Annotated in this window: 47 protein-coding genes, 1 tRNA gene and 1 riboswitch (1 of these 49 cut by a window edge); of the genes, 30 read left to right on the top strand and 18 right to left on the bottom strand. The window is 63.6% G+C overall.

Going from position 1 to position 57,671, the window contains the following annotated elements:
• Positions 1 to 86 precede the first annotated feature (86 nt).
• The 8 genes from B6S44_RS14910 to B6S44_RS14875 all read left to right on the top strand — a co-directional run bounded on the left by B6S44_RS14910 (position 87) and on the right by B6S44_RS14875 (position 11,607).
• Complete coding sequence (locus B6S44_RS14910; protein ID WP_129157651.1) at positions 87 to 842, top strand: GntR family transcriptional regulator; 756 nt, start codon at positions 87 to 89, stop codon at positions 840 to 842.
• A gap of 50 nt (positions 843 to 892) precedes the next feature.
• Positions 893 to 1,091, top strand: a riboswitch (cobalamin riboswitch).
• A 121-nt stretch (positions 1,092 to 1,212) separates the two neighbouring features.
• Complete coding sequence (locus B6S44_RS14905) at positions 1,213 to 3,156, top strand: TonB-dependent receptor plug domain-containing protein (protein WP_248309600.1); 1,944 nt, start codon at positions 1,213 to 1,215, stop codon at positions 3,154 to 3,156.
• A gap of 106 nt (positions 3,157 to 3,262) precedes the next feature.
• The gene (locus tag B6S44_RS14900) at positions 3,263 to 4,129 is read left to right on the top strand and encodes an ABC transporter substrate-binding protein (RefSeq protein WP_164985829.1); all 867 of its coding nucleotides are present in this window, start codon (positions 3,263 to 3,265) and stop codon (positions 4,127 to 4,129) included.
• A complete protein-coding gene (locus B6S44_RS14895; protein ID WP_129157649.1) occupies positions 4,126 to 5,151 on the top strand; it encodes a FecCD family ABC transporter permease in 1,026 nt (341 codons plus the stop codon). The genes B6S44_RS14900 and B6S44_RS14895 overlap by 4 nt, the downstream gene beginning before the upstream one ends.
• Complete coding sequence (locus tag B6S44_RS14890) at positions 5,151 to 5,942, top strand: ABC transporter ATP-binding protein (protein WP_129157648.1); 792 nt, start codon at positions 5,151 to 5,153, stop codon at positions 5,940 to 5,942. The genes B6S44_RS14895 and B6S44_RS14890 overlap by 1 nt, the downstream gene beginning before the upstream one ends.
• Positions 5,939 to 6,946 carry a DUF6925 family protein gene (locus tag B6S44_RS14885; protein WP_129157647.1) on the top strand — a complete coding sequence of 336 codons (1,008 nt, stop codon included), beginning with the start codon at positions 5,939 to 5,941 and terminating at the stop codon, positions 6,944 to 6,946. Before B6S44_RS14890 ends, B6S44_RS14885 begins: the two co-directional genes overlap by 4 nt.
• 361 nt (positions 6,947 to 7,307) lie before the next feature.
• Entirely contained in the window at positions 7,308 to 8,468 is a 1,161-nt protein-coding gene (locus tag B6S44_RS14880) for an efflux RND transporter periplasmic adaptor subunit (RefSeq protein ID WP_248309599.1), read from the top strand.
• Positions 8,469 to 8,472: 4 nt separating this feature from the next.
• Entirely contained in the window at positions 8,473 to 11,607 is a 3,135-nt protein-coding gene (locus tag B6S44_RS14875) for an efflux RND transporter permease subunit (RefSeq protein WP_129157646.1), read from the top strand.
• A gap of 340 nt (positions 11,608 to 11,947) precedes the next feature.
• Here the strand turns inward: B6S44_RS14875 and B6S44_RS14870 are convergent, their stop codons facing one another.
• Positions 11,948 to 12,349, bottom strand: a complete 402-nt coding sequence (locus tag B6S44_RS14870; protein WP_129157645.1) for a hypothetical protein — start codon at positions 12,347 to 12,349, stop codon at positions 11,948 to 11,950.
• A gap of 58 nt (positions 12,350 to 12,407) precedes the next feature.
• Here B6S44_RS14870 and B6S44_RS14865 point away from each other — a divergent pair, with 58 nt between their 5' ends.
• The 6 genes from B6S44_RS14865 (at position 12,408) to B6S44_RS14840 (ending at position 21,403) form a co-directional block, all read left to right on the top strand.
• Positions 12,408 to 13,994 (top strand): recombinase family protein, encoded by a 1,587-nt coding sequence (locus tag B6S44_RS14865; protein WP_465246116.1) that lies wholly within the window; start codon positions 12,408 to 12,410, stop codon positions 13,992 to 13,994.
• Entirely contained in the window at positions 13,991 to 14,884 is an 894-nt protein-coding gene (locus B6S44_RS14860) for a plasmid partitioning protein RepB C-terminal domain-containing protein (protein WP_129157643.1), read from the top strand. The genes B6S44_RS14865 and B6S44_RS14860 overlap by 4 nt, the downstream gene beginning before the upstream one ends.
• Entirely contained in the window at positions 14,881 to 15,783 is a 903-nt protein-coding gene (locus tag B6S44_RS14855; RefSeq protein WP_129157642.1) for a plasmid partitioning protein RepB C-terminal domain-containing protein, read from the top strand. The genes B6S44_RS14860 and B6S44_RS14855 overlap by 4 nt, the downstream gene beginning before the upstream one ends.
• A gap of 250 nt (positions 15,784 to 16,033) precedes the next feature.
• Positions 16,034 to 18,430, top strand: coding sequence for an AAA family ATPase (locus B6S44_RS14850; protein ID WP_164985828.1), 2,397 nt, complete (start codon positions 16,034 to 16,036; stop codon positions 18,428 to 18,430).
• A 282-nt stretch (positions 18,431 to 18,712) separates the two neighbouring features.
• Positions 18,713 to 19,651, top strand: coding sequence for a site-specific integrase (locus B6S44_RS14845; RefSeq protein WP_349236373.1), 939 nt, complete (start codon positions 18,713 to 18,715; stop codon positions 19,649 to 19,651).
• A 1,221-nt stretch (positions 19,652 to 20,872) separates the two neighbouring features.
• Complete coding sequence (locus tag B6S44_RS14840) at positions 20,873 to 21,403, top strand: hypothetical protein (RefSeq protein ID WP_129157640.1); 531 nt, start codon at positions 20,873 to 20,875, stop codon at positions 21,401 to 21,403.
• Here the strand turns inward: B6S44_RS14840 and B6S44_RS14835 are convergent.
• Positions 21,398 to 21,874, bottom strand: a complete 477-nt coding sequence (locus B6S44_RS14835) for a hypothetical protein (RefSeq protein ID WP_129157639.1) — start codon at positions 21,872 to 21,874, stop codon at positions 21,398 to 21,400. The genes B6S44_RS14840 and B6S44_RS14835 overlap by 6 nt on opposite strands.
• A 159-nt stretch (positions 21,875 to 22,033) precedes the next feature.
• On the opposite strand from B6S44_RS14835, the gene B6S44_RS14830 reads away from it, so the two are divergent.
• Positions 22,034 to 22,351, top strand: coding sequence for a hypothetical protein (locus tag B6S44_RS14830; protein WP_129157638.1), 318 nt, complete (start codon positions 22,034 to 22,036; stop codon positions 22,349 to 22,351).
• A 15-nt stretch (positions 22,352 to 22,366) separates the two neighbouring features.
• On the opposite strand, the gene B6S44_RS14825 is transcribed toward B6S44_RS14830, so the two are convergent.
• Positions 22,367 to 22,924, bottom strand: a complete 558-nt coding sequence (locus B6S44_RS14825) for a recombinase family protein (RefSeq protein ID WP_129157637.1) — start codon at positions 22,922 to 22,924, stop codon at positions 22,367 to 22,369.
• Positions 22,925 to 23,347: 423 nt separating this feature from the next.
• Between B6S44_RS14825 and B6S44_RS14820 the strand changes: the two genes are divergently transcribed.
• Positions 23,348 to 23,572, top strand: coding sequence for a hypothetical protein (locus B6S44_RS14820; RefSeq protein ID WP_129157636.1), 225 nt, complete (start codon positions 23,348 to 23,350; stop codon positions 23,570 to 23,572).
• Positions 23,573 to 24,370: 798 nt separating this feature from the next.
• Here the strand turns inward: B6S44_RS14820 and B6S44_RS14810 are convergent.
• Both B6S44_RS14810 and B6S44_RS14805 read right to left on the bottom strand, forming a co-directional pair.
• Positions 24,371 to 24,922 carry an HNH endonuclease gene (locus B6S44_RS14810; protein WP_129157635.1) on the bottom strand — a complete coding sequence of 184 codons (552 nt, stop codon included), beginning with the start codon at positions 24,920 to 24,922 and terminating at the stop codon, positions 24,371 to 24,373.
• Complete coding sequence (locus tag B6S44_RS14805) at positions 24,919 to 25,371, bottom strand: ScoMcrA-related endonuclease (protein WP_129157634.1); 453 nt, start codon at positions 25,369 to 25,371, stop codon at positions 24,919 to 24,921. The genes B6S44_RS14810 and B6S44_RS14805 overlap by 4 nt, the downstream gene beginning before the upstream one ends.
• A 150-nt stretch (positions 25,372 to 25,521) precedes the next feature.
• Here B6S44_RS14805 and hsdR point away from each other — a divergent pair, with 150 nt between their 5' ends.
• The 7 genes from hsdR to B6S44_RS14770 all read left to right on the top strand — a co-directional run bounded on the left by hsdR (position 25,522) and on the right by B6S44_RS14770 (position 33,571).
• The gene (hsdR, locus tag B6S44_RS14800) at positions 25,522 to 27,966 is read left to right on the top strand and encodes an EcoAI/FtnUII family type I restriction enzme subunit R (RefSeq protein ID WP_129157633.1); all 2,445 of its coding nucleotides are present in this window, start codon (positions 25,522 to 25,524) and stop codon (positions 27,964 to 27,966) included.
• Between the two features lie 3 nt (positions 27,967 to 27,969).
• Positions 27,970 to 29,424: a type I restriction-modification system subunit M gene (locus tag B6S44_RS14795; protein WP_129157632.1), complete on the top strand. Its 1,455-nt coding sequence runs from the start codon at positions 27,970 to 27,972 to the stop codon at positions 29,422 to 29,424.
• Positions 29,421 to 30,890, top strand: coding sequence for a restriction endonuclease subunit S (locus B6S44_RS14790; RefSeq protein ID WP_129157631.1), 1,470 nt, complete (start codon positions 29,421 to 29,423; stop codon positions 30,888 to 30,890). The genes B6S44_RS14795 and B6S44_RS14790 overlap by 4 nt, the downstream gene beginning before the upstream one ends.
• Positions 30,887 to 31,813: a hypothetical protein gene (locus B6S44_RS14785; RefSeq protein WP_129157630.1), complete on the top strand. Its 927-nt coding sequence runs from the start codon at positions 30,887 to 30,889 to the stop codon at positions 31,811 to 31,813. Before B6S44_RS14790 ends, B6S44_RS14785 begins: the two co-directional genes overlap by 4 nt.
• A gap of 173 nt (positions 31,814 to 31,986) precedes the next feature.
• Positions 31,987 to 32,063 (top strand) — tRNA-Arg (locus B6S44_RS14780).
• A 585-nt stretch (positions 32,064 to 32,648) separates the two neighbouring features.
• Complete coding sequence (locus B6S44_RS14775; RefSeq protein ID WP_248309598.1) at positions 32,649 to 33,170, top strand: hypothetical protein; 522 nt, start codon at positions 32,649 to 32,651, stop codon at positions 33,168 to 33,170.
• 137 nt (positions 33,171 to 33,307) lie between these two features.
• Positions 33,308 to 33,571, top strand: coding sequence for a DUF1488 family protein (locus B6S44_RS14770; RefSeq protein ID WP_129157628.1), 264 nt, complete (start codon positions 33,308 to 33,310; stop codon positions 33,569 to 33,571).
• Here the strand turns inward: B6S44_RS14770 and B6S44_RS14765 are convergent.
• From B6S44_RS14765 to B6S44_RS14755, 3 genes are all read right to left on the bottom strand, one after another.
• A complete protein-coding gene (locus B6S44_RS14765; RefSeq protein ID WP_129157627.1) occupies positions 33,568 to 33,759 on the bottom strand; it encodes a hypothetical protein in 192 nt (63 codons plus the stop codon). The two genes, B6S44_RS14770 and B6S44_RS14765, sit on opposite strands and share 4 nt — an antisense overlap.
• Positions 33,760 to 34,285: 526 nt before the next feature.
• On the bottom strand, positions 34,286 to 35,293 hold the full coding sequence (locus B6S44_RS14760; protein WP_129157626.1) for a glycosyltransferase family 4 protein: 1,008 nt from the start codon (positions 35,291 to 35,293) through the stop codon (positions 34,286 to 34,288).
• A 20-nt stretch (positions 35,294 to 35,313) separates the two neighbouring features.
• Positions 35,314 to 36,918, bottom strand: coding sequence for an alpha-amylase family glycosyl hydrolase (locus B6S44_RS14755; RefSeq protein ID WP_206735158.1), 1,605 nt, complete (start codon positions 36,916 to 36,918; stop codon positions 35,314 to 35,316).
• 194 nt (positions 36,919 to 37,112) lie between these two features.
• On the opposite strand from B6S44_RS14755, the gene B6S44_RS14750 reads away from it, so the two are divergent.
• Positions 37,113 to 37,331, top strand: coding sequence for a hypothetical protein (locus tag B6S44_RS14750; protein ID WP_164985827.1), 219 nt, complete (start codon positions 37,113 to 37,115; stop codon positions 37,329 to 37,331).
• Between the two features lie 31 nt (positions 37,332 to 37,362).
• Here the strand turns inward: B6S44_RS14750 and B6S44_RS14745 are convergent, their stop codons facing one another.
• From B6S44_RS14745 to B6S44_RS14720, 6 genes are all read right to left on the bottom strand, one after another.
• A complete protein-coding gene (locus B6S44_RS14745) occupies positions 37,363 to 37,623 on the bottom strand; it encodes a hypothetical protein (RefSeq protein WP_248309597.1) in 261 nt (86 codons plus the stop codon).
• A gap of 109 nt (positions 37,624 to 37,732) precedes the next feature.
• Positions 37,733 to 37,957 carry a hypothetical protein gene (locus B6S44_RS14740; protein WP_129157623.1) on the bottom strand — a complete coding sequence of 75 codons (225 nt, stop codon included), beginning with the start codon at positions 37,955 to 37,957 and terminating at the stop codon, positions 37,733 to 37,735.
• Between the two features lie 55 nt (positions 37,958 to 38,012).
• Complete coding sequence (locus tag B6S44_RS14735; RefSeq protein WP_129157622.1) at positions 38,013 to 38,234, bottom strand: hypothetical protein; 222 nt, start codon at positions 38,232 to 38,234, stop codon at positions 38,013 to 38,015.
• Positions 38,235 to 38,266: 32 nt separating this feature from the next.
• On the bottom strand, positions 38,267 to 39,508 hold the full coding sequence (locus B6S44_RS14730) for a glycoside hydrolase family 130 protein (protein ID WP_465246112.1): 1,242 nt from the start codon (positions 39,506 to 39,508) through the stop codon (positions 38,267 to 38,269).
• 139 nt (positions 39,509 to 39,647) lie between these two features.
• Entirely contained in the window at positions 39,648 to 41,930 is a 2,283-nt protein-coding gene (locus B6S44_RS14725; protein WP_129157620.1) for a glycosyltransferase family 4 protein, read from the bottom strand.
• Complete coding sequence (locus tag B6S44_RS14720) at positions 41,927 to 42,886, bottom strand: class I mannose-6-phosphate isomerase (RefSeq protein WP_129157619.1); 960 nt, start codon at positions 42,884 to 42,886, stop codon at positions 41,927 to 41,929. The genes B6S44_RS14725 and B6S44_RS14720 overlap by 4 nt, the downstream gene beginning before the upstream one ends.
• A 1,341-nt stretch (positions 42,887 to 44,227) precedes the next feature.
• Between B6S44_RS14720 and B6S44_RS14715 the strand changes: the two genes are divergently transcribed.
• The gene (locus B6S44_RS14715) at positions 44,228 to 45,967 is read left to right on the top strand and encodes a type I secretion system permease/ATPase (protein ID WP_248309596.1); all 1,740 of its coding nucleotides are present in this window, start codon (positions 44,228 to 44,230) and stop codon (positions 45,965 to 45,967) included.
• On the top strand, positions 45,964 to 47,283 hold the full coding sequence (locus B6S44_RS14710; protein WP_129157618.1) for an HlyD family type I secretion periplasmic adaptor subunit: 1,320 nt from the start codon (positions 45,964 to 45,966) through the stop codon (positions 47,281 to 47,283). Before B6S44_RS14715 ends, B6S44_RS14710 begins: the two co-directional genes overlap by 4 nt.
• Positions 47,284 to 47,454: 171 nt before the next feature.
• On the opposite strand, the gene B6S44_RS14705 is transcribed toward B6S44_RS14710, so the two are convergent.
• From B6S44_RS14705 to B6S44_RS14690, 4 genes are all read right to left on the bottom strand, one after another.
• A complete protein-coding gene (locus B6S44_RS14705) occupies positions 47,455 to 51,228 on the bottom strand; it encodes a cadherin-like domain-containing protein (RefSeq protein ID WP_129157617.1) in 3,774 nt (1,257 codons plus the stop codon).
• A gap of 259 nt (positions 51,229 to 51,487) precedes the next feature.
• Entirely contained in the window at positions 51,488 to 51,694 is a 207-nt protein-coding gene (locus tag B6S44_RS14700) for a hypothetical protein (protein ID WP_129157616.1), read from the bottom strand.
• A 137-nt stretch (positions 51,695 to 51,831) separates the two neighbouring features.
• Positions 51,832 to 52,659, bottom strand: a complete 828-nt coding sequence (locus tag B6S44_RS14695; RefSeq protein ID WP_129157615.1) for a phosphoenolpyruvate hydrolase family protein — start codon at positions 52,657 to 52,659, stop codon at positions 51,832 to 51,834.
• 9 nt (positions 52,660 to 52,668) lie between these two features.
• Positions 52,669 to 53,865, bottom strand: a complete 1,197-nt coding sequence (locus B6S44_RS14690; RefSeq protein ID WP_129157614.1) for a Tm-1-like ATP-binding domain-containing protein — start codon at positions 53,863 to 53,865, stop codon at positions 52,669 to 52,671.
• A 126-nt stretch (positions 53,866 to 53,991) separates the two neighbouring features.
• Between B6S44_RS14690 and B6S44_RS14685 the strand changes: the two genes are divergently transcribed.
• The 4 genes from B6S44_RS14685 to B6S44_RS14670 all read left to right on the top strand — a co-directional run.
• Positions 53,992 to 54,660: a GntR family transcriptional regulator gene (locus tag B6S44_RS14685; RefSeq protein ID WP_129157613.1), complete on the top strand. Its 669-nt coding sequence runs from the start codon at positions 53,992 to 53,994 to the stop codon at positions 54,658 to 54,660.
• A 138-nt stretch (positions 54,661 to 54,798) separates the two neighbouring features.
• Positions 54,799 to 56,052 carry an ABC transporter substrate-binding protein gene (locus tag B6S44_RS14680; protein WP_129157612.1) on the top strand — a complete coding sequence of 418 codons (1,254 nt, stop codon included), beginning with the start codon at positions 54,799 to 54,801 and terminating at the stop codon, positions 56,050 to 56,052.
• A 65-nt stretch (positions 56,053 to 56,117) separates the two neighbouring features.
• The gene (locus B6S44_RS14675) at positions 56,118 to 57,008 is read left to right on the top strand and encodes a carbohydrate ABC transporter permease (RefSeq protein ID WP_248309611.1); all 891 of its coding nucleotides are present in this window, start codon (positions 56,118 to 56,120) and stop codon (positions 57,006 to 57,008) included.
• On the top strand, positions 57,005 to 57,671 hold the 5' portion of the coding sequence (locus B6S44_RS14670; protein WP_129157610.1) for a carbohydrate ABC transporter permease. The gene runs 161 nt beyond the window's last position; only the first 667 of its 828 coding nucleotides appear in the window; the start codon lies at positions 57,005 to 57,007; its stop codon lies beyond the right edge, outside the window. Before B6S44_RS14675 ends, B6S44_RS14670 begins: the two co-directional genes overlap by 4 nt.

Genomic DNA, 57,671 nt, shown 5'->3' with positions numbered 1-57,671 from the left:
CTCGGCTCGCCGGCGCCATCGCCGCATTGCGAACCCCAGGCCGCAGGCGCTAAGACCACCCGATCTGCAACCACGGGCTATCGGCGATGACGCACGACGAGGCTGGAAGCGGCGCATCTGACAAGGCCGGCACGATCTGCCGGGCGCTGCGCCGTGCGATCATCGAGCAGGCACTCGAACCCGGCGCCTCGCTGCCGGAAGATGCGCTCGGCGAGCGCTTCGGCGTCAGCCGCACCATCGCGCGCCATGCGCTCGGCCAGCTCGCCGCCGAAGGGCTGGTCGAACTGCGGCGCAACCGCAGTGCCGTCGTCGCCACGCCGAGCTGGCAGGAGGCGCGTGACGCCTTCGACATCCGCATCGAGCTGGAGCGCCTCGTCGTCCGCCAGCTCGCCGGCCGGCTGAGCAAGGCACAGCTTGCGGCCCTGCGCGCCCATGTCGATGCCGAGGATGCGGCGCGGGGCGGCGCCACCCCCGTCTCGATCCGGCTCGCGACCGAGTTCCACATCCTGCTCGCTGAGATGACGGAAAGCCCGATCCTCATCCGCTATGTCAGCGAGCTCGCCTATCGCTGCTGCCTGATCCTGTCCCTGTACAGCCGGCCTCACTCCTCGGAATGCGCGATCAACGAGCATCGCCTGCTGATCGAGGCGCTCGAAAGCGGCGACGGCGAGACCGTGATGAAGCTGATGCACCACCACCTCGATTCGGTGGCGGAACGGGCGCTCGTGGCGCAGGTCAAACCACGCGAGCGCGACATCATGGCGATCCTTGCACCCTATGCGGACGCGCCGAAACCAGCCGCCAAAGCCCGTAGGAAACGATCGCTCAAGGCGGCCGAATAGACGCCTTGTTGCCAAGGACGGCAGGTGAATTGACCCCGCCGCATTTCCGCCCTACTCGTGAACGCGACGGTTCCCTCACGGGATCAAAAGGGAACGCAGTGCGGATGGTTCGCCATCTCATGCTGCGGCTGCCCCCGCAACTGTAAGCGGCGAGCCTTTCGCCACATGCCACTGGGACCTCGGCCCTGGGAAGGCGGTGAAAGGCGGTGACCCGCGAGCCAGGAGACCTGCCGTCAGCCGTGGTCACACGCGAACACATCGGCCGGGGTGCGCTGATGGGTGGTAGAACTATGCGCACCCGGTTTCGGGAGCGGGTGGGGACATCTCGTTCGCGGTGACGTGCCACTGACGTTACCGCCGAGGTTTTCCCGTGATCCGCTTGCCCAACCCCGCCAAGAGCGGGCGTTTGCTCCTTGCCACCTCCCTGCTCGCTGCCTCGACCATGCTGACATCGCTCTCTGCGCTGGCGCAGTCTGGCGAAAAGCCGATCGCGCTCGACGAGCTCGTCGTCAGTCCGACCGGCGTGCCGACCCCGGCCAGGGAGATCGCCAGCTCCGTCACTGTCGTTACTGCCGAAGAGATCGCGCGCCAGCAGCGCCGCACGCTGCCCCAGGCGCTCGCCGCCGTCCCGGGCCTCAACATCGTCCAGACCGGCGGTCCGGGCGGGCTGACCTCGGTCTTCATGCGCGGCACCAATTCGAACCACGTCAAGGTGCTGATCGACGGCATCGAAGTGAACGATCCCTCGACGCCGAACCGCTCCTTCGATTTCGGCCAGATGCTGACGAACGACATCGAGCGGATCGAGGTGCTGCGCGGCCCGCAGAGCGGCCTCTATGGCGCCAATGCGCTGGGCGGCGTCATCTCGATCACCCGCAAGCGCGGCGAAGGCCCGCCGAAGCTGACGGGCTCGATCGAAGCCGGCTCCCAAGGCACCTTCAATCAGAGCGTCGGCCTCAGCGGCGGCAATGACCGCTTCGACTACGCCTTCGGCGTCAGCCATTTCCGCGCGGAAGCGACGCCGATTACGCCTCCCGGGCTCGTCCCTCTGGGCCGGCGCCGCAATCCGAACTCCTATGACAACTGGAGCTATTCCGCCCGTCTCGGCGCCAAGCTGACCGACACGCTGAGCGTCAACTGGGTCGGTCGCTTTATCGACGGGCAATTGCTGTTCACCGGCGACTCCGGCTTCCCGAGCCGGCCGAACAACTTCCGCAGCAGCCAGAACTACCGGCAGGCCTTCACCCGTGGCGAGATCGTCTGGGACCCGCTGGACGGCCGTTTCGTCAACCGCTTCGGCGTCTCCTACAGCAATCAGGATCGCTCGAACCGCCGGGCGAACGCAGCGGGCATCCTCGACCTGCCAAGCGAAAACCTCGGCGAGCGCACCAAATATGACTGGCGCGGCGACCTTCAGATCGTGAAGGGCCAGACACTGGTCGCGGGCCTGCAATACGAGACCGAACGCTTCGACACGCCCAACAAGACCGTCTCGAACGGCAACAAGGGCGCCTTCGTCGAGTTACAGTCGAACTGGACCGACCGCTTCTTCACCGTCGCCAACATCCGCTACGATCACGACGACAAGTTCGGCGGCCACACCACCTATCGCATCGCACCGGTCTTCATCGTGCCAGGCACAGAAACCAAGCTGAAGGCGAGCTACGGCACCGGCTTCAAGGCGCCGACGCTGAGCGAGCGCTTCAGCGATTCACGCCCGGCCTTCAACTTCTACGGCAATCCCGACTTGAAGCCGGAAGAGAGCCGCGGCTGGGATGCCGGCTTCGAGCAGCCGCTGCTGAACGGGCGCGTGAACTTCGGCGCGACCTGGTTCCACAACGACATCGACAACCTGATCCTGACCAACGCCGCGCGCACCTCCTATACCAACATCGGTCGCGCTACGACCAAGGGCGTCGAGGCCTTCGCGGCGCTGGAACTGACGCCGCAGTTCAAGGTCCGCGCGGACTACACCTTCACGCTCGCCAAGGACGAGACGGCGCGCCAGGAACTGCTGCGCCGGCCGCGCCACAAGGCCAGCGTCACCGCGAGCTGGACGCCGATCGAGAAGCTGACGCTGTCGGCGACGCTGATCTATCTCGGCGAGCGCATGGACGGGAATCGCGACTTCTCGATCTCGCGGATGCGTGCGCCGGGCGCTGAAATCGTCAACCTCGCCGCCGACTACAAAGTCGACGAGCGCTTCACCGTGTTCGGTCGCGTCGATAACCTGTTCGACAAGCGCTACGAGAACCCGGTCGGCTTCCTGGTCCCGGGCCTCAGCGCCTTCGGCGGGATCAGGATGAGCCTGTGAGGACGTCGGGAGGCTCCACCGTCATGCTCGCCCTTGTGGCGAGCATCCACGTCTTGAACACGGCATGTGGTCAAGGAAGGCGTCGATGGTCGGGACAAGCCCGACCATGACGAGAAGCGTGGTCTCCGCCCTCGCGCTCGGCCTCTGGCTGGCGGCCGCCAGCGGCCTCGCCAGCGCCGACGACGTACCGGCCCACCCGCAGCGCATCGTCTCGCTCAACATGTGCACTGACGAGTTGTTGCTGCGGCTGGCGTCACCGAAGCACGTCGCCTCGGTGACCTGGCTATCGCAGGACCCGCGCAACGCCAACATGGCCGAGCTCGCCCGCACCATTCCGGCCAATCACGGGCTGGTCGAGCAGGTGCTGGTGCTAAAGCCCGATCTCGTCATCGCCGGCGCCTATACGACGCGCTCGACCGTCGCGCTGCTGAAGCGCGTCGGCACGACGGTCCGGGAATTCGGCGTGCCGCGCAATCTTGCCGAGATGCGCGCGCAGATCCGTGACATGGCCAAGCTCCTTGGCGAGCCCGAGCGCGGCGAGACGCTGATCACCGGGATTGACGCGCGGCTTGCAGCACTGGCCGACCGCCCTCGCCCGGCCCATCCGCGCGCGATCGTGCTGCGCCCGAACGGCTTCACCACCGGGCGCGGCTCGCTCGTCGACGAGATCCTGACGGCGGCGGGCCTGACCAATCTCGCCGCCGAGCTCGGCATCGATAATTACGGCCAGATCGCGCTCGAAACGGTCGCGCTCGGCAAGGCCGACATCCTGATCCTCAACACCACGCCGGACGGCGCGCCCTCGCTGGCTCACGAGGTCCTGCACCATCCGGTCCTCGCCCGGCTCGGCGACCGGCTGAAGCTGGTGGCCCTGCCGTCGAAGCTCTGGACCTGCGCCGGCCCGGCCGTGATCGATGCGATCGAATTGCTGCTCGACGCGGCCGCGCCGACACCCGCCGGAAAACGACCATGAGCGCCGCAGCCATGCCCTCCTCCGCATCCGACCGGATGTCCTATTGGCGGCTCGTAGCCCTGCTGGCCGCCGCCACGTTCGTCATGGCCGTGCTGTCGCTGGAGGTCGGCTATGCCGAACTCGACCTGCCCGCCGCGCTCAGTGACTGGTTCGCCGGACGCCAGAGCCTGCCCGCACTGGTGCTGGTCGAACTGCGCCTGCCACGCGCCATTCTCGGCGCTCTCGTCGGCTTCAGCCTCGGCCTGGCCGGCGCGGCGATGCAGGGTCTGCTGCGCAATCCACTGGCCGAGCCCGGCATCGTCGGCATCTCCAGCACCGCCGCCTTCGGCGCCGTCACAGTGTTCTATTCCGGCTTCGCCGGGGCCTTCGCGCTTGCTCTGCCGCTCGGCGGCATCACCGGCGCGCTGCTCGCCGTGCTGCTGCTCTTTGCCCTCAACGGCCGCGGCGCCGGCACGATGACGCTGATCCTTGCCGGCGTTGCGATCAACAGCTTTGCCGGGGCGATGACCTCGCTCGTGCTCAACCTGGCGCCCAACCCCTATGCCGCGCTGGAGATCGTGTTCTGGCTGATGGGCTCGCTTGCCGATCGCAGCCTGATCCATGTCTGGCTGGTGCTGCCGTTGATGCTCGTCGGCTGGGTCGTGCTGCTCTCAAGCGCACCGGCGCTCGACAGCCTGACGCTCGGCGAGGACACGGCGCGCAGCCTCGGCTTCGACCTGACCTGGCTGCGGGTGCGCCTGATCGGCGGTGCCGCGCTCGCCGTCGGCAGTGCCGTCGCCGTCACCGGGGCGATCGGCTTTGTCGGTTTGGTGGTGCCGCATCTCCTGCGCCCGCTGGTTGGCCAAAAGCCCGGCCGCCTCCTGCTGGTCAGCGGCTTCGGCGGCGCGATCCTCCTGCTCGCCGCCGACACGGCGCTCAGGCTCATGCCGATCCGGCCCGAGCTCAAGCTCGGCGTCGTCACCGCCCTGATCGGCGCGCCCTTCCTGTTCAGCCTGATCCAGCGCCTGCGGCGGGAGGCGTGATGCGTATCGAAGCTGAAGGCATCGCGATCACCTTCGACGGCAAGCCGATCCTGGCCGGGATCGACCTTGCGCTGCGCCCCGGCGAGCTCGTCGGCCTGATCGGCGCCAACGGCGCCGGCAAGACCACCTTGCTGCGCATCCTCGCCGACCTGCTGCGGCCGGCAGCCGGCACTGTGCTCTATGACGGCAAGTCCGCAAGAGCGCTGGGACGCCGCACACTGGCACAGCGCCTTGCCTTCCTCGCCCAGGGCGGCAACGTGCAATGGCAGATGCGGGCGGAAGCCGTCGTCGCACTCGGCCGCCTGCCGCATCGGCGCCCCTTCGCCGACCTCACCGCAGCCGACAAGGCTGCGATCACTAACGCCTTCGCCGCGACCGATACGAGCGCCTTCCGCGCGCGCAGCCTCGATAGCCTCTCCGGCGGCGAGCGCATGCGGGTCCTGCTGGCGCGGGCACTGGCCGTCGAGGCGGAGATGCTGCTCGCCGACGAGCCGCTGGTCGGGCTCGACCCACGCCATCAGCTCGAGGCGATGGCGCTGTTCCGGCGCATCGCCACCAGCGGCACCGGTGTCGTCGTCGTGCTGCACGACCTCTCGCTCGCCGGCCGCTTCTGCGACCGACTCGTCCTTCTCGATGACGGACGCATCCTCGCTGATGGCCCGCCCGCCGCCGTGCTCAATGACGGCAATCTCGCCCGCGCCTTCGGCATCGAAGTCACGCGCGGCAGCCGCGATGGCAAGGACTTCGTGCTGCCCTGGCAGGCGCTGAACCATGGAGAAACCGGCCGATGACGGCAGACGACGTGACCAGCCTGATCCGCGCGGAACTCGCCACAGTGACAACGCAGTGGAATCTCGGCACCTTCGGCGCCATCGCCGAGTTCATGCGCGATCCCGAAGAGCCGGTCGTGCTCGACAACGGTCCGGGCCACCTCTTGGCCGTCACGAATCGCGGCGGCATCGGCTTCGACGACCTCTCCGAGGTCAGGCTCTTCGCCTCCGAGACCGCGGTCGGTCAGGGCTGGAGCCATCGCGTCGCGCTCTGCCTGCCGGAAGCGGCCTGCGCGATGAACCGGCGCACGGCCCTGACCGAGCTCGGTCCCGACGAAGCGGCGCTGCGAGCAAAGGACCGCGCCAGCATCCTGTTCGACATGGGCCTCGGCACGCTGCAAGTCGATATCTGCATCCGCACCGAAGATCCCGCGCTGATCGCGACCTTGCGCTCGGTCGGCGGCCGGAGCTTGTTCGAAGCCGACAATCCGGCGATGGCAGCGATCGTCGCGGCCGGACCGCATCGCGTCTTCATCACGCGCGCCGGCCGCTGCGAGGTCTACCAGCCGATCCCGCCGGCCGACGGCAAGAGCCCCGAAGGCCCGCATACCCATGTGCTGCCGCAATTGCTGCGCAGCGGGCGCACCCATGCGGCGACCGAGCCTGTTCCGGAAGGCTGGGTTCCCGTCGCCCATCTCGTCCCGGCCCACCCGCTAAAGGATGCGATGGCCCGATCGAGGCCATGGGATGGCGCGGCGCATGAGCGCTTTCAGACGCTCCTCGCCGCCAATGGCGATCCCGAACTCGCGGCGCTGAAGCGCAAGCTTCTGGATGCGATCCGCTCAGGCTCAGACCCGGCCGACTTCCGGGAGCCGGCGAACAAGTTCGCCCGCCATACGGTTCGCGTCGCATTGCGGCAGTTGCGGGCGGCTTCTCCCCCACCTGGCCTGTCGCACTGGCTCAAAGCCTTCGACCGGCAGGAGCCGGCGGGCGAGGATGGTGCCGATGCCTATGGCCATGCCTAGAGCCGGATGATTTCAGATGGAATCGCAAGGCGCTTCCATCTGAAATCTGAATCCGTCTCTCATCAAAGAGTTAGAGCAGGATCACAGCGAAAAACCGGTTCCCACTTTTTCGCATCCTGCTCTAGCGGGAACACCGAGCATGACCCAACCGCCCAACTGAGTTACGCCCGTGCCGGCAGGTTCGGTGGATTGTCGCGGGCGCATTCACGCAACCACAAGAAAGACAACCGACGCACATCGCAATTCTGTAACAGGACCGTAGCGTTCCCGGCGGAAAATGCTCAGTATCGACGCGGGATAGGGTTGTGTGCGCTGCAGTTGACGACCGCGGCAGTGCGTTGGCGGCGAAGAGGAGTGGCCTATGTCTGAGCTTTCACGGATGGCGCGCGTGAAGCGGATCTCTTCGGCCTTGCATCTCCCCGTCATGGCGCTTGCGGCCGCTTTCGCCTTCGGACCAGCAACAAGTTCCCTCGCCCAGCAGCCTGCACCCGCAGCCGTCCCGGTCGGCACCGTCACCGCCGAAAAGCGCGCCATCACGCAATCGGCTGATTTCGTCGGGCGCATCGAAGCCGTCAATCGCGTCGACATCCGCGCCCGCATCACCGGCTATCTCGATGACGTTCTGTTCAAGGATGGCGCGACCGTCACAGAAGGCACGCCGCTTTTCCGCATCGAGCGCGCGCCGTTCGAAGCCGCCGTCGAGCAGGCGCAGGGTGCGCTGGAGCGGGCTCAGGGCACCCTGCAGAACGCCAGCCTGCAGCGCCAGCGCGCCGAGGACCTGCTGCGCACCAATGCCGGCTCGGTCGCGGTCCGCGACCAGCGCGTCGCCGAGGAAAAGGGCGCGCAGGGTGACGAGACCACCGCCGCCGCCAATCTGAAGACGGCGCAGATCAATCTCGGCTACACCGAGATCAAGGCACCGATCGCCGGCCGCATCGGCCGCACCAAGCTGACCAAGGGCAATGTCGTCGGGCCCGACAGCGGCGTACTGGCGCAGATCGTCAGCGACGATCCGATGTATGTCATCTTCCCGGTCAGCCAGCGCGAGTTCCTGGCGCTGAAGACGAACCGGCTGCCCACCGATGGCTCGGCCCCGCTCGTCAGCCTCAAATTCTCCGATGGCTCGACCTATGACCAGAAGGGCCGCGTCGACTTCGTCGACGTCTCGGTCGAGCGCGCCACCGATACCGTGCTGGTGCGCGCCACGCTGCCCAATCCGACGGGCCAGCTCCTCGACGGCACGCTCGTGCGTGTCGCAGTCCAGGCCGACAAGAGCGAGGAGAAGGTGCTGGTTCCGCAATCGGCGCTGATCGCCGACCAGCAGGGCTCCTATGTCTTCGCCGTCGAGGACGGCAAGGCGGTGGCCAAGCGGGTCAAGATCGGAGCGGAGGCCGGCTCCTATGTCGTCGTCGAGTCTGGGCTCGCAGGCAATGAGCAGATCGTCATCCAGGGCCTGCAGAATCTGAGGCCGGGCGTGCCTGTGCTGGCTTCGCCCGTGACACCGCCGGCCGGCCGGAGCTGAGCCGATGCTGAGCTCCGTCTTCGTCGACCGGCCGCGGCTGGCCATCGTCATCGCGCTCGTCACCACGATCGCGGGTCTGTTGTCGCTATTTGCGATCCCGGTGGCGCAATATCCCGATATCGTGCCGCCGCAGGTTTCGGTGACGACCTCCTATCCCGGCGCCTCGGCCGCCGTGGTCGAGCAGACGGTGGCACAGCCGATCGAGGCCCAGATCGTCGGCACCGACAAGATGCTCTACATGAAGAGCGTCAGCGGCAATGACGGCAGCTATTCGCTGCTGGTCTCGTTCGAGCTCGGCACCAACCCGGACATCAACAGCGTCAACGTCAACAACCGCGTCCAGATTGCCCTGTCGAAGCTGCCGCAGGAAGCGCAGCGCAGCGGCATCGTCGTGAAGAAGAAGTCGTCGGCGCTGCTCGGCGTCATCGCCGTCTATGCGCCGAAGGGCAATTACGACACCCTGTTCGTCTCGAACTACGTCACGATCAACCTGCTCGACGCGATCCGCTCGACCCCGGGCGTCGGCGACGCCGCGCTGTTCGGCGCGCAGGACTACGCCATCCGCGCCTGGATCCGTACCGACAGCCTGACCGGGCTGAACCTGACCACCGGCGACATCATCGCCGCGATCCAGGCCCAGAACGCGCAGGCGGCCGTCGGGCGCATCGGCGCCCGCCCTATCTCCGACGATCAGCAATTGCAGCTCAATATCCAGACCAAGGGCCGCCTGAGCACGCCGGAGGAGTTCGGCAAGATCGTGCTGCGCACCAATGCCGACGGCTCGGTGCTGCGGCTCTCGGATGTGGCGCGCCTCGAGCTCGGCGCCGCCAATCTTGATCGCGACACAAGGCTGAACGGCGGTCCCGCCGTGCTGATCGGCGTCTACCAATCGCCCGGCGCCAACGCGATCACCGCCCTCGACGCCGTCAAGAAGACGATCGGCGACCTCCAGAAGTCCTTCCCGGAAGGCCTCGAATGGAAGGTCACCTATGACCCGACCGCCTTCGTCACCGCCACCATCCACGAGGTCCAGAAGACGCTGATCGAGGCCTTCGTCCTCGTCGTGCTCGTCGTCTATCTGTTCCTCGGCAATCTGAGGGCGACGCTGATCCCGACCATCGCCGTACCGGTGAGCCTCGTCGGCGCCTTCATCGTGCTCAACGCCATCGGCTATTCCGCCAACACCGTCTCGCTGCTCGCCGTGGTCCTCGCCATCGGCATCGTCGTCGACGACGCCATCGTCGTCATCGAGAATGTCGAGCGCGTGATGGAGGAGCATCCCGAGCTGACGCCCGCCGAGGCGACCAAGCGCGCCATGGGCGAGATCGTCGCGCCGATCATCGCGATCACGCTGGTGCTGCTCTCGGTCTTCGTGCCGGTCGCCTTCATCCCCGGCATTTCCGGCGAGCTCTTCCGGCAGTTCGCGGTCACCGTCGCGGTCGCGATGGTGCTGTCCGCCATCAACGCGCTGACGCTGTCGCCGGCGCTCTGCGCCATCCTGCTGAAGCCGCATCACGGGCCGCGGCGCGGGCCGATCGGCTATGTCATGCGCGGCATCGACTGGACGCGCGACCGCTATGGCTCGGCCGTGGCGCGTCTCGTGCGCGTCGCGCTCATAAGCATCGCTTTGACCGCGGCCTTCGGCGCCGGCATCTATGCGATGGGGCGGATCACGCCGACCGGCTTCCTGCCGGAGGACGACCAGGGCGCCTTCTTCGTCGTCGCCCAATTGCCCGACGGCGCTTCGATCGGGCGGACATCGACGCTCGCCGCCGAGGTCGAGGGCATCCTGAAGAGCGAGAAGGCGATCGCGGACTATTCCACGATCATCGGCCTCAACTTCCTCGACAACTATTCCCAGCCCAATGCCGGCTTCTTCGTGGTGACGCTGAAGCCGTTCGACGAGCGCAAGGGTGCAGAGGACTCGGCTTCAGCGGTCATCGCCCGGTTGGCGCAGAAGTTCCGCGCAGTGCGCGACGGCACCGTCGTGCCGGTCGCGCCCCCGCCGATCATCGGTCTCGGCAGTGGCGGCGGCTTCAGCTACGTCCTGATGGACATGGGGTCGTCCGATCCCAAGGCGCTCGGCCGAACGCTGCGCGGCCTCACAATCGCCGCCAACCAGGACCCGCAATTGCGGCGGGTGTTCTCGACCTTCTCGGATTCGGCACCCTCGATCTATCTCGACATCGACCGCGACAAGATCCAGATCCTCGGCGTCGCGCTGAGCGACGTCTTCCAGGCCCTGCAGGCCTCGCTCGGCGGCTACTACGTCAACGACATGAATCTGTTCGGCCGGACCTGGCAGGTTCAGGTCCAGGCCGAGGGCACCGATCGTGCCTCGGTCAACGACATCTACCGCATCAATGTCCGCAGTCGCTCGGGCGACATGGTTCCACTGCGCTCTTTCGTCGAGGCCAAGGTCGTCGTCGGCCCGCAAGCGCTGATCCGCTACAACAACCGCCTCGCAGTAACGCTGCAGGGCTCGCCGGCGCCGGGCGTCTCCTCGGGCCAGGCACTGAAGGCGATGGAAACGGTCGCGGCCAAGACACTGTCGACGGGCTATCGTGGCGAATGGACCGACGTGTCCTTCCAGGAGAAGCGGGCCGAGGGACAGACGGGGATGATCCTCGCCTTCGCCCTGCTCTTCGCCTACCTCTTCCTGGTCGCGCTCTATGAGAGCTGGACTATCCCCGTGCCCGTGCTGCTCTCGGTGGCGGTCGCTGTGCTCGGTGCCTTCGTCGCGATCGTCATCGCCGGGTTGACGCTCGACCTCTATGCCCAGATCGGCATCGTCGTGCTGATCGGCCTCGCGGCGAAGAACGGCATCCTGATCGTCGAGTTCGCCAAGGAACTGCGCGAGAAGGGACACCCACTCCTGCATGCGGCGACGGAAGGCGCGCGGCTGCGCTTCCGCCCGGTGATGATGACGTCCTTCGCCTTCATCCTCGGCCTGCTGCCGCTCGTGATCGCGGAAGGGCCGTCGAAACTCGCCAGGCGCGATGTCGGCACGCCCGTCTTCGGCGGCATGCTGTTCGCGTCCTTCCTCGGCATCTTCGTGATCCCGGCGCTCTATGTCGTCTTCCAGGGCCTGCGCGAGCGCCTGCGGCCATCGACCCGGCCCAAGGAGGAGCAGGTCTAAACTTGCCGGAGCATCCACCTTCGCGCCCGCCTGCGGCACTTGGCGGGTTCCGCGCAAAGGAGTGCGCTCCCCGTAATTCCCGCATTGCCGAAGCGGCGCCAATCAGCTATCCAGCCTCCACGGAAAGCGCCCGTAGCTCAGCTGGATAGAGCGTTGCCCTCCGAAGCTGGGAATCACGCCCGGAGCGTCACTAAAAATCTTATATATTTCAAGGTTCTAAGCATCGCATTACTGCGATGAAACCGCTCATGAGCTGGATCGGCACGACCGCGCCGCAACCGCTCAAACTGAGGTGGTGCAGGGGATCGCTCGCCCTTGAGATTTTGGGACCAAGCGCACCTTATTCCAAGCCTCCTTGCTGCAGCTCTTCGTTACCCAACTGGACAGCTCGAACAGCTTCCAGCGCTACCAGCGCAGCAGCTACCTTGGCGCGAGCTTCCTCGATGTCGGCCATGACCAGGCAGTCGTTCCGATGGATTGCCGCCAGGAAAGCGGCAAGGACGGCAGGGCAATTGGCCGCCAGTCCGAGAAAATGATCGCCGCTAGGAGCGCGCTCGCCGGAGAGCCAGTTTTTTACAGTTCGATCGTTCGCGCCGGTCCAGAGCGCCACCGTCTTTATCTTGGAAGACTGCCCTCGAAGCGCGGCTTTCAACGCCGTTGCGACCAGTTTGGCAAAAGCGGGAGGGCCGATCGCTTTCCCTCGGCCGTTGGGCAAGGAGTTGCCCGAATTCGGAAAGGACATTCCGCCGCCTCCGCGCTTGACTGACCGGCGACGTCCGCCGGCCTACGAGACGTCGAGTGTGGAGTGGCCTTGTGTGAGTAGCGCTGAAGGATCGAGTCGGATTGCGCGGATCGGCCCGGAGAGGTCACGGCGGGCGGCTGCCTACGTCAGAATGTCGACCGACCACCAGCGCTACTCGACCGAGAACCAGCTTGACGCGATCAAGCGCTTCGCCGAGGCCCGCGACATCGAGATCGTCCGGGTCTACGAGGACGCTGGTAAGAGCGGCCTGAACCTGGAGGGTCGCGACACCTTTCAGCGCCTGCTCGCCGACGTGGAGCGTGGCGCCGCAGACTTCGGCACCATCCTGGTTTACGACGTCAGCCGCTGGGGCCGCTTCCAGAATGCCGACCACGGAGCGCACCTGGAGTTCCTCTGCTCGCGCGCGGACATTGTCGTCCATTACTGCGCCGAGCAGTTCGAGAACGACGGGAGCATCGGTTCCAATCTACTGAAGACCGTCAAGCGGGTTATGGCGGGGGAATATAGCCGGGAGCTGTCGGTCAAGGTCTTCGCCGGCCAGTGCCGCCTAGTCGAGAAAGGGTATCGTCAGGGCGGGATGGCCGGCTACGGCCTGCGGCGGCTCCTGATCGACGAGAACGGCGAACCCAAGTCCGAGCTCTCGATCGGCGAGCGCAAGAGTCTCCAGACCGATCGCGTGATCCTAATCCCCGGTCCGCCCGAGGAGGTGGAGGTCGTCCGGCGCATCTATCGCCTCTTCGTCGATCTCGGCGTGCAGGAGGCCCAGATCGCGGCCGGCCTAAACCATGAGGGAATCGTCACCGACCTGGGGCGCCCCTGGACGCGCGGCACCGTTCATCAGGTCCTGACCAACCCGAAATACATTGGCGACAACGTGTTCAACCGAGTCAGCTTCAAGCTGAAGATGCGCCGGGTCGTGAACACGCAGGAGCACTGGGTCCGCGCCCGCGGCGTGTTCACCGCCGTCGTCGATATCGCCACTTTCGAGCGCGCGGCCAGGATAGTGGAGGACCGTAGCCGGAGGATGAACGACGCCGAGCTCATCGACCTGCTGCGGTCGCTGCTGGAGGCTCAGGGGGCGCTGTCCAGCCTCGTCATCGACGAGCGAGAGGACATGCCGTCGAGCAGCGTCTATCGGAGCCGCTTCGGCAGTTTGCTGCGCGCCTATCACCTCGTCGGCTACAGTCCGAGGCGGGACTACCGCTACATCGAGATCAACCGGCGCCTGCGGGCGATGCACCCGGATGTCGTTTCCATGGTGATCGGCGGCTTGCGCGTCGCCGGCGGCGAGGTTCTCGTCGATCCCGATTCGGGGCTGATCGACGTCAACGGCGAGTTCACCGCCTCGGTCGTCGTGGCACGCTGCGGCGAGACGCAAGGAGGCTCGCCACGCTGGCGCATCCGGCTCGACGCCGGCCTGGCTCCCGACATCACGATCGCCGTGCGCATGGATCGCGGCAACATCTCCCCGCTCGACTACTACCTGCTCCCGCGCCTGGACATGACCGAGCCGAAGCTTCGGCTCGCCGAGAACAACGGTCTGTCACTGGATGGTTATCGCTTCGAGACTCTGGACTTCCTGTTCTCCCTGGCGGCCCGAGCTCAATTCGAGGAGGCGGCATGACCGAAGCCAAGCACACCCGCGTGGAGATGATCCCGATCGACCGGATCATCATCCTGAACCCCCGCGTCCGGAACCGACGCAAGTTCCTCGAGGTGGTCGAGAGCATTAAGACGGTCGGGCTAAAGCGCCCGATCCGCGTCAACACTATGAGTGGCCCAGACGGTCAACGCTCCTACGGCCTCGCCTGCGGCCAAGGCCGTATTGAAGCATTTCGGGAGCTAGGTCGAACAGACATCCCAGCCATTGTAACTGAGGCGACGCAGGAGGAATGCCTTCTGATGAGCCTGGTCGAGAACTGCGCCCGCCGGCAGCATCGTTCCATCGACTTGCTTCAAGACGTCACGACTTTGCGCAAACGCGGCTATAACGACCGCCAGATTGCCGAGAAAATTGGCACCTCGCCAGAGTGGGTCAGCCTGATGGCCACGCTTATCGAGAAGGGCGAGCAACGCCTTATCGAGGCCGTCGATGCGGGGACAATTCCAATCTCGGTCGCGATTGAAATTGCGCGCGCCGATGACGAAACCGTCCAACAGATGCTGGCCGAAGCTTATACCGAGGGGAGAATCTCTGGCCCGCGGCTGATCAAGATGAGGCGCCTTATCGAGCAGCGGACGCGAAGCGGCAAACACGTGTCGACGAACCCGTTTGGAAAGAAACTTAGCAGGGCCAGATCTTCGGAGGCATTCGTCCGTATTTTTCAGCAAGAAGCCGATAAGCAGCGCCTCCTGGTGAAGAAGGCCGAAGTCACGGAAACCCGCCTGCTTTTCGTGGTCGAAGCGCTCAAGAATCTGCGGGCCGATGAGAATTTCGTAACTCTGCTACGGGCCGAGCGCCTCGACTCGATGCCGAAAGACCTGGAGAGCCGCATCTTAGGAGTCCCGGCATGAACGAGACACTCAACCAGACACGGATCGCCTTCGAGCCAGAGTGCATCACCGTGCCGATCACATCGCTCTTGCCCGTTCGGCCGCCTCGGGCGTCGGTCAAAGCAAGTCATAAGTATCAGCAGATCCGAACCTCAGTGGTTGAGATCGGCCTGGTCGAGCCGCCAGTGATAGCAAGGATCGACGGCAATCCGGCCAGCTTCCTTCTTCTCGACGGCCACGTCCGCATTGAGATCCTGAAGGACCTTGGCAAGACCGAGATAGAATGCCTCGTATCGACCGACGACGAGAGCTTCACCTTTAACAAGCGGATCAGTCGACTCTCGGCCGTCCAAGAACATGCCATGATCCTGAAGGCGATCGCCCGCGGGGTATCAAAGGAGAAAATCGCGTGCGCGCTAGGGATGCACGTCAACAGCGTGAAACGAAAGGCGACCTTACTTGATGGCGTCTGCCATGAGGTTGTGTCGATGTTGAAGGACACGGTGTGCCCGATGGCCGTGTTTGAGATCCTTAAGCGAATGAAGCCGCTGCGCCAGATCGAGGCGACCGAACTGATGATTGCTGCAAATAACTACACGGCGGTCTATGCGACCGCACTTCTCGCGGGAACGCCAACGAATGAGCTCGCTGGCGAGAAGAAATCGAAAAAGGTGCGCGGCGTCACACCGGAGGCGATGGCAAAAATGGAGAAGGAGCTCGCCAGGCTGCGGGAATCGATGGTTGAGATCCAGGAGACCTATGGCAAGGAGCATCTCCAGCTGACCGTCGTGAAGGGCTATCTCGGCAAGCTTCTCGGTAACCCACGCGTTGTGCGCTATCTCCTGCAGCACCGCCCAGAATACCTGGAGCATTTTCAGGCGATCGCCGATGCTAACTCCTTCGCCGACCAGGCGGCTTGATTGATCTGCGCCGCACGCGAGTATTGGGGCTAACGCTTTGGTGCTCGCGACCGGCCGGAGTTCGAATGCAATCGGCACTTGCTAAGCGAAAGATGATTGCCCGTGTTAAGCCAGGCGGGATTAACTGGCCTTTCCGCGTCGCTGCCACGTCATTATACTCGGCATTTCCGCGCTCTTTCGATCGTGATGACGTCCTCAGCGACCGTCCCATTGTCCACGGGGTAACCGACTGGGCTGGTTTCCAGAGCAAATGAGCCGCCATGAGGATCCGGACTGGCCTCTGCGCTTTGCGCTTGCCGGTGATCCGCGAAAATTGGATGGTTCAGCGAGAAAAAACACCCGGGGGAAGCACGTGATCGAGCAATTTCGGCATCTGCGAAATATTGGACAATTCGAGAATGTTACAGCAGGTGCACAGTTACCCTTAGCGAAGCTGAACTTGATTTACGCAGAGAACGGTCGCGGAAAAACGACGCTAGCTTCGTTGCTGCGCTCTCTTCAGACTAATGACGCCGTAATGGTTGTCGAAAGACAACGACTAGGGACTCAAGATCCAGCGCAGATCGTCATTTTGGCAGCCGGGGTCGCCCATGTGTTTCAGCAAGGCAGATGGTCTGCTCCACTATCGCAGCTTGCCATCTTCGACGATGTCTTTGTTGCGCAGAATGTATGTTCTGGGATCGAGATCGGCGCCCAACATCGTCAGAATTTGCACGAGCTGATTTTGGGGGCACAGGGAGTTGCCCTTAATTCGGCGCTACAGAGCCATGTGGATCGCATCGAGGCTCATAATCAGGAGCTTCGTGCAAAGGGCGATGCGATCCCGCCGGCTATAAGAGGTGTGCTGAGCGTCGATGCCTTCTCCGCCCTTGAGCTACTCCCTGGATTGCCGGAACTGATCTCCGACGCCGAGCGACGCTTGGCCGCTGCTCGCGCGGGACACGAGATTCAGAACGGCCTAGAATTCGAGGCTGTGAGCCTCCCGAGCTTCGATGTCGCCGCTATTAGCGCTCTTTTGCGACAGGGCTTGCCCGAGCTCGAGCAGGCAGCAGCCGCACACGTCCAGAGTCATCTAGCGAAGCTGGGACGCGGCGGAGAGAGCTGGATTGCCGACGGCATCTCAAGAATCGGGCCGGCTTCGCAAGGTCACGATCAGGAGATATGCCCATTCTGCGAACAAGGCCTCGTCGCATCGCCGGTGATTGATCATTATCGCGCCTTTTTTAGTGAGGCGTATGCTCTGCTGCGGCAGGCACTGGCCGCACAGCGCGAAGGCATCAATGCCGCCCACGCCGGCGAAATTCCAGCAGCGTTCGAGCGGAATGTGCGCATTCTGGAGGAGCGGCGGCAGTTCTGGCGTCAATTTATACGTCTGCCAGGGCTTCAGCTTGATACCGCCGCCATTGCGCGTGCATGGCGCGCTGCGAGGGACGCGGTCTTACAATTGCTAGCCAGGAAGCAAGGCGCCCCTCTCGACCCGCTTGTGTTGCCCCCCGATGTCACTTTAGCGCTCGAGACCTACGAGCGAGAGCGCCAGGCATTCAATGCTTCTGTCGAAGCCACTATGGGCGCTAACCCTCAGATCGCTCTTGCGAAGGAGCAGGCTGCCGCCGCAAACGTTGACGCTCTCGCCGCTGATCTCGCCAGGTTGAAGGCAATTGATGCACGGCACTCGCAGGAGATCTCGTTACTGTGCGAGGTCTATCTGACGGAGAAGTCGGCGAAGGCAGTGACAGAAGGGCAACGCGATCAAGCGAGGCAAGCGCTGGATCAGTATCGCCAAAATGTATTTCCAGCCTACGAAGCGTCCATCAACGCACATTTGATTAGGTTTAATGCGGGATTCCGCCTTGGTGCCGTGTCGCCTGTCAATAATCGAGCCGGATCTTCTGCAAATTACAATGTTGTTATAAATAACATCCCCGTTGGATTGGGCGCAAATGCTGGCGCGCCTAGCTTTAGGAACACCTTGAGCGCGGGAGATAGAAATACATTAGCTCTTGCGTTTTTCTTTTCGGCGCTCGAAAGCGACCCTGGCATTGCTAACAAAATTGTTATTATCGATGATCCTATGACTAGCCTTGATGAACATCGATCACTGGCTACCATTCAAGAATTAAATCGCCTTGTCGACCGCGTTGGCCAAGTAATTATTTTATCGCATTCTAAAGCATTTCTGTGCCAACTGTCGGATGCGTCAGATCGGCATTCTCCTGTCGCGATTCGAATTGCCCGCGATGGACAAGGCTCAACTCTCGCCCCATGGGATATCAGGCAAGACTCCATAACGGTTCACGATAAGCGCCATGAAGTCATTTCGGCTTATTTGAGAGCCAACAACCCTGCGCAGGAGCGCGAGGTCGCGACAGCTATACGCCCCATTCTCGAAGCTTTCTTACGGGTTGCATATCCAGCGCACTTTCCGCCAGGAACAATGCTTGGAGGCTTTATCGGCCGGTGTCGCACGGACTTGGGCGGTCCTAATGAGATACTCACTCAGGCCGACATCAACGAGCTCGACGACCTTCGAGTGTTTGGGAACCGGTTTCACCATGACTCCAACCCTGCCTGGCAGGTGGAGATCATAAATGATCAAGAGCTGGTTCGGTTTTCGCAGCGAACGCTGGCGTTCACTCGGCGCCCGTAGCGCTGATCTAAGAGCACTGCCTACCGAAGGCGGATCCAGGCGGAGAGCGGGATCTTCGGAACCCTTTGATGAACCAGGTATCCTGATACCCGGTCGAGCTCCCCGACCGGCGATCGGCACACCAGGGCCACATCCAGCTCGGAATTCCTTGCCCCGCTCCGGAAACCTCCTTGGCGGGACTGCCTGGGCGTCCTGTAGTCATTGGACGAACAGGACTGATCCGCAATGGCGACTATCCGGAAACTCCGGGGCAGATGGCAGGCACAAGTGCGACGGCGCGGCATGGCGCCTCGTGCCAAGAGCTTCGACCAGAAGGCCGACGCCGAGAAGTGGGCGCGGTCACTGGAGTCCGAGCTCGATCGCTGCGGAATGCTGCCGGATACGCGCGTAGCTGAATCTACGACTCTACGGTCGATCCTTGAGCGCTACGTGGTCGAAATATCGCCCAGGAAGCGCAGCGCCCACACCGAGATCTCGCGGATCAAGGCGCTGCTGCGTCGTCCGCTCTGTCACCGGACGTTGGCGCTGCTGTCGACCTCGGATCTCGCCACGTATCGCGACGAACGGCTTCGGACTGTGTCGCCATCGACAGTGATCCGCGAGCTCAACACGATCAGCCATGCGATCGACACCGCGATGCGTGATTGGGACATCTATCTGCACCGGAACCCTTGCAAGCTCGTGCGCCGTCCGAGCCCGCCTCGAGGGCGCAATCGCCGGCTGCGCGACGACGAGGAGCAGCGGCTGCTCTCTGCTGCCGATAGCGGTAGAAATCTCTATATGCGCGACCTCATCGTGCTCGCGATCGAAACCGGCATGCGGCGCGGCGAGCTGCTATCGCTCGACTGGCAGCACGTCGACCTGGAGACGCAGATCGCGCACCTACCGATGACCAAGAACGGCGAGTCCCGTGACGTCCCTCTGTCGTCGCGAGCGCGCGCCGTGCTCCAGGGACTCTGGGAGGGCCAAGGAAGCCCTTCAGCAGGTCGAGCGCTGCCAACCAGCGAGAGCGCGGTCGTTCAAGCCTGGGGCCATCTGTGTGGCCGCGCGGGCATCACCGCTTTGCACTTCCACGACCTGCGCCACGAAGCCGTCTCACGCTTGTTCGAGAAAGGGCTAAACGTTGTAGAGGTATCTACGATCTCCGGACACAAAGAGCTGCGCATGCTCAGCCGCTACGCTCACCTCCGAGCGACCGATCTCGTCAGCCGACTGGGGTAATGGGGTTGAGAACGCTCGGCGCATGACCGAGCCGGACTTTAGGTCGAGCTTGCGCGTGACGACGATTCGCCCGAATTTGCCGTCTGAGCGGTTGTCCATCAGCACCAGCGCCGCTTGATCGGCATCTGGGAATTCGCCCGGAGCAGCGCCTCCCCATTTAGCAAGAATGGGGTGAGCCAGGTTGCCGAACGTTTACACCCAGGTTGCATCCGTCAACCTCGACCCTGAAAAACACCGAAAATAGGCATTCCCCGACGTCCAGAAGGTTGTCATGGCGCAACCTGAAACGCTATCAAAACACCGAAAAATGCCCCCAACGTTACCCGAGGGTTTACATAAAGTTGACAGATCCGACCCGAAATCGGCTTTTTCCCAAAAGTGTCAACTTGCGACGGATCGAGCCAATGAAAGTGAGCGGCTTCAGGAGCTCACAGGGATCGAGCGCAGCGACAGACGCCCACCGATAGCACCCAAAGCAGTGGACTTAGCTCACCGAGCTCCTGGTCGACGCGCAGCAAGAAGCTTGATCAGGTCGAGTCCGGAAACATATCCGAGCAGCTCAGCGGGACGGCAGACCCGATCGCCAACGCCGAGCGCCAGCGCCACGACTACACGCTGGGAACTCGGGTTGAGCCACCACCGCGATCGATGTCCGACTGCCGGTCAGATTGCGCTGTCAGCCAGAGCGGTTGGAGATGATAGGTCTGGAAGCGCCGAGATCATTCTGTCGGGCGAGCGCCGGTGCCGCCCATCCTCCTCTCACAGTGCGAGCACGACATCGCCGACGCACCGGAGCGATGTCGAAGTCCTAGAGAAATTCAAGTGAGCTGATGGGAGTGCCTTCCCTGCTCGGGCGCACTTCCCCGTCCTATCCTCCCAGGTCCGCAGCTGTGCTTCAAACCGGAGGAACTTCACCGACGCCGGGAGCCCTGCCCCCTCACCGGCGACGAGAAGACTTGCGGCCGCGCCGAAGGCGCGCGCAAGGCCGGAGGCCGCGCATGCGAGGGCGCATAGCGCCCGAGTTGCCGGGGCATCCATATAAGCGTGACCAGAACAGCGTTCAGTCTATTATTATACTCTTTGAAGAAGAGAATCTAATTAGAAGCTACAACGCAATCTCTGTCACGCTTAAATGTCTCGCTGCCCTTCCCAGGAAGTTTCTGCAGTCCAACTCTCCGGCCGCTATAAGTAACGCATACAACTCGGTCTCCGGAGAAAGTCATGGCCAAGCGCCTGTCCTTGAAGCATCTCTCGCCTGAAGAGAAGGCCGCTCATAAACGCCGGCAGGCGACGTCCCGGAAGCAGCGTGAGCGTGCCAGGAAGAAGAAGCCGCCCATTCGGATATCGCCGGAACTGGAAGAGTTCCTCGACGAGTTGCTGAAGCTGAGCCTCCGGCACACCGTCTGGGGGCTTGCTCAGTGGGAGCGGGAGAACAAACAGAAATTTCCCCATCTTGATCGGCCCGCGCCGGATGCCAAGCTGGATCAGATCCAAAAGTTCGAGAGCCGTCGCAAAATGTTGGGCCTCGCGCGCTTCTACGTTGGGACGGCCATCAAGAGGGACAAAACCAATCAGCGGCAGGCCCGCTTTCTCGTGAGAGAAGCCGAGCAGGCTGATGCTCGCGGCATCAGCGTCGACCAATTCCGCCGCGAGAAGCGTCGGGCGCGCGAGGCATCCGCCGAGCGGCAGAAGCGGTGGGACCAGCTGCAGGCGCTCCAGAAGGTTCGGTCGGCGGGAGCTGGCGCCTCATAGGCCAGCGTGAACGACAAGCCACTTATCGAGCGCGATCACCAGGTCCGGGGTGATCCGATTCTCTCTCGCTAGCGCTCGAAAGAGCGAGGTATCGTGCCGCTCGAAGCCCAACTCCTGCATCAGGTCGGCAGACGTGAGGCATTTCGCTTTCACGATCTCCCGGATGCGCGCTTTTGCCCAAGGCTGCAGCAGGCCGTCGATAGCTATCGGAGGAGACGATGTGGCGACCGTCGGAGTTCCGGCCGCGATCTTCAACCAGCGTAGAAATTCTACCTTCTCAGCAGAGGACGCAGCCTGCCAAGCGCTCTTGAGCTCCTGCAGCCGAGACCGACGCTTCTTAAGTCCCGCAGCCTCAAACGCCTGCAGAGCGGACAAGAACTTGCCGGCGAGGTAGTCCGCGTGGATCTTCGGGTGATCGCGCTTCAGCCTGTCGAGATAGTAAGTGTTGTCGCGCTTCTGAGGCTTCGGCATCGCGGCTGTCTTTCCAGGTGCTGGCCGCAGCTACAGCTACCGGCCGACAGCGTCTAGCTGTCGCTCGTCGATCGCGCTCACGATCGACCGCAGTCCGTCCGGCTCCTCGCTATAACTGAATCATCAGCACGTGGCTGACCGAAAGCGAGCTCCTTCACAATGGCCATCATCTTCCCCGAGTTTGAGTATCCCTCGCACCTGCAGCAGCTCGACATGGAGATCGCCTCCATGATCAAGGAGGCGCACGCATCTGAACAAGCCGTCGAGTTGCTTGAGCTCGCGACGAAGATCCGGCGCCATATAACCGAAGACCTTCGTCATCTCGAGGTGGAGCTGTCTCCTCCCACGCCGATCTATCCCCGGCCCAAGAGCATGACGCCGCGCGAATGGCTGGACAGGTTCAGGGCCGAGGGTGGCGTGCTGCCGAAGCCTCGGATCACGATTACCGCTGCGATGCAGGACTCTAGCCAGATGTAGCGCAACGCATGACCTTCAACACTGCTTGACGACGCGCCGGAGCGTTCGAGGATGGACACCATATCGGTTGGCTATTGCTGCCAGGTCCGCTCCGGGCTTCTCAATTTCGAAGCGAGCTGCCCGGCGCTGCTCGATGTTCAGCGCTGGCTGGCGGCCGATGTGCTTTCCGCGCGCCTGGGCCGCAGCCATGCCCGCTCGGGTTCGTTCGCTGATGAGAGAGCGCTCGAACTCCGCCATGGCAGCCAGCAGATGAAATAGGAGGCGTCCTCCCGGCGACGATGTATCGATGGCTTCGTTTAGCGAGCGGAACTCGACCTGCCGCTCTCCGAGCTGACTGACGAGACGCACGAGCTCAACCAGCGACCGTCCTAGGCGGTCGAGCCGCCAGACGACCAGCATGTCGGACGGCTTGAGGGCAGCGAGAAGGTCTGAGAGCCCAGGTCGATCAAACGATGCCCCGGAGATGCCCTGGTCGGTGAATATCTCTCTGCACCCAGCATCCCGCAGCGCGGTGAGCTGGAGATCGAGATTCTGCTCGTAAGTCGAGACCCGCGCGTATCCAATCCGTCGCATCAAAGCCTGTCACAGAAATTCCGGTTCAAAATCAATGCGATGATACCCGTCCCCGCCTTGACAGAAAGGAACCCTTTTGTCCGGGCGGGGATTTCTGTTGACCGGCTGAGCTGAGCCTCGAGATCCCAGAGGGTTAGCGACGCACCGGCTGTGAGTGTCGCGCTATGACGGAGGGGTTCCCTTTCGTGCGGCTATTTCGATGGCAGTGCGCACGGAGACATCATGCTTCTTCTTGGAAGTCTTCCGGCTCGTCGCAGTGGCAGTGATGCGCTCCAGCGACAGCTTCCGACACGAAGCTTGCTCGCTGCCGCTGCGGCCCTGATGATTACGAGCGTCCAGGCACAGGATGCTGCCATCGAAGATCTGATCAGGTCGATCGCCCATTCTCAGGGCGTTCTGTCAGCGACACAGGCAATTTGCGACGTGACGCCACCTGCCAGTGACCGGCACCGGCTCACCAACATTCTGATGAAGCGGGACGGGAAGTTCATGGCCCGGGTGCTCATCCAGGTCCGTGATCAGACGGAGGTCCAATACAAGCTCTTCGGCAGCGGACCCTGCACGCAGCAGGTCGTCGTGTTGATGCGCGGCAGCGCGAACATGCTGAAGGACGATCTCGACGAGCTCGAACGGCGCCTGTCGCGCTAGTTCTTCCAGAGCGGCTTCGTCGCGAGCAGCCTGGATCGAGAGAGCCTGAGCCAGGAACTCGCTGGCTGGCTCGACACCACCGAGCAAGTCAGCCTCGTTGTTAACGACGGGTCGCACCAGTGAGCGTCTGAGCGCTTCCTATGAAGCATCCGCAGGAGAGCAAACGCTCAACGGCGGCGTAGATCGTCACGGCGGCATTATCGTAGCGCGGGACGTAGATTCAGCTACGGATCTCGGTCATCATGCCCCAGCTGTGGATTGGCCAAGTGTCATCGGCACCGTCCTCAATTGTGAAGTGGAACTCCTTGAAGCGCCCGGCCTCGAGAAACCGCATCATGTCAGAGAATTGAGGCCGCGTTACCTCAAGCGAGAGATGGAGCGAGGGCATTGGCCCGGACTTGAACATCAACCCCGCATCGGGGAACTGCGTTTTCATAGGTGTAGGCACCCAAAAAGTCACAACCCCTGGCCATCGGGACTTCTTGTCCGGCATCAGCAGAGTCGCAGGGGCGATCAAGTAGGAGAGCTCGATCGATCGCCTTGGGGGGCCGGGCTGAACGACTTGTCCAAAATGCACGCTCGTGGCGGGGCCAAGCTCACCGATCCAGTCGCCCGTGATGACATGGGGAAAGTGAACTCCTCCCGGCTTCCTCCGTGTCGATGGCATCTCTTTCGCCCCGCGCGTCCGGTGATCAGCCGTCTTCGCCACGCCAGGCGCTCACCCGCTGGCTCGGCACGGCTGAGCTAGTCAGCCTCGTCGCAAACGACGGATCAAGCTAGCAAGCGCCTCTGCGCTTCCTATGCTGCATCCGCATTCAGCCGCCCGCGCTGCTGGCCGACGATCATCCGAAGATCTTCGACGCTGAGCAGCGCGCTACGACGGTGCAGCATGCGATGACAATTGGCGCAGACGAGAGCGAGGTCCTCCAACTTCGTCCTGTCGCCTGGTTGCAACGACGCGACCGGCTTTCGATGGTGCACCTCGATGAAGCCGAAGCCAAGCTCGCCATACACCGTCGAGAAGTCGAACTCGCACGCCTCGCAGACCAGGAGTCCATGCCGCCCGCGAGCCTGGTCCCGCTTCCGTTGCACCAACGCCCTGTTCCGCTCTCGGGACAGATGCAGGCGCAGGATCAGACCGCCCTCCTCGGCCTCGTAGGCGTCATCCCTAACGCTGACCGCATCGTCATTGATTGCCGTCCGGATTGCAGCGGCCGCCCGAGCCAATCCCTCACGGTCGTTCGCGAACGTGAGCCAAACCTCTTCCTCGAGCCTGTTTCCCTGGGACAAGCCGACCTTGCCTGCCGCCTGGAACGCTGGGTCGAGCCGGCGGAAGTTCATCATCTTCATGTAGACGCCGTTGGCGTTACGTAGGTCTCGCCGCGCTCGATGCCTCTCCGGTCGCCAAAATGCTGCAGCAATTGGGACAGCGCCAGAACCTCTGCGCTAGCCTTGCCAGGAGGGGACGCGGGGTTGAGGAAATAGAGCTCCAGAGCGAGCACATGCTCGTCCCAAGTCCAGTCCACGCGGTCGGAGTGCCGGACGACCTGGAAGTTCAAATCCGATAGCTTCCGGACGGCGTCGGCCACACCACCCGATAGTTCATCGTGTCTCAGCGGACGTCCATCGCCTGCAAGGTATTTGTGCGCGACTGCGACGATCGCCTTCGAGTCGTATTCCTTACCGTCGACCAAGAGCATGTAGTCCTTGGCCGTGCCGAAGCCGTGGGTGCGGAGAAAAGCCTCCCGGCCGAGGGCGTTGAATTCTGCAATGGAGTGGTGGACCGCCTCAGAGGTCAATGATGCTCGCATTCCGATTGCCCCGGCTGGACATGCCTCATGTGACGAGCATACTGACGACTGTTTGCTTGTCTCGTTCAAGCATCATGCTGATCCTTCCTGGCGCCTGGTCGGCGCAGCCTCACGCCAAACACGAGACTGCCGCCGCCGATGGATAAGCACGCGCTCACCGAACGCGACATCTGCACGAAATTCATCCTCCCGGCCATTAAGCGCGCCGGATGGGACGAGATGGTGCAGGTTCGGGAGGAGGTCTATTTCACCAAAGGCCGGATCATTGTGCGCGGCAAGCTGGTGACGCGCGGCAAGGCGAAGAAGGCCGACTTCGTTCTCTACTACAAGCCGAACATCCCGATCGCGCTGATCGAGGCCAAGGACAACTCACACAGCGTCGGTCACGGCATCCAGCAGGGGCTCGACTATGCCGCGACGCTGGACGTCCCCTTCGTTTTCTCCTCGAACGGCGACGGCTTCGTGTTCCACGACCGCACCGGCCGGAGCGTTCCAATCGAAACGAACCTCGGCCTTGACGCCTTTCCGTCCCCGGCCGATCTGTGGGCGCGCTATCGCGCCTGGAAGGGGCTCGACGCCGAGGCCGAACAGATCGTGCTTCAGGACTATTTCGACGACGGCAGCGGCAAGGCCCCGCGCTATTATCAGGTGAACGCTGTCAACGCCGCGATCGAGGCAATCGCCAAGGGCCGCGACCGCGTGCTGCTCGTCATGGCGACGGGCACTGGCAAGACCTACACGGCGTTTCAGATCATCTGGCGCCTGTGGAAGGCCGGCCGCAAGAAGCGCATCCTGTTCCTAGCAGATCGCAACGTGCTGATCGACCAGACGATGGTCAACGACTTCCGCCCGTTCGGCGCGGCGATGGCGAAGCTCTCGACCAACGCTAAGACGATCGAGCGCTACGACGGCACCACGGTCGATCTGGCCTTGGCGCTCGACAGGAAACGGCGGATCGACACGGCCTTCGAGGTCTATCTCGGGCTCTATCAGGCGATCACCGGCCCGGAAGAACGGCAGAAGCTCTATCGCGAATTCTCGCCCGGCTTCTTCGATCTGATCGTCATCGACGAATGCCATCGCGGCAGCGCGGCCGAGGATTCGGCCTGGCGGGAAATCCTGACGCATTTTTCCGGCGCAACGCAGATCGGCCTCACTGCCACGCCCAAGGAAACCGAATATGTGTCCAATACCGACTATTTCAGCGAACCGGTCTTCACCTATTCGTTGAAGCAGGGGATTAGCGACGGCTTTCTCGCGCCCTACAAGGTGATCAAGGTTCACATCGATCGCGACGTGGAAGGCTACCGGCCGAAACTCGGCCAGCTCGACCGTGCCGGCAACGAGGTCGAAGACCGAATCTACAACGTCAAGGATTTCGACCGGAATATCGTTCTAGACGACCGCACGCTGCTCACTGCGAAGAAGATTACCGAGTTCCTGAAGGAAAACGGCGACCGCTTCCAGAAGACCATCGTCTTCTGCGTCGATGAGGAGCACGCGGCGCGGATGCGGCAGGCACTCGTCAACGAGAACGCCGATCTGGTCTCGCAGAATCAGCGCTACGTCATGCGCATCACCGGCAGCGATAAGGAAGGCCAGGATCAGCTTGGCAACTTCATCGACCCGGAATCGAAATACCCCGTCCTGGTGACGACCTCTCGGCTCTTATCGACCGGGGTCGATGCACAAACCTGCCGGCTGATCGTGCTCGATCGTGCGGTTGGCTCGATGACCGAGTTCAAGCAAATAGTGGGACGCGGCACCCGTGTTCACGAGGACACGAAGAAATTCTTCTTCACGCTAATCGATTTTCGCGGCGCGACCGGCCATTTCGCCGACCCTGACTTCGACGGCGATCCCGTGCAGATTTACGAGCCGAGCGAAGGCGATCCGATCACGCCGCCCGATGACACGCCAGATGGCTTCGGTGAAAATGAGCAGAGGCCATACGAGCCCGGTGAGGGCGAAACCGTGGTCGATCAGCCAGGTCCGCCGCAGCAAACCGGCGGACCAGTCCGCAAGATCTACGTCGATGGCGTCGGCGCCCGCATCGTCGCCGAGCGCGTCGAATATCTCGACGAGAACGGCAAGCTCGTCACCGAATCCCTGCGCGACTTCACCAAGACAGAGCTGAAGAAGCGCTTCGCTAGCCTCGACGATTTCCTCAAGCGCTGGAAATCGGCAGAACGCAAGCAGGCGATCATCGAGGAGCTGGAAGCAGAGGGCCTGGCGCTGGATTCAGTCGCGGACGAGCTTGGCAAAATCCTCGATCCTTTCGATCTGATCTGCCATATCGCCTTCGACCAGAAGCCGCTCACCCGCCGGGAGCGGGCCGAGAACGTCAGGAAGCGCGATGTGTTCACAAAATACGGGCCTCAGGCGCGTGCCGTGCTCGACGCGCTGCTCGACAAGTATCGCGACGAGGGCGTGCTCAATCTCGACGACGCCAACGTGCTGAAGGTGACGCCCTTCACCGCGATGGGCAGCGTCGTGCAACTCATCAAGGCGTTCGGCGGCAGGGAGGGCTTCGAGAAGGCCGTCCACGAAATGCAGGACGCGATCTATCAGGAGACCGCATAGCCTATGATCGTCCGACCCACCGTCAAATCCATTCAGGACATCATGCGCCAGGACGTGGGTGTCGATGGGGATGCGCAGCGCATCAGTCAGCTCACCTGGCTGTTCTTCCTCAAGATCATCGACGACCAGGATCAGGAACTCGAACTGACAAGGGATGGCTACCGGGCGCCAATCTCTGAAAAATTCCAATGGCGCAACTGGGCCGCAGACCCGGAGGGCATCACCGGGCAGGCGCTACTGGATTTCATCAACGACGAACTGTTCCCGGCGCTGAAGGGCTTGCAGGTTTCGCTCCAGCCCGGCGATCGCCGCCGCGTGGTGCGCGACGTGTTCGAGGATGCCTATAACTACATGAAATCCGGCCAGTTGCTGCGGCAGGTGGTCAACAAGATCAACGACGTCGATTTCAACAATCTCGACGAGCGGCGCCACTTCGGTGAGTTCTACGAGCAGCTGCTCAACGACCTACAATCGGCCGGCAATGCCGGCGAATATTACACGCCGCGCGCCGTGACCGCCTTCATGGTCGACCGCATCGACCCGCGCCCGGGTGAAATCCTGTTCGATCCGGCCTGCGGCACGGGTGGCTTCCTGACCTGTGCCATCAATCACATGGAGAAGAAATACATCCGCACGCCGAAACAGCGCGAGGCCATGCAGGGGGCATTGCGCGCGGTGGAGAAGAAGCAGCTTCCGCACATGCTCTGCGTCACCAACATGCTGCTGCACGGCATCGAGGACCCAAGTTTCGTGCGCCACGACAACACGCTGGCGCGGCCGCTGATTTCGTGGAGCAAGGACGAACGCGTCGATGTCGTCGTCACCAACCCGCCCTTCGGCGGGCGCGAGGAAGATGGGATCGAGAACAATTTCCCGACCTTCCGCACCAAAGAAACTGCCGATCTGTTCCTGGCGTTGATCGTGCGCCTCCTCAAAAGCGACGGCCGCGCCGCCGTGGTGCTGCCGGATGGCACGCTGTTCGGCGAGGGCGTCAAGACGCGGCTGAAGGAGCACCTGATGGAGGAGTGCAACCTCCACACCATCGTCCGCCTGCCCAACTCCGTGTTCAAGCCCTATGCCTCGATTGGCACCAATTTGCTGTTCTTCGAGAAGGGCGCGCCCACGCGCGACATCTGGTTCTACGAGCACCGCGTGCCGGACGGCCAGAAAGCTTATTCGATGACTAAGCCGATCCGGCTGGAGCATTTCCAGGGCTGCATCGACTGGTGGGGCGGCAAGGAGCGAAAGGGCCGCGAGGAGACGCCGCAAGCCTGGCGCGTCACCGCCGAGGAGGTGAAGGCGCGCCGTTACAATCTCGACATCAAGAACCCGCACGCAGTGGCCGACGATCACGGCGACCCGGAAATGCTGCTGGCCGACCTCGCCGCCGCCGAAGCCGAGACGGCGACGTATCGCGACCAGTTGAAGGCGATCCTCGCCGAGGCGCTGGCACGATGAACGCCGAACGGCTGCTGGCGCATTACGAGAAGGTCGCCGACGCGCCCGACGCGATCGGGAGGCTACGCCGCTTCATTCTCGATCTGGCGGTGCGCGGCAAACTCGTGCCGCAAGACCCGAACGACGAACTGGCATCGGAACTGCTGAAACGGATCGCCAACGTGAAGCTGGACCAAGTCGGTCTGCCGCAAGGATGGCGTCGGGCCAAGATCGGTTCGATTCTAGAGTTTCAATACGGCAAGGGCTTAAAGGCGGCCGAACGATCGGAAGAAGGCCCGGTGCCTGTGTTCGGTTCAAATGGGATCGTCGGGTTCACGGTTGAACCCCTGACAATGCGTCCTTCGATCATCGTAGGTCGCAAGGGATCGGCTGGTGCCTTGAACCTTTGCGACGGCCCATCGTGGACAACTGACGTTGCCTACTTCGTCGAAGCCCCTTCATTTCTCGATCTTCGGTTTATGTTGAACGCGCTTGCGGCTCTCGATCTGGATAAGCTCGGAAAGGGCGTGAAACCCGGCTTAAGCCGTTCTGAGGCATACGATCAGATCATCGCCCTCCCACCGCTCGCCGAACAGCACCGCATCGCCGCCAAGGTCGATGAGTTGATGGGCCTGTGCGATCGGCTGGAGGCGGCGCGGACAAGCCGCGAGGCGACGCGGGATCGGCTGGCGGCGGCGACCTTCTCCCGCCTCAACGCGCCCGATCCCGAGACCTTTCAGGCCGATGCCCGCTTCGCCCTTGACGCGGTGCCGGCGCTGACGGTGCGTCCCGACCAGATCAAGGCGCTGCGCCAGACCATTCTCAACCTCGCCGTGCGCGGCAAACTGGTAGAGGGCACGACGGCCAAAGCTGCTTCGGTTGGCGATTATCGAACGCTCCAAAACGGCTACGCCTTCAAAAGCAGTTGGTTCTCAAAATCGGGCGTGCGCCTTCTCCGCAATGCGAACATTGGACACGACGAAATCCGCTGGAACGACGTTGTCCACCTGCCAGAAGCTCGCCTATCCGAGTTCGGGCGCTTTAGGCTCAACGAAGGCGACATAGTGCTAACGCTAGACAGACCTTTCATCACAACCGGAACAAAGGTGGCCCGCGTAAGTGCTGACGACCTGCCCTCGCTTCTGCTTCAACGCGTGGGCAGGTTCATCGAGGCCTCGCCAGGTCTCGATGACGACTACCTGTTCCTCTGGATCAACTCTCCGCACTTCAACGACCAGATAGACCCCGGCCGCAGCAACGGCGTTCCGCATATTTCCTCGAAGCAGGTTGAGGCGGCCAAAATTTTCGTTCCACCACTCGCCGACCAGCACCGCATCGTCGCCAAGGTCGGTGCACTGATGGCACTCTGCGACCGACTAGAGGGGGGCTTAGCCTCCGTCGTCGGCCACCGTCGTCAGCTGTTGGACGCGCTGCTGGCTGAAGCGCTGATGCCCGGAGAAGCAAGCCGCCTCGAGGCTGCAGAGTGACGCTGCGGATCGAATTCACCAGCCAGGCGTTTCCAACCTCATACACCTTTCGCTGTGGAACCTTGGAAACATCCTGGAGCGAAATTCTCTGGGCTGCGATCACACTCGGCCGCCCTAGCGCCTACCATGTGTTTCGGCATGGCCCCTCGTCCTTTCACGAGGCCATCTTCCGCTTAGCGCTAATCCGAATGGCGGTGGAGCAGGATTGGAGTTTGCACCTGAGGCGCACGGACGCCTTTGCCGCACTCGATCCGACCGAGAAGGGCATGGTGAGCTACTTCCTGGGCATGACGCTTTGCAAGCTTTTCGCTTCGAGGCTTCTAGCCACGCCTTGGCTGCTACATCTAGACGTATTCCGCGAGCACCTTAACCCTGCGATTCTTGGCAGGTCCCGGCCGGATCTCGTAGGTGAAGATGTTAGCGGGCGCTGGCACGCCTTCGAGAGCAAAGGGCGCTCAGCTGCACCATCACAATCAGATAAAAATAAAGCAAAATTTCAGGCTTTGAGGTTAATTTCAATTGGAAATCAGAATTGCTCAATGAATATCGGTTCTTTCGCTTTCTTCAATCCTGATGTTCTTGAGTTTTTCTGGAAGGATCCAGACCCGAAGACAGCGATACCAATTGAATTGCCGCGACCAGACGGGGAGTGGCGATATTACTATGAGCCTGCTTTAAGCCTCGCAACCGAGTCTTCATCGGGCCCAATGGCATCCGAAGCGGAGCTAGCCGACGTTGAGATCTCTATACACCCGGAAATTTGGCGGTTGCTCGAAGGAGGCCGCTGGTCTGCCGCTCGGGAAATAGCCAAGCAGAACCGCGAGGCCTTCCGTTTACAGGGTTATCAGGCCGACGGTTTGAAAGTCTCTCCGGGCAATAGCTGGATGAAGCCTTATGAACCACGCGGGGATAGGTGGAGATAGCAACGTCGCGACGGCCTGCGGGTTCGCCACCCGAGTAGCTTCGGAGCCCAGCCACAGCCGCGGCGCACCCGACACGATTCGAACGCGCGACCTTTACCTGACCCATCTTCGCTTCGTCGCAAATTCCCTCGTTGCCGAAGCAGCTGGGATCAGCTATCCAGCCTCCACGGAAAGCGCCCGTAGCTCAGCTGGATAGAGCGTTGCCCTCCGAAGGCAAAGGTCACACGTTCGAATCGTGTCGGGCGCGCCATTTTACCGAGATAAACCAATGCTTTATAAAAGCGCCGTCGGCACGAAGGATCGCGCGGCGCTATTGGTTCAGCACGGGCTCGACAGGGCAGAGAAAAAATTCGACCGGCGCGTGTGCATGATCTGGATTTTCTTGCGTTGATTTGCGGCGTTTGCAGAGCGTGTGCCGGCTGACGCAGGAGAAACTTGCCGAGTGCGCCGGCATGAGCGGGTCCCTACGCAGGGGCGATCGAGCGGGCGGACGTCTCCGCTAGCGTCATACTGGCCAGATCGCAGGGGCTTTGGGCGTGGAACCGGGGGCCTTGCGTTCTGCTCGGAAACCCCGAGTGGCGAGAAAATCAAGCAGCAGCATCACCCGGTGGAGAAGGAAATTCCTCACAATCCCAGGAAACGCTCTCGCAAGCCAATGAGTCCTTCGCATTGGAGACCAAATTTCTACGCCCGAGCCGATTGATTTCGCCCGAGGTATTGCGGCGGCTTTTTCAACACATTTGGCCCTTTCCCGACGTTACGAAGGTCCGCTTTCCGGCAGTCTGATTAAGCGGTGCGTCTCGCTTGTGGCGCACACCATAAGCCGGAACGCCGGATGAGGGGGTATCTGGCACAAAGTAAAACATCACAACTTCCTCGATTTCTCGAATTTCGACTCTGGCGAGGCATAAATGGAACTCGATTAAAATATAACCGCCCCTCATCCGGAATATGTTATCGTGCTCTTCGGAAGATTTTCTTCCGGTTCGGAAAGTCCGACATCATGAAAATTCCAGCAGAACTGAAACCGGCCGCCTGGGGCGCCGTCGGCGGGGCTGTTGCACTCGCCGTCATCGGTTTCACCTGGGGCGGCTGGGTGACACAGAGCACAGCGGAACGAGAAGCCAAGGCACGCTCGAATACCGCCCTTGTTGCGGCTCTCTCGCCGATCTGCGTGGTGAGGTTCCAGCAGCAGAACAATGCGACCGAACAGCTCGTCGAACTCAAGAAGATCAGCTCCTGGCAACAGGGTGATTTCATCGCGAAAGGCGGCTGGGCGACGATGCCGGGCAGCTCATCACCCGATTCGGATGTAGCCAAGGCCTGCGCGGCAGCTCTCGGCATTCCGAAAACCTAAGATTGCTCGCCAGTCGCGCGGCACTGAGACCGGGCGGTTTCTTGTCGCGCGAAATGCGTTCTCAGCGTCGCGCGACAAAGATCGCAACCTACCGACGATATGCCTGAATTCGATCAGCCCCCATCGAGGATGATCCTATGAGCCTCCATTTCCCCAATCCGATCCGACGGTATGACGCCGCGCGGAACTGCGTCTGTTTCTGGGGTTCCGATTCCGCTCTGGAGATTGCATTCGAGGTCGAGCTCGCGGCGCTGCACGGCATCGACGCTTCAGCCGGTCCGGACGAAGCGTCGACCCTGAGAGCGTATGATGGGCATCTTGCTGCCATTCAGAAGGCCGCCGGGGCAGCTTATTCCCGCAAGCGCCAGAGCTACCATCGATTGACGGCTTCCGATTTCTAGTCGTGCTCGAGCTTTTCTGCCGACGGCAGATTCGCGGACTTCTCCGGGTCCCGTAGTCGTTGCATTGCGATCTTTCGATCGTCGCCAGCCGGCACCGGTTCGGTCGGCGCGACTGCCGTTTGCGGGGCAATAACCGGCTTGTTGGTGTTTGCGGCCGGCTTGGGCTCGATCGTCTTGAAGCGGATCATCACTGTCCTGTCGGTTGGTCGAAGCTCGCAGCATGCGTCTCACCCCAAGGGACCATTGCCCTAGGGCACAAACCGCTACTTCCTTTTCGGAGCTGCGGCCTTCACGACCGAAGCGGCAAGGCTGGCGGGAGCTGCGACTGCAACTTTCGGCTTTTCCTGCTTCGGCTTTTTGGTCTCGCGGTTCCCGCGTCGTTCGCCTTTTGACATGCCGTTCTAGTCCTCGTTCGGAGATCGCGGAGCGCGATCTCTCGGGTCGTACCGGCCGGAACTGGGCGCTTCGCGGGGCAGTTGCCCATCGCGATGCGCATGCGTGGTTGCGGGCGCAGATGTCATGCAAGGGGTAGCGAGCAGGTGCTCGTGTCAGCGCGGCCGGCTAGCAGCTGCCGCGGCTGCCTGGGAACGAATCCAGGCAAGTCATGTCGAAGCAGAAGCGCAGCCTAGGCCAGGGCCGAGGACAGCGCACGCTGTTTCTTTTGCGGCTGCCCGTTGGGCCGGCGCGTCGCGGTCCGCCGGGAGCACATGGTCCTCATCCGAGGATGGAGCGATACAGCTCGAGATAACGATCGGCCATGTGGTCGACGGTGAAGCGCGCGGCGACCGCTGCCCGGCAGGCGGCGCGGTCGATCTCGGAGAGGCGCGCGATCGCCGCCACGGCCTCGTCGACACTGTCGACCAGGAAGCCGGTGACGCCGTGCTCGATCAGTTCCGGCATCGAACCGCGCCTGGAGGCGATGACGGGCGTTCCGCAGGCAAGCGCCTCGATGACCGACAATCCGAACGGCTCCTCGAAATTGATCAGATGCAGCAGCGCCTTGGCCGAACCGAGCGCATGCGTGCGCGCGCTGCCGCCGACGGGACCGAGATAGACGACGTCCTCGCCGGCGAGAGCGGAGGCGACCTGCGCGTCGTGATAGCCTTGGTCCTGGACGATGCCGGCCATGACCAGCCGCCGCCCGGCGCCGCGCGCCGTGGCGATCGCCTCAGCTGCGCCCTTGTCGGGGTGGATGCGGCCGAAGAAGAGCAGGTCGTCGCTTCCGACCGGATCGAACGGGAAATCCTCGATCCGGATGCCGTGGTGGATCGTCGCCGCATAGCGCAGATCGGGATGCCGGTCGGCGGCGCTGATCGCGACATAGTGGACGCGGTCCTCATGGGCCTTGAAGGCCGGCAGGATGCGTGGCGAGGAGAAGCCGTGGATCGTCGTCACCACTGGCGTATCGACCAGACGCGAGAAGGCGAGCGGCACGAAATCGGCCTGGTTGTGGATGAGGTCGAACTCGCCGGCACGCTCGAAGACATGGGCGACATGCAGCAGCTCCCAGACCTTGGCGTCGATCGTCGGATCCTCGGAATAGGGTGCAGGGCAGACGCCGGCCAAGGTCCCCGCCGTATGACTGTCTCTTGTGGCGAACAGGGTGACATCGACGCCGCGCGCCACCAGCGCCTCGGTCAGCAGGCTCGTCACCAGCTCCCATGGGCCATAATGACGCGGCGGCGTGCGCCAGGAGATCGGCGCCAGCATGGCAATGCGCAAGCGTTCGTCCCTCCCTGCGGTCAGTCGGCGAGCGTTAGGATCACGCCCTCATCGGGCCTCAGCAGCAATGCGCCGTCCTGAACCAGCGTCAGATCGGCGAGCGTGGACAGGAGTGGCCGGCAATCGTGTGCCCATTCCGGCAAGGCCAGACGTTGCAGCCGCTCGCCAAGATTGAGCGCCACGATCAGCCGGTCCGCATCATGCCGACGCTCATAGGCAAGTACGTCGCCGTCAGTCTCCAGCAGCGCGAAATCACCGATCGCCAGGGCAGGATGGGCGCGCCGGGCCGCGAGCAGCCGGCGATGCAGCGCCAGTATCGAGCCTGGTTCGGCTAGCTCTCGTGCCACGTTGCGCACCGGCCAGTCGGCGTTGAGCGGCAGCCAGGGCCGAGCCGTGCTGAAGCCAGCATGTACGCTGTCGTCCCACGGCATCGGGGTGCGGACCGGATCGCGCCCGAGGCCCTTTCCCGGCTGGCGTAGCTCGCGCGGATCCCGGACCTGATCGGGCGGGATCGGCACGTCGCTGAGGCCGAGTTCGTCACCATAATAGAGGGTGGGCGTGCCGCGCAGGGTCAGCAGCAGCATCGCTGCGACCCGTGCCTGGCTTTCCTCGACTCTGGTCGCGACGCGCGGGCGGTCGTGATTGCCGAGCACCCAGTTCGGCCAGCCGCCGGGCGGCAGCGCCGCCTCGTAAGCGGCGATGAGCTCGGCCAGCGATCTTGCCTGCCAGGGCGCCTCGATCAGCTGGAAATTGAAGGGCAGGTGCACGCCCGCCCGGTCCTCGCCGTAATAGCGCATGAGCCGGTCGACCGGCAGGTAGATTTCCCCGATCAGCAGGCGCTCGCCCTGCCCCGTGGCCTGATACTCATCGGCAAGGGCGCGCATGTCGGCTGCGATGCCATGGATCTCGGGCTGGTCGGTCGAATGTAGCTGGATCAACCGGTCCTTCTCGTCGAGCGCAGGCCGATAGGCCGGGTTCGGCGGGTTGTCGGGGAAGTCGGCGGCCTTGACCAGGTGCCAGAGCACATCAATGCGGAAACCGTCGACGCCGCGGTCGAACCAGAAGCGCAGCACGTCGTGCATCGCCGCCCGCACCGCCGGATTGCGCCAGTTGAGGTCCGGCTGCTGCTTCAGGAAGGCATGGTAGTAATACTGGCCACTGGCCTCGTCCCATTCCCAGGCCGGGCCGCCGAAATCGCTGATCCAGTTGTTGGGCGGCCCGCCCCCGGCGGCGGGGTCGCGCCAGAGATACCAATCCCGTTTCGGATTGCTGCGCGAGGAGCGACTCTCCGCGAACCAAGGATGCCGGTCGGAGGTGTGGTTCGGTACGAAATCCAGCAAGACCTTGAGCCCACGCGCATGAGCCTGTGCCAGCAGATCGTCGAAATCGGCGAGACTGCCGAAGCGGGGATCGACGTTGCAATAATCGGAGACGTCGTAGCCGAAATCGGCCATCGGCGAGGGATAGATCGGCGAAATCCAGATCGCGTCGATGCCGAGCTCGGCGAGGTAGCCCAGCCGTCGCGTAATGCCCTTGAGGTCGCCGACCCCGTCGCTGTCGCTGTCCTGGAACGAGCGCGGGTAGATCTGGTAGATCACGCCGCTCTGCCACCATGGCACGGTCATCGCCGCGCCATCGCATGCGGGCGCGGCGCATGAGAGCCGGAGGAGGCACGAGCGTGAACTCTCTTCCCCTCTCCGCCGAACCGGCTCCGCGCCGAAACTATCGCCGCAGGCTGGAACAAAAGGACTCCGGTGGCGGTTGGCTTGTTATGACCATTTCCACGACCATCCCGTCCCCACCGTCCGTCGATCACGACATGGAGCTGTCGCTCCCCGCAGATGCGCCGCGCAATATCGTCAGGAAGCGGCAGCAGCGGAAGGCGCGCTCGGTGGCAGGCAGCCATATCGACGAAGCGCTTTCGGGGCTTCCGATCTCCGATCAGGCCAAGGCCTCGCGCAAAGCAAGGCTGATCGACCTGCCGAACGGCACCCCGCCCAAGCGACCCGGCAGGGCCGACGAATCCGGCTCGGCCTAGCCTGCGCCGGAGCGGCGCCGATCGGCTTTGCTCAGCCATCGGCAGCGGGGCCTTCATCCGCGGGCTGGCGCCGGCAGGTGCCTCGCGTAAAGCGCTCGATCTCGGCAAGCGCATCATCAAGGGATTTGAAGGGCCCCCGGCGCATGGCCTCCATCGTGTGCAGTGCCTGGCCTGCCGGATAGATCATAAACTCGCCCTCTGCTCTGTCCTCGATATATCCCATGTCGCGGCCGAGCAGATCGGTCAGCAACCAGGCCGTTCCATCCGGCTTCTGCGTGACATCGATATCCAAGCGAACTCCGTTGGTCGGAGCCCGCAATCCGGCGGGCTCAAGGTGCGGCTTCAACCAGTCAGAACAGTGGTTTTATCGTCGAGCCCCCCGGAAATGGACATTGAGCCAGTCAAACCGTCCGTTTGCGCTTGGGCGTCGGTGGCGCGGATGCCGCAGCGGCGCGGTCAGCGGCCTCCTTCTGCAGCCGGAGTTCTTTCAGGCGCGCCGTGTTGGCGTCGCGCGCCTGGGTGATGGTCTCCGTTTCGGAAAGGACGCGGTTGCGCGTCAATGATTGGGTTTGCGTCCTCAGGAACGCGGCATCTGCCGTCACGCGGGATTTCGAGTTCTCAGCCAAGTGTCTTCTCCGGAGGATGTCGGCTTGCGGTATGAGATTGACCTCGCAGCGAGCGTCACCCGACGGGGCTGCGCACCGATTCGAGGCTGTCCGAAACAATCTGGTCGTGCCCGATCGCCCGTTCAAAACCATCGGCGCCGCGAACGCGGTATTCGCGCTCGCCGCTCGCCCGCGTCGGCATGATCCGCACGACCTCATACTCACCAGTACCGGATTGATCGGCGAAGCCGAAGGACAGCCGGACCACGTCCCCAAGCGCGATCGAGCGTTGGATCACGGGCTCATGTTGGGTCATTTTGATGTTCCTTTTCACGGAGAGGCGGCCCGCCGCAGATCATGCGTCTCTTCCGCAGCAACCGGATCCAGGGCTTGCAGCAGCGCCCCGATCCTGATCGTCGCGAAATTGCAGTAGGTGTCGGAGACCGCGTAGGGCAGGACGATCTGCCCGCCGTGGCGCATCGCGCCGCAGGTGTAGACGACGTTGGGAACGTAGCCCTCGCGCTCGGACGGCTCCGGCCGGACCAGAGGTTCGCGTGAGCGCGCAAGCACCCTCGAGGGATCCTGTTTGTCGAGAAGGACAGCGCCGATCGCATAGCGTCGCACGGGTCCGACGCCATGGGTGAACAGCAGCCAGCCTTCGTCGAGTTCGATCGGCGAACCACAGGTCCCGATCTGGATGAACTCCCAGGGATATTGCGGCTTCAGGATCGCGACGCCCCCGTCCCAGTTCATGAGATCGTCCGAATAGACGAGATAGAGGTTCTCGTTGTCCTGCCGCGCGATCATGGCGTAGCGGCCGCCGATCTTGCGCGGAAACAGGGCCATACCCTTGTTCACGGCAGCGCTGCCTCGCAGCGGCGACATCCGGAACGACAGGAAGTCGGTGGTCTCGATCAGCTCGGAACGTATCCCCCTGCCATCATAGGCCGTGTAGGTGGCGCGGAACACGGTCCGCCCGCCCTCGTCGAACTCGACGAAGCGCGCGTCCTCGATCCCATTCGACTGCGAGGCCGTGATCGGAAAGATCACGCGCTCGCTGATGTCACCGTCCGGTGAGAACACCACCTCGACGTCATCGCCATCGAGGCGCACCATGCGATTGCGGAAGGTCGCGATCGTCGCAAGGCGCGAGGTCGGATCGACGCTCAGACTGCCGTCGGCGGCGATCGTACCGGACCGGAACGTCAGGGATGAGATATGCCCTTCGCCGACCGCGCGCACGCTGAGGACGAAGCGACGCCCGCCCGGCGGAGCGCCGGACTGGTCGGGGTGCGAGACGATGCTCGGGTTGAAGAGCGCCGCCGCCTCGAACGAATACTCGTGCAGGAAATAGGATCCGACCAGCTGGCGCTGCGTCCGGGTGAACGCGCCATGTTCCGTGAACACTTCCTCCATCTCGTCGGCGCGCGCCTCGAAGCGTTCCAGCAGGTTCCGGTGCCGGCCGTTGAAGTTCTCCAGCACCTCGGCGAGCTGGCTAGCCGCCGCCTCCTGGTCCAGTCCCGTCACACGAGCGACGATGTGGTTCGCACGCAGCTTGTCGGTGGGATTCATGTCGCGCGGATCGGGCGAGGGTCCGAAGCGGCGGACTACGACCCGTGCGGGATCCGGACGCAGGTGCAAGGCCTGCCGGTTCAGGAAGGTGGCTAGCGGCAAGGCGGCCCCAATTCGGTTTGTGCGGATCGCCGGAGGCTCAGGCGTGCAAGACCCGAAGCGGCGCCAGTTTCGGGCGGTCCCCACTCATGCGGGAGAGCTGGCGAATCTCGGCGAGGCTGAGAAGGTAGGATACCACGGATTCACCGCCGCGGTTCTCATTGGGCCGGTCGCGATGCAGGCCGTCGCGGCAGGCGCCGGTGTCGAGATCGACCAGCGGTGTCGACAGATCGTTCTCGCCCATGAACCAGGCGAAAGCGCGCAGCGCTTCCGCCCGCCATTGTGCGTCGCCATCGGCGCGCCAGGCGGCGAGGCAGGCCGAGATGGTCGCCGTGGCTTCCAGAGGCTGCTGGTCGAATGCCTTCGGCGGGCTGAGCCTGTCGCTGAAACTGTCCGAGCCCACCGGCCGGAACAGGCCTGCAGGCGTGCTCTGCACCCCGATCAGCCAGCGCAGGGAGCGCAGGCCGGCCTCGACATAGGCGGGAGCCTGCATCGAAAGCCCGGTGGCGATCAGTGCCTGGGGCAGCCGGGCATTGTCGTAGGAGAGGCCCTCCTCGAACCAGACCCAATCCGGCGTCTCGACCGTCGACAGCAGGTCGAGCAGGCGGTCCGCCAGCAAGGAGCGCAGACGGATGGTGGAGGACGGCGCCGCGACCACGGCGCAGTAGGCGTCCAGGCCAAGCAGCGCGAAACTCCAGGCACGGGGCGAGCCGAAGCTCTCGACGACTGGCAGGGCCTCGGCGAACAGCGCAGTCGCCCAGCGCCGCCGCGACGGGCTGGTGTCGCTGCGCGCGCACTCGCCAAGAGCCCAGAGCGTCCGACCATGGCTGTCTTCCGAGCCGACCTCCTCGAGCCAGCGTCGATCGAAGCTCATGAAATTGCGGAAGCGCTGCGCCTGCGGGTTCCAGGCGTGCTGGACGAAGGAAGCGAACCGCGCGCTCATCGCCTCGGGCAAGCGCTGCTCGCCGGCTCCGCCCAGCGCGCAGGAGAGGAGCAGCGCGCGGGCATTATCGTCGACGCAGTAGCCATGCGTGCGATCGGGCACGGAATGAACCGCATGCTGGAACAGGCCGGTGTCGTCGCACATGCAATGGAGGTGGCCGGTTCGCAGTTCCGGCGGTGCGGATGGCTGAAGGAACGGCCTTGCCTGCGCCGCCCCGGCAACCATGTTCAGCAAACGGCCGCGGCGTGCCGTCTCGAAGGTGGCGAGGTAGCGCTTTGCGGTCTGTTCCCAGGTCATGGAGCGGCTGCTGGCATAAGCGCGTCGCCGCATGGCCTGTCGCCTGGCAGCGTCCGTCAGCAATCCTGCGATCTCATTGCCGGTTGCCACGACGTCGCCGAACGGCACCATGACGCCGCGGCCGTCGGCGAGCAGTTCCTGGGCGTGCCAATAGGGCGTCGAGACGACCGCCTTTCCGAGCCCGAAGCTGTAGGCCAGCGTGCCCGAGGTCATCTGCGCCTCGTTGAGATAAGGCGTGACGTAGACGTCGCACATGGAGATGAAGCCGAGCAGCGTCTCGCGATCGACAAACTGGTCGAGGAAGACGACATGATTCTCGATGCCGAGCTCATGGACACGCTTCTGCAGGCCGGTGCGATAGGCTTCGCCCTGCTCGCGGACGAGATGGGGGTGCGTGGCACCCAGGATGACATAGACGGCATCGGGCCGCCGCCTCAGGATCGAGGGCATCGCATCGATCATCACCTCGATGCCCTTGTTGGGCGACAGCAGACCGAAGGTCAGGACCACCGAGCGGCCGGCGAAGCCGTGTTTGGCCTTGGCATCGTCCGGCTCGACGAAGGCAAAATCGGGAATGCCATGCGCGATCACCTCGATCTTGTCGGCGGGAAGCCGATAGATCGTGCGCAGCAGGTCGCGCCCTTTCTCGGCCATGACGACGACCCGGGAGGAGGCATCGACGATCCGCTCCATGACGCTGCGCTGTGCCGGGCTCGGCTCCGACAAGACGGTATGGAGCGTGGTAACGACCGGCATCGTCAGTCGCGACAACAATCCAGCGACATGCGCGCCCGCCTCGCCGCCGAAGATGCCGAATTCGTGCTGCAGGGAGACGACGTCGAACCGGCCGTCATTCAGGAAGTCGGCAGCGCGCGCATAATCCTGTGCCTGATCGTCCTGGATCTGGAAGCCGACGGAGCCCGGATAGTCGTAACCCTCACCATCGTTCATTGCCACGATAGAGGTTGCCAGATCGGGGTCCGATGCGGCGACCGCCTGCTGCAGGTCCGTGGTGAAGGTCGCGATGCCGCAGCGGCGCGGCAGCGAGTTGCCGATGAAGGCGATCTGGTGAAGCGAGTTCAAGGTCGTGCCTCCATAGGGGGAATTTGCGGATCTGCCGGTGCGGCAAGCATGAGGCGTCGGCGAGATACGGCGCTCATCGATGTGAGGGCATCATTCGCCGCGAGGGGACGAAGAAGGTCGCCGCTGGGCGCTGCGGCGGCGTAGGCTATGAGGCAGGTGAGGCCTGCCGCTCCTGCCTCAACGGATAGGGTCTCGTCCTGGGCGAAGCAGCCCTCGCCGATACCAGCCTGCGTCGGGCCGAGCCGCCCATCGCCGGCGATCACCAGCAACCAGGTCTCAGAACGGGCACGCAGTTTCCACAACGATCCTGGTGCGAGCTCCAGCCGTTCGAGCACGAAGAAGACGCTGGCCACGAGCAGGGTCCTGGCGTTACCGAGCCGCCGCGGTGGCGCCTGCTCCGCAGCCGGGCCGGCATTGGCAGCGGCAATGCCGGCTTCGACGTGGAGTTCACGGCCGCGGCCGTGATCGAACAGGCGGAAGGTTGTGTCGCTGCGCTGCTGAATCTCGGCGAGCACGAGACCGGGGCCGATCGCATGGATCGTCCCGGCAGGGACGAAGATGACATCTCCCGCCGCGGCGGTTCGCCAGGAGACCTGCGTGGCAATGGAGCCATCGGCAATCGCCGCCCGCAATTGCGCGCCCGTCAATGCCGATTTGAGCCCAACACCTACCGTGGCGTCCGGCTCGGCGGAGAGCACGTACCAGGCTTCGGTCTTGCCGCGCGGAAGCCCCATGGTTCGTGCCGCATCGTCGTCCGGATGCACCTGGATCGACAGAGCTTCCCGCGTGAACAGCAGCTTGAGTAGCAAGTCAGGCTCGAGCGCATCGGGATCGTGGCGCTGCAACCAGATTTCTCCGATGGCGGCACCGTGATGATCGGTTCCGCTCCAGGGCAGGAGGTCGCGTGAGCCCCACGGTTTAGGTACGGCCTGCAAGCGAGCCGGTTCGAGAGCCATGGCGAACTCCAAAGTCGCCGGGCTTTGACAGGCTCGACGGGATTGTCGAACGACGCGACGGCGGGGCCGGCAAGGCGTGGACGAAGTCGCCTTTTGCAGACTCTGTGCCCTAGGTGGGCGAGTCAGTTCGAGACGGAGATCTGCGTAATGCGATTGCTCAAGGCGCCTCCTTCGCAAACGGGCCGACCTTGAAGCATCAGAAATTTTCGACGAAGGGGTCTACCCCCGCCGGAGCCGAGAAAGATTTTTAATCGTCGAGAAGGCGTTCCAGACGGCGTAGTCCGACGCTCACGATCAGCGATTTCACCGCGATTCGTTCAAGCTCGGATATAGGATCAACTTAAGCGAATATAAGACATGGAAGCAGATTTATTTTGCAAGGGCACGAAAATAGTGAATCTTAGTCGATTATAATTAGATTATTTTCTACCAAAAAGGACATAATGAGCTGATATAATACAGTTATTGTTTGTTTTACAGAGGTATAGCCGATTATTATTTTTTCTACCCCTGCCGACTGGGAGGTCAGCGACCCATATGAGACCGACCTTCATCAGCGGAGCGTCGGCGCCAAAATTGCGGCCTCTGCCTAAGCTCCCGCGCCCGTTGGTTCGACGCTGACTTACGGCCTCATTAACGTTTGCCTTTTCGCGGTCGCCGTGTGGGGCTTCGGGAAATGCTACGGTGTCCAGCTTTCCGTTACGCAGGGCCGCTCGCTGCGAGCGCCTTGCTACCTTTCATATTCGATATGTGGCTGACACGAACACGAAAGCGACGTCACCTGCGCGCATACTCGGCGGAACTGAGAGACCATACGGCGCAGATGTAGACCCAGCCACCGGCGATGGTCTGATTATGCGACATGATCGGTAACTCAGCTTCGGCACCTCCGAGGCTGATGTTTGAGTGTCCTTGCGCATTTAAGTGCGGCATTGAACGTCTGCTCCCGGGCGGTGCACCAACTTCCGCTCCTGGCGCTGATCTGGCTCTCGGACAGTAGCAGGATGACCTGTCTGACCTCGCCGCCGCAGACGGCGCGATGGCGGGGTACGATGCTGGATACGATGGGTTACTTCGTCTTCGACATTGAATCCGCTGATGCCAAGATACTCTACTGGGATATGACCTAAGGGAGCGGGGGAGGACGCGGCGATGGCGCGGCTCATCCGTGCGACATTCCTGCTGGCCTTGGATCGGCGCATTTTGTGACGAGCTGCCGGCGTCGGTCACGGTACTCCGGCTTGATCTGCTGACATTCGCCGCGGTGCCGGAGATGCACACGAATCGCGATGTCCTCGATACGTTGCCGTACCCCCCTCGAGGGTGCTCGGAGAGCCTGCAATGATGCGTTCAGCTTCTCCCGCGCCAGCAGTCTCGGTCGTCGCCTCCGCCCTGTCGTCCTGTCGCGGAGCCTTTGCGGCGGTCGGCGTGTTTTCCGGCTGCATCAATCTCCTGATGCTGTCGGGCTCATTCTACATGCTGCAGCTCTATGACCGGGTCCTGACCTCGCGCAGCGTGCCGACCCTGATCGGGCTTTCCCTACTCCTGCTCGCCGCCTACGCCCTGCAGGGCGTTCTCGATGCGATCCGGGTCAGGATGCTGTCCCGGATCGGCGCGCGTTTCGACGAGCAGGTCTCGCCATCCGCCTTTGCGGCGGCACAGCGGATGCCACTGCTGGGCTATCGTCCGGAGCAGGCGCTGCGGCCGATCCGCGACCTCGACCAGATCCGTGCCTTCCTGGCCTCGCTGGGCCCCACCGCCCTGTTCGACATGCCGTGGATGCCGCTCTTCTTCGCCGGCTGCTTCCTGCTGCATCCCTGGCTCGGCTGGCTCGCCATTGCGGGGGGCGCCGTCATCCTCGGGCTGACGGCACTGGCGGAGCGTAAGAGCCGCCTGACGGCTGCAGCGCAGCAGGCCAGCGGCGTGGGGCGGGAGATGATCGCCGAATCCAGCCGGCGCAATGCCGAGGCCCTTGCCGCGATGGGCATGGGGCCGGCCTTCGAGCGCCGATGGCGGGAGGCCAGTCGTCGTCATATCGGCGACTGGCTGGCCGGAGCGGACGCGATCGGCGGGATCGGCGCCTTCGCCAAGATCTTCCGCATGGTCCTGCAATCGGCCGTGCTCGGCCTCGGCGCCTATCTCGCCATCCATGGCGAAATCTCCGGCGGAGCGATGATCGCCGCTTCGATCCTGACCGCGCGCGCTCTGGCTCCGATCGAGATCGCGGTCGCACACTGGAAGGGGTTCGTCGCAGCCCGTCAGGGGCTCAAGCATCTTGGGCAAGTGCTGAATTCTCCTGCCTTTGCCGTGCGAGAGCATACGGCGCTGCCGCAGCCGCGGCGCGAACTCTCGGCGGAGGGCCTGCTGGTGGCGGCGCCCGGCCAGCAGGCGCCGATCCTGCAAGGCGTTTCGCTGAAGCTCGAGGCCGGCCAGGGCCTCGGCATCATCGGGCCGAGCGCCTCCGGCAAGTCGACCTTGGTGCGTACTTTAGTCGGTGTCTGGCGACCGCTCAGGGGGACGGTCCGGCTGGACGGTGCCGATCTCGATCAGTGGAACCGGAGCGAGCTCGGGCAGCATATCGGCTATCTGCCGCAGGATATCGAACTCCTCGACGGCTCCGTCGCCGAGAACATCGCCCGCTTCCAGGCCGACGCCTCGGATGAGGCGATCGTCGCTGCGGCGCGCGCCGCTGGAGCGCATGAGCTGATCCTCAAACTCGAAAATGGCTACGACACCCGCATCGGCGAGGCAGGCTCCGCCCTGTCGGGCGGCCAGCGCCAGCGGATCGCCCTGGCGCGGGCGCTGTTCGGCGAGCCATTCCTCATTGTGCTGGATGAACCCAATTCCAACCTCGACCATGACGGCGATGAGGCGTTAACCGTGGCTGTCAAAGGCATTCGCGCCCGCGGCGGGATCGTCATCGTCGTGACGCATCGCCCGACCGCGATCGCAGGCGTCGATCAGATCGCGATGATCGCTGAAGGCCGCATCCAGGCCATCGGCCCGAAGAAGGAAATCCTGCAGCGGGTTCTCAAGCAAGGCGGGCTGCCAAGCGCGCAACGGCAGACGATGGCGTCATGACGAAGCCCAACGGACAGGACCAAGCGGATTTCCGGCAAGCGCTGGGGCGGCTCGCCACGATCGGCGGCGCCAGCATCGCCCTCTTCGCCGGAACGGTCGGCGTCTGGGCCGTTGCAACCACTCTCTCCGGCGCGGTCGTCACGACGGGCCAGTTCGTGGTCGACGGCAATGTCAGGAAGGTGCAGCACCCGACCGGCGGCGTCGTCGGCGAGATCCTGGTTCGCGAGGGTGCGCGTGTCGAGCGGAACGCCGTCCTGATCCGCCTGGACGACACCGTCACCCGCGCCAATCTGCAGGTCATCACCAAGCAGCTCGACGAATTCGCGGCACGTCGCGGCCGCCTCCAGGCCGAGCGGGACCGCCGTGGCGCGATCGTCGTCGCGCCGGATCTGGCCGGCCGGCTGCATGAGCCTGAGATCGCCGAGCTCGTCGCGGCCGAGCAGGCCCTGTTCGAGGCGCGACGCTCATCGCGCGAAGGGCAGAAGGCGCAACTCGTCAAGCGCGTCGGCCAGCTTCAGGATCTGATCGTCGGTCACCGGGCGCAGCAGGAGGCAAGGGATCGCCAGGCTACCCTGATCGAAGAGGAACTTCTGGGCGTCAGGGGGCTGTATGAGAAGAACCTCGTCTCCCTGAGCCGAAAGGCCGTTCTGGAACGAGAAGCTGCAAACCTAGAGGGTCAGAAGGGGCAACTGCTGGCCGCGGTCGCTCAGGCTGAAAGCAGAATCGGCGAAACACAACTCCAGATCATCCAGGTCGAGGATGCGTTGCGCGAGGAGGTGATGAAGGAACTGCGCGAGATACAAGCGCGGAGTGCAGAGCTGGTCGAACGCCGCGTTGCGGCCGAGGATCAACTGAAGCGCGTCGAGATAAGGTCGCCGAGCACCGGTTTCGTGCATCAACTGGCGGTCCATACTGTCGGCGGTGTGATCACGCCAGCCGAACCGCTCATGATGATCGTTCCTGTCGAGGACGGCTTGGAAATCGAAGCCCGCATCCTGCCGTCCGACATCGACCAATTGGTCCTTGGGCGATCCGCGCAGGTGAAGATCCACGCATTCAACCAACGCACAACGCCGGAGCTGAAGGGCAAAGTTTCTCGCATCTCGGCTGATATCAGCCGCGACCAGCAAACCGGCACCGCGTTCTATACGATTCGGGTCAATGTCGAGCCTGAGGAACTCGCTCGTCTCGCACCTCATCGTATCGGCGCTGGCATGCAGGCTGATGTCTTCGTCGAGACCGAGGAACGCAGCCCGCTCGAATACATTCTGAAGCCGCTCAAAGATCAAATGGCCAAATCTTTCAAGGAGCGGTGAGCTTCAGACACTCGGCGTGCAGAGTGTCCGCATTTGGAGAAGCCCTCGCCGCCGATCAGCCCTTCCTTCATGCGCCGCCGTCCACTCGCCCGTGATCGCGCCGCCCCGCCAATCTGCAGGACGACGAAACCAAGAATTCAAGGTCTCGGCAACGCAGCCCTTGCTACCGCATCAGATGAACAGGAAATCGCTTGCCTGCAGCGCGGTGGCGGAGACACCCGTGAGCGTCACGGAGTGTCCGGGCTCGATCGTCACGATCGCGTCGGCGCCTGAAGCCGAGATATGGTCCTGGCGCCAGGACGCGAAATCGCCGACATTCAAAGCGAAAGCCTTGAAATCCAGGAGATCCTCGCCGCGGACGAAGTCGCGAACCGTATCCTGGCCGAAGCCGGGCGCGAAGACGAAAACGTCCCGGCCAGCGCCGCCTGTGAGAAGGTCGTTGCCAGCTTCCCCCCGAATCCAGTCGGCCCCGGCGCCGCCTGAAAGCTCGTTGGCCCGGCCGTCGCCGATCAGAAGATCGTTGTGGGAGCTTCCGGTGACGTTAGTCACCGCAGCATCGATCGCCGTGCCCATGCCGGCTGCGGGCGGCTTGGCCAGAAAGGCCGTGGTCCAGTAGCCGGCCATCTCGCGATAGCCGGTATCGTTCGGGTGTATGCCATCGAACAGATCGGACAGCGCGACGCTCGGCATCTCGACGAGACTGACATTCTGACCGCGCCCCACGGCGTCCGCGACGACGCTTCGGATCGCGGCGTTCACATTGGCAATCTGGGTATCATGGCCCGCCAGCGGCAGCAGCGTCGCGACATAGACATGTGTCGCCGGGCTTGCCTGCGCGACATGGTTCAGCATGCCAGCGATCTCGGCGCTGACGGCGTTTTGCGGATTGCTCTTCTGGAGCACGTCGTTGGTGCCGACCATGAGCAGGATGGCGCTCGGTGTATAGGTGGCGAGGAGGTTGGGAAGGAGCGCCTGGATGTCGTCGCCGGTCTCGCCGGGATAACCGGCATGCTGGGGATCGGGGACCTGGCCGTTGCTGTTGGGCCCAACCAGGTCGACGAGGCGCCCTGCCTCGACCAGATTCTGGTAGAGGAAGCCGCGATAGCCATGCTCGTCCTGTCCGGGAGGGGAGTCGCCATTGGTGATCGAATCGCCGAGCGCCATCACCTTCGTGGCGAGCACCCATTGCGCGGCGCCAAGGTCGACCCTGACCCCGCGTACGGCGCCCGAGAGATCGAGCGCAGAACTTCCTCCCGTTCCGATGTCGAGGATGAAACTCTGCGCAACTGGTGTCGAGCCATCCTCGTTCCCATCCTCCACCGAGACGGAGAAGGATGGCGCCGTGGACGAGCCATCGTGCCGGAAGGCGACCAGGCCATTGGTGAGCTGCTGCGGCGTGAAACTCATGGCGGCGGCCCCGGCGACCAGGAGCGTGCCGCCAGTGACCCCAGAGGCGGTGAAGGCGACACCCGTCGCGCTGTCGTCGGGGTCGGAATAGAAGAGATCGGCTTGGCTCAGCACATAGCTGCCGCCGCTGGCGATGGTGGCTCTCAGGTCGCCGGTCAGCGTCGGCGGGGTGTTCACCTGCCCGGTCGTGACGTTGAAGACGAAGTTCTGCGCGACCGGCGTGGAGCCGTCCTCGTTGCCGTCCTCGACCGCGATCCTGAAGCTGCCGACGGGCTCCGTCCCGTCGTGCCAATAGGTGATCTGGCCGGCCGCGAGCTGCTCGGCCGTGAAGCTCGACACCGCCGTGCCGTTGCGGCGGACAAAGCCGTTGTCGAGGTTGCTGACCGAGAAGGTGACGCCGGCCGGACCATCGTCCGGGTCGGTGTAGAAGAAATCGCTGGTGGTGAACTGGTAGGTGCTGGCATTGGCGATCGTCGCCTGCAGGTCGCCGGTCAGCGTCGGCGGCGTGTTCACCTGCCCGGTCGTGATGTTGAAGACGAAGTTCTGCGCGACCGGCGTGGAGCCGTCCTCGTTGCCGTCCTCGACCGCGATCCTGAAGCTGCCGACGGGCTCCGTCCCGTCGTGCCAATAGGTGATCTGCCCGGCTGCGAGCTGCTCGGCCGTGAAACTCGACACCGCCGTGCCGTTGCGACGGACAAAGCCGTTGTCGATGTTGCTGACCGAGAAGGCGATGCCGGCCGGACCATCGTCCGGATCTGTGTAGAAGAAGTCGCTGGTGGTGAACTGGTAGGTGCTGCCATTGGCGATCGTGGCCTGCAGGTCGCCCGTCAGCGTCGGCGGCGTGTTCACCTGCCCGGTCGTGACGTTGAAGACGAAGTTCTGCGCGACCGGCGTGGAGCCGTCCTCATTGCCGTCCTCGACCGCGATCCTGAAGCTGCCGACCGGCTCCGTCCCGTCGTGCCAATAGGTGATCTGGCCTGCCGCGAGCTGCTCGGCCGTGAAACTCGACACCGCCGTGCCGTTGCGACGGACAAAGCCGTTGTCGATGTTGCTGACCGAGAAGGTGATGCCGGCCGGCCCGTCGTCCGGATCTGTGTAGAAGAAATCGCTGGTGGTGAACTGGTAGGTGCTGGCATTGGCGATCGTCGCCTGCAGGTCGCCGATCAGCGTCGGGGCCACGTTACCCTGGCCAGCCGTGAGTTCGATCGTAGCGACGGCGCTTGCGACGGCCTGGCCGCCATTGGCCGTCCCGTCGCCATCGTTGAGCGTGAACGTCACTTCGCGCGGCGAGGTCGGGCTGCCCGCGCCCGTCGAGAAGCCGACATGCTGGAGAAGTGTCTGGACGGCTGCAGGCGTCGCGCTGGTGTTGAGGCTCACCACGAGATCGTTGCCGTTGGTTCCTCCGGACACCGTCCCGATGCTGGTTCCATTGACCCGCACGGTGGTCCCGCTGATCGTCACGGTCGCGTCGGTGATGATCAGGAGCTGGTCGCCGGCGGAGCCGTTCGCCATGAAGCCGATGCGCAAGGACCCGCCGCCGAAATTCGCCGAGTCGATGTCGGCAACAGTCGCCGCAGCGGAGAACTTCGCGGGCGCGTCGCCGGTCCGATACGACAAAGTCACGCCCGTTCCAGCCGCCACGCCGTTGAGATCCAGCAGCGGCGCATCGTTGACGCGGGTGATCGAGATGCTCGCATCCCGTACGAGACTAGCGTCGGTGCCGTCGCTCACCGACACACGGACCGTTCTGGTCGCCGTGGAGGGCTGATCGCTTCCGTTCTCGTACAGGATGCCGCGCAGGATGGCCTGATAGGTCGCCGCCGACGCGCTGCCGTCGATGCTGAGCGCGCCGGTGGAAGCCGAATAGGTGACGGAGAGCCCGGCGGCCGCAGCGGCGCTCGCTGCAGCGGCATCCAGGCTGAGCCGCTCGAGGGCGTTGCCGTCCGGCAGGGCAAGGAGCGTTGCCGTGAGCGAGACGAGGCTGCTCGTATCCGGGTCTGTCAGGGTCGCATTCGGTGAGACGGCGACGGAACGGTTCTCGATGAAGGAAGCCGACGAGCTGGTGCCCGAGGCGGCGCCGTTCAGGTCGAGTACCGGTCGATCATTCACCGGCACGACCGTGATCGCGTCGGTCCGAACCGTGCCGGCGAGATTGAAGCTGATTGTCTGGTTCGGCGTCGGCGTGTCGCTCGCATCGGTATAGGTGAGATTGCGCAGCACGGTCTGAACCCGGCTGGCCGTCGCATTGCTGTTGAACGCGATCACGAAGTCGGCGCCATTCGTGCCGCCGCTGACGGAGCCGACCGTGACGCCGCCGACGCGAACGCTCGTGCCCGCAAGACTGACCCCGCTCGCAAACCCGATCTGCGCCTCGGCCAGGAGGCCCGACAGGCGCAGTGACTGCCCATTGAAATTGCCGCTTGCGCTGAGCGCGGCGCTCGGTGCGAGGAGAATGGCGGACGCCCCCTCCTGAAAGGTTCTGCTCTCGTTGAGTCCCGTGCCGGAACCGTTCAGATCGAAGCTAGTGAGAGTAGCCATGTCGCCTCCGCAAAGACTAAAGGCAATCCTGCCGAGCGGGTCGATCTTCCTTGCTCAATCGCACGGATCTACGGGCCAGCGGATTGGCATTGGGAGTAGTCGCGGGCGCAGCTGAGGTAGGTCAAACGGCGGGCCAGTTCGCCCTTGGGCCGATTTCGCTGAGGCTGCCCGTTCTGATTTCAGATGGGCTGGCGGGGGATGAAGGGCGTGGATCCGAATGCACGGATTCGGCGCACGCTTTCAGCCCGGAAGAGGAGCTTCACTTTTTGCGGGACGGCGCCGATGCGGTCGACAATGTGCTGGGCGCTATTGCATCCAGCATGCTCGCGGCGACGACCTTCTCGCTGTCCGCTTTCAGGTGGCCGCTCAATGCCCCCAACTGGCTCATCCCGGCAGCAGAAACGGCGAGCGTTGGCGCGTTTCGTCGTTGGTGCATGTGTGGACTGAGCTGCGTCGCGCTGATCAAGGGGCCGCATCGCAAACGTCATTTTCGCGGGATATGGTCCAGATGGCCGTCCGGGCAAGTGGCGCTGCCGCCGCATAGCAGTCGGGCGGCAGCGATAGACTTGCAGCGCTCTTGCCGAAGAGACTTGGAGCGCAGCGTCAGCGGATGGCGGCGAACTGCCGGACCTGCTTCTCGATCGCGCCCTCGGTCGGCAGTCGCTCCATCGAGCTCGCGCCATAGAAACCATCGCACCCGCCGGCGCGCTCCAGCACATAGGCTGCATCGTCGGGAGTGGCGATCGGCCCGCCATGGCAGAGCACGATCACGTCCTTCCGGACCGACCGGGCGGCATCCGACCATGCGCCGATCCTGTCGATGCAAGTGTCGAGCGTCAGCGCGGTTTCGGCGCCGATCGAGCCGCCCGTCGTCAGCCCGAGATGACAGACGACAATGTCGGCTCCGGCCTTCACCATCGCGGCGGCGTCCTCTGCCGAGAAGACATAGGGTGTGGTCAGCATGTCCTTGGCATGGGCGCGGGCGATGATGTCGACCTCGAGATCGAAACCCATGCCTGTCTCTTCGAGATTGGCACGGAAGGTGCCGTCGATCAGCCCGACGGTCGGGAAGTTCTGGATGCCGGCGAAGCCGAGCGCCTTGAGTTCGTCGAGGAACAGGTCGGGCAGCATGAACGGGTCGGTGCCATTGACGCCTGCGAGAACCGGGGTGCGGCGGACGACAGGCAGCACCTCGCGGGCCATTTCCTTGACGATCTCGTTGGCGTTGCCATAGGCGAGCAGGCCGGCGAGCGAGCCGCGCCCCGCCATGCGGTAGCGGCCGGAATTATAGATCACGATCAGGTCGATGCCGCCGGCCTCCTCGCATTTGGCGGAGAGGCCGGTGCCGGCGCCGCCGCCGATGATCGGCAGTCCGGCGGCGATCTTGTCGTTGAGCTTGCGCAGGATGTCCGAGCGGGTCGGGCGGTTCATGGCGTTCTCCTAGGCCGAGATGGCGTGAAAATTGTCGACCAGCGCCGCGGCGAAGGCGGGATCGTTGACATGGGCGTCGATCTCGACGAGACGCCGGTTCGGCGCATCCTCCCAGCCGGCGCGGATGGTCGAGAACAGCGCCTCGTCGGCATCCGGATCGTGGAAGGGCTGGCCCGGCGCATCGATGGCCGAGACGCCGCGCAAGGGCAGGAGGAAGCGCACCGGCCCCTCCATCCGGTTAAGCCGCTCGACGATGAAGCCGCCGATGCGCCGGTTCTCCTCCGGCGTCGTGCGCATCAGGGTGACCTGCGCATTGTGGACATGCAGTCTTCGGTCCCTGCAGGCGGCCGGGACGGTTTCCCGCGCGCCGAAATTGACCATGTCGACGGCGCCGACCGAGCCGACATAGGGCAGCCTCGTCCGGATCACTGCGCCGAACCTGTCCTCCGTCGCCGGGAAGACGCCGCCGAAGAGCAGGTCCGGCACCTCCGTGGTGGTCGCGTCGATCAGGCCTGCGACCAGGCCTGAATCGGCGAGCTTCTCCATGGAGCGGCCGCCGACGCCGGTCGCATGGAAGACGTAGACCTCATGCGTCCTTTCCATCGCCTCGCGGACCTGCGTGACGCAGCGCGTGGTCACGCCGAACATGGTCATGCCGAGGCCCGGCTTGTCGGCGCGGGTGGCCAAGACCTCGTTCAGCGCCATGCCAGCCGCCGCATGCGCGGCGTTTCCGATGATCTTGCGCGAGATCGCGTTGAGTCCGGCGACGTCGACGACCGAATACATCATGGCGATGTCGTTGGGGCCGACATACGGCGCGGTGTTGCCGGAGGCGATGGTCGAGACCATCAGCTTCGGCACGCCGATCGGCAGGGCCCGCATGGCCTCGCTGACCAGCGCCGTGTTGCCCGTGCCGCCGAGGCCGAGCACCGCGCCGATGTCGTTCCGCGTCACCAGGAAGCCCGTCAGCGCCCTGGCCATGGCCGATACCGCCTGGCCCCTATCGGTCAGGCCGAGCACCGCCGAGGCACCGCCGGGGTGGTAGGCGGCGATCTCAGCCGCGGAGACATCGGGTGAGCCACCGGGCTTCCCCGTGCCGACATCGACGAGGAGCGCCTCCGCGCCGGCGGCGAGAACCGCCTGCCTGGCATAGGCGAGCTCGGCCTCTTTCGTGTCGAGCGTGCCGACCACATAGACCTTTCCCATTCGTTCCCTCTCCCCTGCCGGGCCGTTGCGCGGGAGCCCGCCGCGACGTCGGAAATCTCATTTTTCCATATTGTATATTCTTTCGCATATTGCATACTATGCCTGTCAAGCCCAGATGGATCCGACATGAACGCCCCACGCCACCTCACCCTTCGCGAGCGGATCTACGAGGAGATCGTTCGGCTGATCGTGTCGGGCGACCTGCCGAGTGGGGTTTCCATCGACGAGAAGTCGTTGACCGAAAAGCTCCAGGTCAGCCGGACACCGTTTCGCGAGGCGATCGGCACGCTCGCCAAGGAGGGGCTGATCGAGATCCGGCCTTATCGCGGCTTCTTCGTGCGCAGTTTCTCGCGCAAGGAGATCGAGGACCTCTACGAGCTGCGCAAGACGCTCGAATGTTTCGCCGTCGAGCTCGCCGTCCCGCGGATGAGCGATCGCGACATCGCGCAGTTCGAGCGCATTCTCGACGAGGCGGTGGCGGCGCTGCGCCGGCGCGACATGGCAACCTATGGCGCGCGCGACAAGGAGTTCCACGAGACCATCGCCGAGCATTCGGACAATGCGGCGCTGATCGAGACCCTGGCGCGGCTGGCCCTCCAGATTCAGCTCTGCCGGACCATCGCCAATGAAAACAGCGACCTCGCCGAGCGGGCCGCACAGGAACGCGACGAGATCCTCGCCGCTTTCAAGGCGCGCGACATCCCGCGCGCCGCCGCGCTCATGCGCCTCCATATCAGCGACGTCCAGGAAGCCGTGCTCGCGCGCTTCCCGCAGGAGAAGCCGGCTCTGGAATAAAAGCGAGAGACGGATTCACCGATCAGGTTGATTCAACCTGATCGGATCCGGCTCTGGCCGGTCGAAGGAAGGGAGGGCGAGCCTCTCCCGCGACAAGAACGACGGCGCCGGCCAACGGCAAGCCCGAGGGAGGAAACCATGGTCAAGCAGCTTATCCGCATGGCGGCGCTCGCCATCGTCATCGCCGCGAGTTCTGCCGCCGGCGCCCAGACCCTGCGGATGTGGGGCCCAGAACAGATCACCGAACCGCTGATCGCGGAGCTCTGGAACGGCATCAAGGCTGAGTTCGAGGCCGCCAATCCCGGCGTCAAGGTGGAGTTCATCCCGCCGACCGGCACGATCAGCAACGGCGCGGTGCAGGCGGCGATCCAGTCGGGCGTCGGCCCGGACGTGATCCTGACCAATTCCGGAATCGGCCGCATCGCCGTGGTCAGGAACGCCAGACAGGTCGTCGCGCTGACCGGCGAGTACGAAAAGCGCCGCTGGAAGGACAAGATCTATCCCTGGCTCTACAGCGAATTGCAGCGCCAGTTCGGCGGCGAGATCTACGAGGTGCCGGACGGGCTCGATGCGCTCGGCATCTGGTACCACAAGGACATGTTCGCCGAGCAGGGCTGGAAGATTCCGGCGACCTGGAAAGAGTTCGCGGCGCTGATGCAGGCGATGCAGACCGCGGGCATGCAGCCGCTCGCCATCGGGCCGCGCACCACCGGCAGCGCCGGGCATCTCTTCGGCAATCTCCTGCAGGCGGCGAGCGGGCGCGAGGCCGTCGGCAAGGCGCTGCGCGGCGAGCTCGCCTGGGACGACAGGACGATGGTCGCCGGCGCCGCCCGGCTGCGCGATCTGGTCGAGGCCGGCTTCATCCAGAAGCGGATGGCGGGGCTCGATCTCGAGGGCGCCTCGCGGCTCTGGTTCTCCAAGCGTGCCGCGATGTTCGTCGCCGGCCCGTGGTTCACTGCCAATGCCCGCAAGGCCGGCTACGACCTGGCCAATGCCGGCTTCGCCGCCATGCCCTCCGACCTCCCCGGCGAGACAGTGCCGACCGGGGGCGTCGGCTGGAGCTGGCTGGTCCCGGTGAATTCCCGGCAGCCCGAGCTCGCGCTGAAATGGATCGACTTCATCCTCTCCGACGCGGTCATGCGCAAGCGCGCGCAGCATGTGGCGAGCACCATGCTCTATCCGCGCGAACTCAAAGGTATCGAACCGCCGACGCTCGTGCTCAAGGAAATCTTCGCGGTCGCGGCCGGTGGCGTCGGTTACAATCCGAGCGTCTATCTGCCCGGCTCTGTGCTCGACACCTATTTCCAGGTGATCCAGGGCCTGATCTCGGCGCAGATCAGCGGCGAAGAGGGTATGAAGCAGATTCAGGCCAAGATGAGCGAGGCGAAATAGCCTTGTCCGCCGGAAAATCAGCCCTTATGCGGATCGACGACGCGCCGGCGCGCGGCCGGAGCGCGATGCGCCGGCCCGGCGCCGGAAGCCGGGATACGCTCGGTTCCGCGCTGCTTCTGATGGCCCCCGCGCTCGCGCTCTATGCCGTCTTCACCCTGCTTCCGGTGGCGCTGACCTTCTGGCTAAGCTTCAGCCAGTCGGCCGGCTTCAACACGAGCGCCCGGTTTACCGGTCTCGACAATTATCGGCAGGCGGCGGCTGACCCGATCGTCTGGCAGAGCCTGCGGCACACCTTCCTCTGGCTGATCTATCATGTCGTCCTCGCCGGCGGCCTCGGCCTCGGCCTGGCGCTGGCGATCAGCCGGCTGCGCCGCAGCGGCGTGTTCTTCCGCACCGCCTTCTTCTTGCCGCATCTCGTCTCGCTCGCCGTCGTCGGTGTGATCTGGGCCAATATCTACGATCCGTTCTTCGGCCTACTCAACACGGCGCTGACCGGGTTCGGCCTTGGCGCCTACACCCAGGGCTGGCTGTCCGAGCCGGTGCTGGTGCTGTTCTCGGTCAATGTCGCGAGCTCGTGGCAGGGCTTCGGGCTCTACATGCTGCTCTTCATCGCCGGGCTGCAGAACATCAATCCGGCGCTCTACGACGCCGCCGAGGTCGACGGTGCGAACGGCTTCCAGAAGCTGATCCACGTCACGCTGCCGGGCCTGAGCGAAGTCATGACCTTCGTCGTCTCGCTCGCCATGATCAATGGGCTGAAAGGGTTCGCGACCGTCTTCGTCATGACCAATGGCGGCCCGTTCTATCAGAGCGAGCTGATCACGACCTATATCTACCGGCTCGCCTTCCAGGCGCAGAACCACGGCCAGGCTGCGGTGCTCTGCATTCTGCTCAGCCTGCTGGCGATCGCCATCACCGTCGTCTTCAACCGCTGGCGGGCGAGGTTGGCGCGATGAACCGGCGCAATCGCGAATGGCCGACCGCACTGGCGCTCGTCCCCGTGCTCGTCCTCGTCCTGGCCCCTTTTGCCTGGCTGATGGTTTCGAGCCTCAAGACCGAAGCCGAGATCGGCCGGGGCGACCCGTTCCAATGGCCGGCCGACCTGATGTGGCGCAACTACGCCGATGCCTGGCGGATCGGCGGCTTCGGCGAGCTGGTCGGCAACAGCCTGATGAACCTGGCCGGGGTCGTGGCGCTGATGCTCGCGACCTGCGCCCCGGCGGGCTACGCCCTTGCCAAGATGCGGTTCCCGGGGCGTGAATGGCTGTTCTACGCCTTCATCTTCGGGCTCACCATCCCGATCCAGGCCATCATCATTCCGCTCTATCAGGTGCTGTTCGGGCTCCGGCTGATCGACACGCTGACCGGCATCGTCCTCGCCCAGGTCAGCAACGGCATCCCCTTCGGCATCTTCCTGATGCGCAGCTTCTTCATGAGCGTGCCGGATGAACTGGTCGAGGCCGGCAAGATCGATGGCGCGAACCATTTCCAGATCCTGACCAGGATCTTCCTGCCGATCTCGCTGCCGGCGCTACAGGCACTCATCGTCATCAGTGCGCTGTCGACCTGGAACGACTTCTTCCTGCCGCTCGTCGTGCTGATCAGCCCCGACATCCAGA

Source organism: Allobosea sp. Tri-44 (genome assembly GCF_004123845.1).
Lineage (GTDB): Bacteria > Pseudomonadota > Alphaproteobacteria > Rhizobiales > Beijerinckiaceae > Allobosea.
The sequence above is the reverse complement of the archived record's forward strand: the minus strand, read 5'-3'. Positions and strand labels throughout refer to the sequence as shown.

What these genes read in the sequence shown, in the direction of transcription:
- B6S44_RS14870 (WP_129157645.1), bottom strand. Translation starts at nt 12,349, where the DNA reads ATGTCCTTTCCGAATTCGGGCAACTCCTTGCCCAACGGCCGAGGGAAA.
- B6S44_RS14860 (WP_129157643.1), top strand. Translation starts at nt 13,991, where the DNA reads ATGACCGAAGCCAAGCACACCCGCGTGGAGATGATCCCGATCGACCGG.
- B6S44_RS14730 (WP_465246112.1), bottom strand. Translation starts at nt 39,508, where the DNA reads ATGAATCCCACCGACAAGCTGCGTGCGAACCACATCGTCGCTCGTGTG.
- B6S44_RS14855 (WP_129157642.1), top strand. Translation starts at nt 14,881, where the DNA reads ATGAACGAGACACTCAACCAGACACGGATCGCCTTCGAGCCAGAGTGC.
- B6S44_RS14720 (WP_129157619.1), bottom strand. Translation starts at nt 42,886, where the DNA reads ATGGCTCTCGAACCGGCTCGCTTGCAGGCCGTACCTAAACCGTGGGGC.
- B6S44_RS14895 (WP_129157649.1), top strand. Translation starts at nt 4,126, where the DNA reads ATGAGCGCCGCAGCCATGCCCTCCTCCGCATCCGACCGGATGTCCTAT.
- B6S44_RS14880 (WP_248309599.1), top strand. Translation starts at nt 7,308, where the DNA reads ATGTCTGAGCTTTCACGGATGGCGCGCGTGAAGCGGATCTCTTCGGCC.
- B6S44_RS14835 (WP_129157639.1), bottom strand. Translation starts at nt 21,874, where the DNA reads ATGCCGAAGCCTCAGAAGCGCGACAACACTTACTATCTCGACAGGCTG.
- B6S44_RS14875 (WP_129157646.1), top strand. Translation starts at nt 8,473, where the DNA reads ATGCTGAGCTCCGTCTTCGTCGACCGGCCGCGGCTGGCCATCGTCATC.
- B6S44_RS14675 (WP_248309611.1), top strand. Translation starts at nt 56,118, where the DNA reads ATGCGCCGGCCCGGCGCCGGAAGCCGGGATACGCTCGGTTCCGCGCTG.
- B6S44_RS14715 (WP_248309596.1), top strand. Translation starts at nt 44,228, where the DNA reads ATGATGCGTTCAGCTTCTCCCGCGCCAGCAGTCTCGGTCGTCGCCTCC.
- B6S44_RS14710 (WP_129157618.1), top strand. Translation starts at nt 45,964, where the DNA reads ATGACGAAGCCCAACGGACAGGACCAAGCGGATTTCCGGCAAGCGCTG.
- B6S44_RS14685 (WP_129157613.1), top strand. Translation starts at nt 53,992, where the DNA reads ATGAACGCCCCACGCCACCTCACCCTTCGCGAGCGGATCTACGAGGAG.
- B6S44_RS14885 (WP_129157647.1), top strand. Translation starts at nt 5,939, where the DNA reads ATGACGGCAGACGACGTGACCAGCCTGATCCGCGCGGAACTCGCCACA.
- B6S44_RS14790 (WP_129157631.1), top strand. Translation starts at nt 29,421, where the DNA reads ATGAACGCCGAACGGCTGCTGGCGCATTACGAGAAGGTCGCCGACGCG.
- hsdR (WP_129157633.1), top strand. Translation starts at nt 25,522, where the DNA reads ATGGATAAGCACGCGCTCACCGAACGCGACATCTGCACGAAATTCATC.
- B6S44_RS14775 (WP_248309598.1), top strand. Translation starts at nt 32,649, where the DNA reads ATGAGGGGGTATCTGGCACAAAGTAAAACATCACAACTTCCTCGATTT.
- B6S44_RS14825 (WP_129157637.1), bottom strand. Translation starts at nt 22,924, where the DNA reads ATGCGACGGATTGGATACGCGCGGGTCTCGACTTACGAGCAGAATCTC.
- B6S44_RS14750 (WP_164985827.1), top strand. Translation starts at nt 37,113, where the DNA reads ATGGAGCTGTCGCTCCCCGCAGATGCGCCGCGCAATATCGTCAGGAAG.
- B6S44_RS14705 (WP_129157617.1), bottom strand. Translation starts at nt 51,228, where the DNA reads ATGGCTACTCTCACTAGCTTCGATCTGAACGGTTCCGGCACGGGACTC.
- B6S44_RS14765 (WP_129157627.1), bottom strand. Translation starts at nt 33,759, where the DNA reads ATGATCCGCTTCAAGACGATCGAGCCCAAGCCGGCCGCAAACACCAAC.
- B6S44_RS14680 (WP_129157612.1), top strand. Translation starts at nt 54,799, where the DNA reads ATGGTCAAGCAGCTTATCCGCATGGCGGCGCTCGCCATCGTCATCGCC.
- B6S44_RS14845 (WP_349236373.1), top strand. Translation starts at nt 18,713, where the DNA reads ATGGCGCCTCGTGCCAAGAGCTTCGACCAGAAGGCCGACGCCGAGAAG.
- B6S44_RS14900 (WP_164985829.1), top strand. Translation starts at nt 3,263, where the DNA reads ATGACGAGAAGCGTGGTCTCCGCCCTCGCGCTCGGCCTCTGGCTGGCG.
- B6S44_RS14755 (WP_206735158.1), bottom strand. Translation starts at nt 36,918, where the DNA reads ATGACCGTGCCATGGTGGCAGAGCGGCGTGATCTACCAGATCTACCCG.
- B6S44_RS14850 (WP_164985828.1), top strand. Translation starts at nt 16,034, where the DNA reads ATGAGCCGCCATGAGGATCCGGACTGGCCTCTGCGCTTTGCGCTTGCC.
- B6S44_RS14770 (WP_129157628.1), top strand. Translation starts at nt 33,308, where the DNA reads ATGAGCCTCCATTTCCCCAATCCGATCCGACGGTATGACGCCGCGCGG.
- B6S44_RS14830 (WP_129157638.1), top strand. Translation starts at nt 22,034, where the DNA reads ATGGCCATCATCTTCCCCGAGTTTGAGTATCCCTCGCACCTGCAGCAG.
- B6S44_RS14840 (WP_129157640.1), top strand. Translation starts at nt 20,873, where the DNA reads ATGGCCAAGCGCCTGTCCTTGAAGCATCTCTCGCCTGAAGAGAAGGCC.
- B6S44_RS14910 (WP_129157651.1), top strand. Translation starts at nt 87, where the DNA reads ATGACGCACGACGAGGCTGGAAGCGGCGCATCTGACAAGGCCGGCACG.
- B6S44_RS14890 (WP_129157648.1), top strand. Translation starts at nt 5,151, where the DNA reads ATGCGTATCGAAGCTGAAGGCATCGCGATCACCTTCGACGGCAAGCCG.
- B6S44_RS14795 (WP_129157632.1), top strand. Translation starts at nt 27,970, where the DNA reads ATGATCGTCCGACCCACCGTCAAATCCATTCAGGACATCATGCGCCAG.
- B6S44_RS14810 (WP_129157635.1), bottom strand. Translation starts at nt 24,922, where the DNA reads ATGAAGATGATGAACTTCCGCCGGCTCGACCCAGCGTTCCAGGCGGCA.
- B6S44_RS14695 (WP_129157615.1), bottom strand. Translation starts at nt 52,659, where the DNA reads ATGAACCGCCCGACCCGCTCGGACATCCTGCGCAAGCTCAACGACAAG.
- B6S44_RS14690 (WP_129157614.1), bottom strand. Translation starts at nt 53,865, where the DNA reads ATGGGAAAGGTCTATGTGGTCGGCACGCTCGACACGAAAGAGGCCGAG.